This window comes from Acinetobacter sp. YH12095 (genome assembly GCF_013419245.1).
GTDB lineage: Bacteria > Pseudomonadota > Gammaproteobacteria > Pseudomonadales > Moraxellaceae > Acinetobacter > Acinetobacter towneri.
In genome coordinates this window covers 1-57,671 of record NZ_VPAL01000010.1, presented here as the reverse complement: position 1 = coordinate 57,671, position 57,671 = coordinate 1, and the positions used below count along the sequence as shown (strand labels likewise).

The 57,671-nt window shown below is 39.2% G+C and carries 37 protein-coding genes and 14 pseudogenes (1 of these 51 running past the window's edge); 30 read left to right on the top strand and 21 right to left on the bottom strand.

Features of this window, described 5'->3' with window-relative positions; genetic code table 11:
* The 3 genes in view from FTU35_RS08505 to FTU35_RS08495 are tightly spaced (each overlapping or abutting the next) and all read right to left on the bottom strand, a layout consistent with a single transcriptional unit that may run on beyond the window.
* A protein-coding gene (locus FTU35_RS08505; RefSeq protein ID WP_154320135.1) for a tyrosine-type recombinase/integrase crosses the window boundary here: on the bottom strand, positions 1-2,926 show its 5' portion. The gene continues 263 nt to the left of window position 1, outside the view; only the first 2,926 of its 3,189 coding nucleotides appear in the window; the start codon lies at positions 2,924-2,926; the stop codon falls past the left edge of the window.
* Positions 2,910-5,180 (bottom strand): hypothetical protein, encoded by a 2,271-nt coding sequence (locus FTU35_RS08500; protein ID WP_070153152.1) that lies wholly within the window; start codon positions 5,178-5,180, stop codon positions 2,910-2,912. Before FTU35_RS08500 ends, FTU35_RS08505 begins: the two co-directional genes overlap by 17 nt.
* The gene (locus tag FTU35_RS08495) at positions 5,167-5,871 is read right to left on the bottom strand and encodes a hypothetical protein (protein ID WP_094069346.1); all 705 of its coding nucleotides are present in this window, start codon (positions 5,869-5,871) and stop codon (positions 5,167-5,169) included. Before FTU35_RS08495 ends, FTU35_RS08500 begins: the two co-directional genes overlap by 14 nt.
* Before the next feature lie 686 nt (positions 5,872-6,557).
* Here FTU35_RS08495 and FTU35_RS08490 point away from each other — a divergent pair.
* The 13 genes and pseudogenes from FTU35_RS08490 (at position 6,558) to FTU35_RS08430 (ending at position 21,675) form a co-directional block, all read left to right on the top strand.
* Positions 6,558-7,781: an efflux RND transporter periplasmic adaptor subunit gene (locus FTU35_RS08490; protein WP_004974297.1), complete on the top strand. Its 1,224-nt coding sequence runs from the start codon at positions 6,558-6,560 to the stop codon at positions 7,779-7,781.
* A 10-nt stretch (positions 7,782-7,791) separates the two neighbouring features.
* On the top strand, positions 7,792-10,875 hold the full coding sequence (locus FTU35_RS08485) for an efflux RND transporter permease subunit (protein WP_004974298.1): 3,084 nt from the start codon (positions 7,792-7,794) through the stop codon (positions 10,873-10,875).
* On the top strand, positions 10,868-11,191 hold the full coding sequence (locus FTU35_RS08480) for a DUF3240 family protein (protein WP_004974301.1): 324 nt from the start codon (positions 10,868-10,870) through the stop codon (positions 11,189-11,191). Before FTU35_RS08485 ends, FTU35_RS08480 begins: the two co-directional genes overlap by 8 nt.
* On the top strand, positions 11,191-12,498 hold the full coding sequence (locus FTU35_RS08475) for a TolC family protein (protein ID WP_004974304.1): 1,308 nt from the start codon (positions 11,191-11,193) through the stop codon (positions 12,496-12,498). Before FTU35_RS08480 ends, FTU35_RS08475 begins: the two co-directional genes overlap by 1 nt.
* An 84-nt stretch (positions 12,499-12,582) precedes the next feature.
* Entirely contained in the window at positions 12,583-13,233 is a 651-nt protein-coding gene (locus FTU35_RS08470) for a response regulator (protein WP_242770618.1), read from the top strand.
* A complete protein-coding gene (locus tag FTU35_RS08465) occupies positions 13,234-14,598 on the top strand; it encodes an ATP-binding protein (protein ID WP_004974307.1) in 1,365 nt (454 codons plus the stop codon).
* A gap of 368 nt (positions 14,599-14,966) precedes the next feature.
* Positions 14,967-16,643, top strand: a complete 1,677-nt coding sequence (locus tag FTU35_RS08460; protein ID WP_154320133.1) for a phosphoethanolamine transferase — start codon at positions 14,967-14,969, stop codon at positions 16,641-16,643.
* A 1-nt stretch (position 16,644) separates the two neighbouring features.
* Positions 16,645-17,208 (top strand): annotated as a pseudogene (locus FTU35_RS08455) (response regulator transcription factor); the annotation flags it as partial.
* A gap of 110 nt (positions 17,209-17,318) precedes the next feature.
* Positions 17,319-17,426: pseudogene (locus tag FTU35_RS08450) on the top strand (helix-turn-helix domain-containing protein); the annotation flags it as partial.
* Positions 17,427-17,893: 467 nt separating this feature from the next.
* Positions 17,894-18,184, top strand: a complete 291-nt coding sequence (locus FTU35_RS08445) for a helix-turn-helix transcriptional regulator (protein WP_070153163.1) — start codon at positions 17,894-17,896, stop codon at positions 18,182-18,184.
* A complete protein-coding gene (locus tag FTU35_RS08440) occupies positions 18,174-19,523 on the top strand; it encodes a type II toxin-antitoxin system HipA family toxin (protein WP_154320132.1) in 1,350 nt (449 codons plus the stop codon). Before FTU35_RS08445 ends, FTU35_RS08440 begins: the two co-directional genes overlap by 11 nt.
* A gap of 18 nt (positions 19,524-19,541) precedes the next feature.
* Entirely contained in the window at positions 19,542-20,546 is a 1,005-nt protein-coding gene (locus tag FTU35_RS08435; protein ID WP_070153169.1) for a YecA family protein, read from the top strand.
* A gap of 10 nt (positions 20,547-20,556) precedes the next feature.
* A complete protein-coding gene (locus tag FTU35_RS08430; protein ID WP_154320131.1) occupies positions 20,557-21,675 on the top strand; it encodes a hypothetical protein in 1,119 nt (372 codons plus the stop codon).
* A gap of 143 nt (positions 21,676-21,818) precedes the next feature.
* On the opposite strand, the gene FTU35_RS08425 is transcribed toward FTU35_RS08430, so the two are convergent.
* Complete coding sequence (locus FTU35_RS08425) at positions 21,819-23,132, bottom strand: ATP-binding protein (RefSeq protein ID WP_070153175.1); 1,314 nt, start codon at positions 23,130-23,132, stop codon at positions 21,819-21,821.
* Between the two features lie 237 nt (positions 23,133-23,369).
* On the opposite strand from FTU35_RS08425, the pseudogene FTU35_RS13545 reads away from it, so the two are divergent.
* Positions 23,370-23,675 (top strand): annotated as a pseudogene (locus FTU35_RS13545) (transcriptional regulator).
* Positions 23,672-24,587: pseudogene (locus FTU35_RS13540) on the top strand (type II toxin-antitoxin system HipA family toxin); the annotation flags it as partial. The pseudogenes FTU35_RS13545 and FTU35_RS13540, both read left to right, overlap by 4 nt.
* Before the next feature lie 44 nt (positions 24,588-24,631).
* Here FTU35_RS13540 and FTU35_RS08410 read toward each other — a convergent pair.
* The 3 genes from FTU35_RS08410 to FTU35_RS08400 are packed head-to-tail and all read right to left on the bottom strand — an operon-like array spanning position 24,632 to position 27,771.
* Positions 24,632-27,040 carry a DEAD/DEAH box helicase family protein gene (locus FTU35_RS08410; protein WP_094069352.1) on the bottom strand — a complete coding sequence of 803 codons (2,409 nt, stop codon included), beginning with the start codon at positions 27,038-27,040 and terminating at the stop codon, positions 24,632-24,634.
* A gap of 25 nt (positions 27,041-27,065) precedes the next feature.
* A complete protein-coding gene (locus FTU35_RS08405; RefSeq protein WP_000354814.1) occupies positions 27,066-27,437 on the bottom strand; it encodes a type II toxin-antitoxin system HigA family antitoxin in 372 nt (123 codons plus the stop codon).
* A gap of 31 nt (positions 27,438-27,468) precedes the next feature.
* On the bottom strand, positions 27,469-27,771 hold the full coding sequence (locus tag FTU35_RS08400; protein ID WP_154320130.1) for a type II toxin-antitoxin system HigB family toxin: 303 nt from the start codon (positions 27,769-27,771) through the stop codon (positions 27,469-27,471).
* Positions 27,772-28,161: 390 nt separating this feature from the next.
* On the opposite strand from FTU35_RS08400, the gene FTU35_RS08395 reads away from it, so the two are divergent.
* Positions 28,162-28,365 carry a hypothetical protein gene (locus tag FTU35_RS08395; protein ID WP_094069354.1) on the top strand — a complete coding sequence of 68 codons (204 nt, stop codon included), beginning with the start codon at positions 28,162-28,164 and terminating at the stop codon, positions 28,363-28,365.
* A 22-nt stretch (positions 28,366-28,387) separates the two neighbouring features.
* Here FTU35_RS08395 and FTU35_RS08390 read toward each other — a convergent pair whose 3' ends face one another.
* Positions 28,388-29,269, bottom strand: coding sequence for a hypothetical protein (locus FTU35_RS08390; RefSeq protein ID WP_180064680.1), 882 nt, complete (start codon positions 29,267-29,269; stop codon positions 28,388-28,390).
* A 67-nt stretch (positions 29,270-29,336) separates the two neighbouring features.
* A complete protein-coding gene (locus tag FTU35_RS08385) occupies positions 29,337-30,890 on the bottom strand; it encodes an esterase-like activity of phytase family protein (RefSeq protein WP_167846514.1) in 1,554 nt (517 codons plus the stop codon).
* Between the two features lie 474 nt (positions 30,891-31,364).
* Between FTU35_RS08385 and FTU35_RS08380 the strand changes: the two are divergent.
* Positions 31,365-32,192 (top strand): annotated as a pseudogene (locus tag FTU35_RS08380) (TonB-dependent receptor domain-containing protein); the annotation flags it as partial.
* Positions 32,193-32,460: 268 nt separating this feature from the next.
* On the opposite strand, the pseudogene FTU35_RS13535 reads toward FTU35_RS08380, so the two are convergent.
* Positions 32,461-32,547: pseudogene (locus FTU35_RS13535) on the bottom strand (HNH endonuclease); the annotation flags it as partial.
* A 38-nt stretch (positions 32,548-32,585) separates the two neighbouring features.
* Positions 32,586-33,818: an ATP-binding protein gene (locus tag FTU35_RS08375; protein WP_094069408.1), complete on the bottom strand. Its 1,233-nt coding sequence runs from the start codon at positions 33,816-33,818 to the stop codon at positions 32,586-32,588.
* 335 nt (positions 33,819-34,153) lie between these two features.
* On the opposite strand from FTU35_RS08375, the pseudogene FTU35_RS08370 reads away from it, so the two are divergent.
* Positions 34,154-34,456 (top strand): annotated as a pseudogene (locus FTU35_RS08370) (transposase); the annotation flags it as partial.
* Here the strand turns inward: FTU35_RS08370 and FTU35_RS08365 are convergent.
* Complete coding sequence (locus tag FTU35_RS08365) at positions 34,441-34,779, bottom strand: transposase (protein ID WP_154320127.1); 339 nt, start codon at positions 34,777-34,779, stop codon at positions 34,441-34,443. The pseudogene FTU35_RS08370 and the gene FTU35_RS08365 overlap by 16 nt on opposite strands.
* A gap of 305 nt (positions 34,780-35,084) precedes the next feature.
* Between FTU35_RS08365 and FTU35_RS08360 the strand changes: the two are divergent.
* From FTU35_RS08360 to FTU35_RS08335, 5 genes and pseudogenes are all read left to right on the top strand, one after another.
* Positions 35,085-36,842: pseudogene (locus FTU35_RS08360) on the top strand (ShlB/FhaC/HecB family hemolysin secretion/activation protein).
* Positions 36,843-36,928: 86 nt separating this feature from the next.
* Positions 36,929-43,972 carry a hemagglutinin repeat-containing protein gene (locus FTU35_RS08350; protein WP_179990510.1) on the top strand — a complete coding sequence of 2,348 codons (7,044 nt, stop codon included), beginning with the start codon at positions 36,929-36,931 and terminating at the stop codon, positions 43,970-43,972.
* A gap of 18 nt (positions 43,973-43,990) precedes the next feature.
* The gene (locus FTU35_RS08345) at positions 43,991-44,611 is read left to right on the top strand and encodes a hypothetical protein (protein WP_154320123.1); all 621 of its coding nucleotides are present in this window, start codon (positions 43,991-43,993) and stop codon (positions 44,609-44,611) included.
* A 154-nt stretch (positions 44,612-44,765) separates the two neighbouring features.
* On the top strand, positions 44,766-46,220 hold the full coding sequence (locus FTU35_RS08340; RefSeq protein ID WP_257224104.1) for a hypothetical protein: 1,455 nt from the start codon (positions 44,766-44,768) through the stop codon (positions 46,218-46,220).
* Positions 46,210-46,728, top strand: a complete 519-nt coding sequence (locus FTU35_RS08335; protein ID WP_154320120.1) for a hypothetical protein — start codon at positions 46,210-46,212, stop codon at positions 46,726-46,728. Before FTU35_RS08340 ends, FTU35_RS08335 begins: the two co-directional genes overlap by 11 nt.
* Positions 46,729-46,848: 120 nt before the next feature.
* On the opposite strand, the pseudogene FTU35_RS08330 reads toward FTU35_RS08335, so the two are convergent.
* Together FTU35_RS08330 and FTU35_RS08325 are read right to left on the bottom strand one after the other, a co-directional pair.
* A pseudogene (locus FTU35_RS08330) lies at positions 46,849-47,112 on the bottom strand (integrase core domain-containing protein); the annotation flags it as partial.
* A gap of 33 nt (positions 47,113-47,145) precedes the next feature.
* Positions 47,146-47,622: pseudogene (locus FTU35_RS08325) on the bottom strand (transposase); the annotation flags it as partial.
* Positions 47,623-48,112: 490 nt separating this feature from the next.
* Between FTU35_RS08325 and FTU35_RS13530 the strand changes: the two are divergent.
* A pseudogene (locus tag FTU35_RS13530) lies at positions 48,113-48,214 on the top strand (recombinase); the annotation flags it as partial.
* Positions 48,215-48,399: 185 nt separating this feature from the next.
* On the top strand, positions 48,400-49,599 hold the full coding sequence (locus FTU35_RS08320; protein ID WP_005245164.1) for an integrase arm-type DNA-binding domain-containing protein: 1,200 nt from the start codon (positions 48,400-48,402) through the stop codon (positions 49,597-49,599).
* Between the two features lie 41 nt (positions 49,600-49,640).
* Here FTU35_RS08320 and FTU35_RS08315 read toward each other — a convergent pair whose 3' ends face one another.
* Positions 49,641-50,054, bottom strand: coding sequence for a Cd(II)/Pb(II)-responsive transcriptional regulator (locus FTU35_RS08315; RefSeq protein ID WP_005245163.1), 414 nt, complete (start codon positions 50,052-50,054; stop codon positions 49,641-49,643).
* Between the two features lie 79 nt (positions 50,055-50,133).
* Here FTU35_RS08315 and FTU35_RS08310 point away from each other — a divergent pair, with 79 nt between their 5' ends.
* Positions 50,134-50,865, top strand: coding sequence for a transglutaminase family protein (locus FTU35_RS08310; RefSeq protein WP_005245162.1), 732 nt, complete (start codon positions 50,134-50,136; stop codon positions 50,863-50,865).
* A complete protein-coding gene (locus FTU35_RS08305) occupies positions 50,852-51,739 on the top strand; it encodes a cation diffusion facilitator family transporter (protein ID WP_127800877.1) in 888 nt (295 codons plus the stop codon). The genes FTU35_RS08310 and FTU35_RS08305 overlap by 14 nt, the downstream gene beginning before the upstream one ends.
* Before the next feature lie 84 nt (positions 51,740-51,823).
* Here the strand turns inward: FTU35_RS08305 and FTU35_RS08300 are convergent.
* Positions 51,824-52,048: pseudogene (locus FTU35_RS08300) on the bottom strand (efflux RND transporter permease subunit); the annotation flags it as partial.
* Here FTU35_RS08300 and FTU35_RS08295 point away from each other — a divergent pair.
* Positions 52,048-52,191: pseudogene (locus FTU35_RS08295) on the top strand (antitoxin HicB); the annotation flags it as partial. The pseudogenes FTU35_RS08300 and FTU35_RS08295 sit on opposite strands and share 1 nt — an antisense overlap.
* 252 nt (positions 52,192-52,443) lie before the next feature.
* On the opposite strand, the gene FTU35_RS08290 reads toward FTU35_RS08295, so the two are convergent.
* Positions 52,444-52,695, bottom strand: coding sequence for a hypothetical protein (locus tag FTU35_RS08290; protein WP_004658363.1), 252 nt, complete (start codon positions 52,693-52,695; stop codon positions 52,444-52,446).
* Between the two features lie 194 nt (positions 52,696-52,889).
* Here FTU35_RS08290 and FTU35_RS08285 point away from each other — a divergent pair, with 194 nt between their 5' ends.
* Positions 52,890-53,111: a helix-turn-helix transcriptional regulator gene (locus FTU35_RS08285; protein WP_004658364.1), complete on the top strand. Its 222-nt coding sequence runs from the start codon at positions 52,890-52,892 to the stop codon at positions 53,109-53,111.
* 172 nt (positions 53,112-53,283) lie between these two features.
* Here the strand turns inward: FTU35_RS08285 and FTU35_RS08280 are convergent.
* Positions 53,284-54,428 (bottom strand): IS3-like element ISAba14 family transposase gene (locus tag FTU35_RS08280; protein WP_099046175.1). Its coding sequence is split into 2 segments (ribosomal slippage): positions 53,284-54,164 and positions 54,164-54,428, totalling 1,146 coding nucleotides; the frame shifts between segments, so codons are not numbered across the junction.
* 277 nt (positions 54,429-54,705) lie between these two features.
* On the opposite strand from FTU35_RS08280, the gene FTU35_RS08275 reads away from it, so the two are divergent.
* Positions 54,706-55,494, top strand: a complete 789-nt coding sequence (locus FTU35_RS08275; RefSeq protein WP_038350081.1) for an aminoglycoside adenylyltransferase domain-containing protein — start codon at positions 54,706-54,708, stop codon at positions 55,492-55,494.
* 126 nt (positions 55,495-55,620) lie between these two features.
* On the opposite strand, the gene FTU35_RS08270 is transcribed toward FTU35_RS08275, so the two are convergent.
* From FTU35_RS08270 to FTU35_RS08260, 3 genes and pseudogenes are all read right to left on the bottom strand, one after another.
* Entirely contained in the window at positions 55,621-56,079 is a 459-nt protein-coding gene (locus tag FTU35_RS08270; protein WP_180064678.1) for a DUF523 domain-containing protein, read from the bottom strand.
* Between the two features lie 234 nt (positions 56,080-56,313).
* A protein-coding gene (locus FTU35_RS08265) for an IS3 family transposase (RefSeq protein WP_119285041.1) occupies positions 56,314-57,479 on the bottom strand; the annotation gives its coding sequence in 2 pieces (ribosomal slippage) (positions 56,314-57,221 and positions 57,221-57,479; 1,167 coding nt in all).
* Between the two features lie 65 nt (positions 57,480-57,544).
* Positions 57,545-57,671 (bottom strand): annotated as a pseudogene (locus tag FTU35_RS08260) (sulfonamide-resistant dihydropteroate synthase Sul2); the annotation flags it as partial.

The window sequence follows — 57,671 nt, the reverse complement described above, 5'->3', positions numbered from 1 at the left end:
CATAGTAGAATTTTTCCAGATTCTGAATATTTTTCCGCGTTGAATGTAAACCTGTATGTGAAGCAGTTACGTGATTAATAAAGAATTCTAAGACATACCTAATATTTTCAGGTGACTTTTGATAGCAGGCTTGTAGATAGTTAAAAAAATGTGTGACCAATAAAAGGTCCTCATTAGTATCAATCATTGACGGTTTGATGTATTGCAGTTCGGTTATATGAAAAAGTCTTGGATTGTTTTTTCTAGATTTAAGTTGTTTGAGTTGGATTGCATTGTCATACCAATACTTGATGAGCTCATGAGATAGGCAAAGTTCTTGTGCTACGCGCTCCGTATCATATTTGTATAACTCTAATAAGCAGAGTGCCTTATAAAATAGATCAAGATCGATTTTAGATTCTGGAGTCGCGACAAAATAGTCAAAAATACAATGTTCTTGCGTTTGATTTACCTCTAATTCTGCATGTAGTGTGTGAGCATTGCTCGCTATCCATTTTTCTTGATTGTTTAGAAGGAGTTTACAGAGCGTTGTAGCATGCATTTCAAAATTGAATTCAGACTGATCATTGAGCGATTTTAGAAAATGTAACTCTTGTGTTGAATTGCTTATCCCCAGCATTTTCTTAACCAAACCATTGCTTAGTAATGGGCGATATTTGGAAAATTGATAACCTGCAATAAAGTAAGCTACATGAATATAACTTTTAAAGGTCTCGATGGGTTCGAGATGCCCCAAAAGATGTGCGATGATAATCCAATGATTTTGATCAATTGAATTACGTAATAACTCAGCCCTGAGCTGATTATATTCAACTTCCGTATAGTCTGTGAGGCTATCAGACAAAAAATGATAATCACATTTAAAAATTAATGCTAAATGATTTGCTGCAGAATGTCTAAATGAATGAAATGTATAGTGATGTTGCTTGAATAACTGATCCATAAAATTTTTAAAGGGTGCAGTCAGCATGTGCTGGCTGAGTTTCTTATTCTCATTGAACTGACTGAATAAATAATCATTCGGTTTTTTTGTTAACCGCTGTTTGACAACATATTGATGAAATTGTTGATACTCAGATGCTTTGAGTAAGCAATACACGGGCACGCTACGTTGCGCGCTGTCAGTCTTTAATCTGTGTTCATTGCCTATTTTTTCTGACCCATATGGCTTGACCAATAATGATATTCTGTTTAATCCTTCAGTATCTTTGATACGTAAACCAATCATTTCATTAATTCGCATCCCAGTTCTGTAAGCAAGCGTATAAATAAGACTAAGATTTTCATAGTCATGTTGAGAGATGATATTTTGTAGATGTGCTTGTTGAAGTTTTTTGATTAACAGTTGAAATGTGACTGGGCTGATAATACGTGTGCGTGGTCTGGTTTGTTGATCCAGCGTCTCTAAAGTGAATGCTGGGGCATCGAATAGTTGTTCTTGAAATTGATGAAAACGTTTGAGTGTTTTTACAATTTGAGCAGCCGATTTTTTAACAGTATCTTCGAGCAGACTTTCAGCAATACAGTTATTTTGATAAATCTGTGCATATATTTTTTGCAGGCGTGTTTCTTCATCGTCCTCAGAAAATTGATATTGTAAAGAATAGATTAGCCAAGGCTCACCAATTCGAGTGTAGTATGTGTAAATTGAGCTTTTGGCTAACTGGCTATTGTTGGAAATGATTTTAGCAAAAATTGTAGCGCAAAAATCAAATCTCTGAGCTAGCAGATCTATATCTTCTTGAGGTGGTTTAAAGAGACTAATTAACCACAGGGTGATTCGTTTACTGTATTCATTAAAGAGTTTTGCATTCTCCATACAATAATCGATCATGAGTTGATAGATTGGGGCATCTGTTTGGCGAAGACGAATAATTTTTAATAAGTCTTTATGAATTTTTAGTACATCTTTTAGTGCATCTTGCTCATGATGCAAATAAACAGTTTGTGGAGGTAAATTCTTAGACTGATGAATGACTTCAGTAGTGAGCTCATGCTTATATTTAAATTTTGGTTGCACAAAACGCTCAAACTCTTGTTCGGGTAAACCACAACTGAGTAAATTCCCGATGAGGCATTCAGAGAGCGCCGGATCTATATCTACGTTGGGAAGCTGTAACCAGTTGTAGCGAGCATGCTGAAGTAAATGCGATAAGCTATTTTTTTTAAACTTTTTCTTTATTTTTCGAAAGATATACTCAAGATAGCCCTCTACGGGAAGATGAACATGTCGAATATCTCTCAGATTAAAATGTATTAGCCACAGACGTGTGACGGGGTCTGGAATAAAATTTCTAGATTTTCGAACAGTATATTCATCAATAAAAATATCGCCATAATGATTAGAATGGGATTCTAAAAAAAGAATATTAAGGTCTTTATAATGGCGTACTTTTACTGGATTTCTGAGGTGTTCAAGCAAGGCATTAAGTTCAGCTTTTTCATTTAAGCCACCAAATAGAATGGCAGACAATATAATATTGCCCACGATTTCCTCATTTGAGAATGAGTCACAGCTTTCAGCCAATTCCCAATAATTATAAAGCTGTTGTACGAGGTCATTTATTTCATGACCATCGGCATTCCAGCTCATGGTCACGATAGGCTTATCTCTTTTAATATCTAAAACAGCATGAGGCAGCTCTAAATCCAAGCGATGCTGAGCATTTAACTCTTTGATGTAATCTTCAAAAAAATCATATGCAAACTTGATCCACTTTTTACTCGTAGAGTTTTTCTTGATGTGGCTATAAACCTCGCCGTAATCACCTAGCAAATGTGGATTCTGATCAAACTGCTGTTCTGAAAAATATTTGCGGAGTGAAGCATGAACTTCATTTTGAATTTTTTGTTCATTTAATTGTCGAGTAAGTTCTCGTTTCTTTTCGGCAAACAGTTGATCTGCTTTTTTAAGCGATGAGGACATTTAAATTCACTCCAATAATTTCAAAATATTCCTGCATTTCATTTAAATGTGTTGCGAGCGCGCGATATTGGTTCAGAGACAAACTAGAAAATGGATGTGCGGCTTCCTGTTGGAAGGCTTCATGTCCAAAAAGTGCAAGTATTAAAGGCTCGGGGATTTGTTTGTTGGTGAGAAAGGCACGTGTTGTATGGCGGTGCCAGTTGGGATGTGCTAACCCAACTTCAGGATGAAAGTCACGCACATTGGAAGGTGTAAGCGGAGTGAGTGTGCCATTTTGTAAAAGATTTAACAGAGGCTGTTCATTATTAAATATGGCATCAATTTGGGCTGAGATTTCGCGGTTAATCGCCATGTAATGTTGTTGGATATGTTCGAGGAAACGAAGATATTTCTTTAATTCACCGATGAGAAATGCACAAAGTGGAATCAAGCGTCCAAAGCCACGTCTACCACCGACCTCTTTGTCAGACAGCATAATTGTCTGTTGCTGAAAACTTATATTATTCAAAAAACCTGGAAAGTCCCGAACAGGTCGTGCAGCGGTAAACAAAAGTAGGATATGCCACATCCAAATGCTATAAGCATTAAAACTTTCTACCCAGTCGTTATCTGAAGTCGTATAAATTTTGGTGTAAAGATAGAAAAGGATGTCCTTTATGACATTTTTACTTGGTGCTTTTTGGCTACCAAAGCAGATGGACTGATCACTATAGACAATATCACCGTAGTCATTTTCAGCGAGCTGTGTACATAGTTCAGATAAAACTTTGACATAATTTTTTTGTAATTTATTTACATTGTAATGGCAGTAAGAGCTTGAAGAAGAGTGACTTGCATCTACACCAGTGATGATGTCAGCAAGTTGCCTATTGCCTGTTTTTTGCAAAATAACATGATGCAGTAATGAGCTAGTTTTTGATAAGTTCAGCTGAGGAATTTTGACTTCATCTTTTATTATTCTAATTTTTTTCTTTAGCTCATCTTCAGTGATGATTGGTTCTGCTTTGATACGATCAATAAAGTGATTTGGGATAGGGATATCTAAATGAACGGTGTTATTGATCAGTGACTCCGGATATTCAAACGTTGCATCTTCAAAAATGCTGAATTTGGTTGAGAGATAGTATTGGTCACTTTGCAATTTAATGACTTGGCGATGATTTAATCTTTTTACACGCCTTTTTTGAAAATTTAACCAGTCTTTAAAGCCAACGCCTGTGATTAAGCAAAGTAATACAACGAGCACGCTTTTATCATTATGTTTTTTATCATCATGATACAGGTATGTAATTAGGTCAGAAATAGTATAAACACTTGGGAGTAAACAACTTGCAGTGAGCAAATGATCTTGTCGTTGCATATGTTTTGGAATTAACGAAAGTGCCATACGTTGGGCATTTTTAGAATGTCTGGCAAGTGGTGTAATCTGATCTGCTTGAACAATAACAGAGGGGTCTTCTTGCTCGTCAAGGGCTTGCTCATTAGCTAAACCTCTATTACTTTTTTTAGTCTCAATGATTTCGTTAATAGTTCCATCGGTATCCCATGTACGATATTGCAGTTTACTATCTACACTTGATTTGGCAATTTTTGGACGGCTTTTTAGTACATAATTGAATGCAATACGTAATTCATCACAGAAATTTTTCTGAAAATCATTTAGTTCTTGATCTGCTTCAGGTTGAAGAGCAGACTCTACAAATTGCTCTAATGATAGAAATAAAGCAGGGAATTTAAGAGTTAAGAATGCTTGATAATCTAATGCGTGAGCATCTTTTTTTTTTGCAAAAAAAGACTTGTTTGCAACGCGGAAACGCTGAAATAAGCGCTTAATCGTATTGAGATGCTCTGTATGTTGTTTTTCAAATAAATCTGGTTTGATCTGCGGCAATGCTAATAAATATAGTGCTGCTTTAAGGACGAGCACATTCCAGGTGAGTAGTTCCGTGTGCGCATGATAAATGCTGGCAATACTGTTGATGTAATACGTGATTGGGGAATCACCAATTTTAGATTTTCTAGACGCTTGGAGAGTAGCGGGAATGCGAGGTGGTGAACTTGTAGAAATATCAGATTCAATCTCACTGAGAACAAGCCCCTTAAGATAATCTGAGCAGTCATGGTAAACCAATAGATCTGCGATAAAGTTAATATGTGCATGAAGACACAAATCCTCTGCATTAAAAAGCTTTTTTAATAAGTCTGATAATAAAATTTTGGGTTGAGGAAGGGGCTTAGTTTCACTTTCGTGCATATGAACAATTCCAAAAATCTGTTGGATTTGGTGAAAAATCATTTTGATTTAAATAATGATCGACGACTTTTGATTGCTTGCTGACTTCGTCAAGTAGATGCTGGCGACGTGCATGGATTTTTCTGTTTCTATTGTGGAGTTGTGTATGGCTAAAATTGAGTAACTTACCAAGCCCCTCAAGACTGAGCGTTTTATGTGCTTTGAATGAATGTAAGCGATTAAAGTCGAGTAAAACTTCAGTCGAAATATATCGGTTGATCGCTTGCTGAAGATGCTGCGGATTTAAATTGTGTATATCAAAAGTATTTGCTTGCAAAAAACTTAAGAATTCAAAGCTTGCATAGTGTTTGAGTTGTTGTTGTAAGTTGGCATCAGGTGGGAACGTATATACATGTAATTCCTGAGGTGAAGGCGGAAGCTTCATGTGATGCAGGTACAAATCAAAATTATCAGCGATCCAGAAATTGGATATTCCTGCTATAGACCAAACATTGAGTTTGTTTGATGCTAAACGAAAATGAGAAGTTAATCGTAGAGCTCGAAAGGCCATGTGATAGCAGTGATGAATGCCAGCAAAATCTGGATGAGTGTTTAATGCGAGTTTAGAAAGATCTCGCTTGAAGATAATTTTGGGGTTATCAAAATTAAATGAACATTCAGAAGTTACTTGTTTACGCGTTCCACGGCACATATTTAGATTATTAAAATATAACTATGATACATTTCTACTATTTAACTGTTTACTTTTCAAGTAATCTAACGGTATTTATTGTGTAAGTGTAGAAAAGTAGACACAATTTATAGTTTTGGTGTGCATAATTTAATTTGGTTCTATTTTTATTAGTAATATTTTTAAGCTATTACCGAGGTTGGGATTGATTGATTGTATGGCTGTGATTCCTGCTACAAAGTAGTAAAAGTTAGATCATAAAAATTTACCCCAACCTTGGCAAGGTCACCGAGATTTATTCCATTAAATGACCTTAATTATAAGTATATGATTTGATTACTGGTATATAGTTTTTGGTGGAGTAAAATTTTGATCAATTTAGATCATTTAATGTGGTTTTGGTCACTTCATTTTAGACATTTTAGTTTATAAAAGTCACCTATGTTTTGATGCTGATTTTCGTGAGAAATAATAACAATATATAGTTTAATATAATGATTATTAATAATTTATAAATCGACTACAACATGTAGTAGCGAAGATGCTCAAAATGCACTTACTACGTAACATCAGTTAAATAAAAGTCTCCCACAAACCCAATACGGTTCACTTGGGCCTATGCAGTCTGAAATAGGTTTATAAACTTAATCTGATCTTAAGAACTTAATCTTAGCTTTGTAGAGAAAATCTCTTGAAGGATGAAACGAGTGGATCAGCGAGTAGATGTACTAAATTTTAAAAAACTATTATATCTAATGAGCGTCTTGATCTTGATTAGCCTTGGGCTATGGTGGGGAAGTAAGCTGCTCTCGAATAAAAATATAGAGGCTAAAGTAGAGAGACAGGTTTCAGAGGCTGAGAGGAGTCCTGAAGTCTCAGAGCAACAAATCTTAATTTCTTCAAAACAAATTGAGCAAGTTGGGATCAAATTACACACATTAGGTGCTTCTTCTACTAACATACAAAAACAAATTATTTTACAAGGGCAAGTACAGTGGTCACCAGAAAGCAAAGTTGTACTGACTAGTCCTGTTTCAGGAATGGTGCAGCAAGTTTTGGTACAACCCTTGGCAGAAGTTACCCGGAATCATCATGTACTTGCTGTACATAGTCCAGATTTAATTCAGATTCAAAATGAAATATTGCAGCTTCGTGCTCAACAACAATTAGCCCAGCAAAATTTAACACGTGAACGTAGCTTATATGCTGAAGGCATTATTGCCGAGAAGCGTGTGCAAGAGGCACAGAATCAAGTACAGCGTCTTAATATTAACTTAGGTGCAAAACAGCGAATGCTGCAATTTATGGGAGGAGGGCAGGTAAATAGTCTAAATTCCATTGTCTATGTTAAAAGCCCAACAAGTGGTTATATAGAAAACTTACAGGTTTCTACAGGTCAGTATGTTGAGGCTGGTACAGTATTAGGTCAACTTGTAAACGCTGATTCACCGTTACAATTGTTATTACAAGCTAATTTAGCTGACAGTAAATATGTGCATATTGGGGATGTTGTTCAGGTTGAAGGTTGTGATATTACAGGGCATATACAAAATATCGCTCCAGCACTTGTAGGGAATACACAAACTCAAAATATCATCGTACAAATGGATACCAAACATAATTGTTTGCGGGTGCAACAATTTGTCAAAGTTCATGTTCAAAGTAAGCAGCCAACAGTAATTGCAGCATGGCCAGTACCAAGTACTGCCATAACCTCACAAGATGGTAAACACATTATTTTTGTTAAAAATCAGAAGGGGTTTGAAGCTGTAACGGTTGAAGTTCTATCAGCTGATCAGCAGCAAAGTTATATTACAGCTGAAAAATTAAAACCCAAAATGCAACTTGCTATCAGTGGTGTAGAGCGTCTCAAGGCGGTGTGGTCTGGCTTTGGTGCAGAGCAAGCACCTATTAGCACTACAGAACGTTGAGGTGAGACATATGTTAAAACGTCTTATCGCCTTTTCACTTAGTCAGCGCATTTTAATATTATTGCTCACATTGGCGATCAGTGTGGCAGGCTACATTGCTTTTACGAAACTACCAATTGATGCTTTTCCTGATGTGTCAAGTACGCAAGTACAAATTGTGATGAAATCGCCCGGCATGACGCCCGAAGAGGTGGAAAGCCGTATTGTTGTACCCATTGAACAAGAAATGTTGGGAATATCTCATCAGACAGTAATGCGTTCGCAATCTAAATACGCGATTGCGATTATCACATTAGACTTTGCTGAAGGCACTGACCCTTATTGGGCTAGACAACAGGTGAATGAACGTTTAAGTAATGTGATGTCTGCATTACCAAGTAGTACGTCAGGTGGAATTGCACCCATGACGACCCCATTAGGTGAATCTTTTATGTTTACCTTACATGGGCCACTCAGTGATATGGAAAAACGAACTCTACTTGATCGGGTGGTTCGTCCACAACTTCGTAAAATTGAAGGGGTCGCCGATGTTAACGCTTTGGGGGGACTTGTTCGTACATTTGAAGTGACCCCTAATTTAGAGGCCCTGGCGGCACGAGGCTTATCTTTAACACAGCTACAACAGGCAATCGAGCTAAATAATGCCAGTGATGGTGCTGGGCGGCTTAATGAAAATGGAGAGTCATTACTGATCCGAAGCGATAGCCGCGTCAGAAACCTTGAAGAGTTAGGCGATATTATTGTTTCTAGCCATCAAGGAACATTGGTGCGGGTTAAAGATGTTGCACAGGTACATACTGGAGCACTCACACGCTATGGTGCAGTGACTGAAAATGGCCAAGGTGAGGCTGTCCAAGGTATTGTATTAACTTTAAAAGGTGCGAATGCACGTCAAGTCGTTCAACATGTTCGTGAGCATTTGTCCGACATTGAAAAAACTCTGCCACAGGGTACAACGATTGAACCATTTTATGATCGTGGTGAGTTGGTAAACCGAGCCATTCATACCGTAAGTAAAACGTTATTAGAAGCTATTGTCTTAGTCTTGATTTTACTTTTATTGTTCTTAGGAAACCTAAGGTCTGCTTTAGTGGTTGCGGCAGTTTTACCATTATCTGCACTAAGTACTTTTTTGATGATGCACCATTTTGGTTTAAGTGCCAATTTAATGTCTTTAGGTGGTTTGACGATTGCGATTGGTTTATTAGTGGATGCTGCAGTTGTAGTGGTTGAAAATATTGAAATGCAACTTGCTGAAGCAAAAGAGTCACCGCAACGTTCTTTTTTACCGCCATTAAATATGATTTACCGCGCAGTGTCTGAGGTTGCAGTACCAGTCACAGCAGGCATGATCATTATTATGTTAGTGTTTATTCCATTGGTCACGCTTGAAGGATTGGAAGGGAAGCTCTTTTCACCTGTGGCTTTAACAATTGTATTTGCTTTATCAAGTTCACTAATTTTTTCTTTGACAGTGATTCCTGTACTGTGTTCATTCTTTCTAAAACCGAAAGCACATCACACACCCTTTTTAGTAGCTAAATTAGAAACTGGTTACCGAAAACTTTTGAATCTGAGTTTAGCCCATCCTAAACAGATTTATGTCTTAGCAGGTGGTACCTTACTTCTGGCTGCATTGATTTTCCCATTCATTGGAAAGTCATTTATGCCAACCATGGATGAGGGAGATACTATTTTACAGTTAGAAAAAATCCCTTCGATTAGCTTACAAAACTCAATTGCATTAGATCTGGATATTCAAAAACGTATTTTGGAACAAGTGCCTGAAGTTGAAAGAATTGTGGCACGTACAGGTTCTGATGAATTGGGATTAGACCCTATGGGGTTAAATGAAACAGATAGTTTCATTGTGCTAAAACCACAAACGCAATGGCAAGTCAAAAATAAAGAGCAAATTTTAGAAAAAATTCGTCTTGTACTTCAAGATGTTCCTGGCGTGAACTTAACATTTAGTCAACCCATAGAGATGCGCACTTCAGAAATGTTGTCTGGAGTACGAGGAGATTTGGCTGTCAAAATTTTTGGAAGTGATTTAGACCAGCTTAATGATTTATCAAAGCAAATTGCAATAGTTCTACAAGGCATTGAAGGCAATGAAGATGTCATGACACTCGAAAATTCGGGAGTACAGTATCAAGAGCTGCGAATCCATCGTGATATGGCTATACGAAATCAATTGGACAGTCAAAATGTTCAAGCCCAACTCAAGATGCTCGTGGAAGGCAAAGAAATAGGTTCCATTATTGAACAGGGGCGCCCTGTTCCATTAATGATGAAAGGGGATCCACGTTTGGGAGAGTCGAGTTTTGAATTTTCCAATATTGCCTTGCCAATTGAGAATGCAGCTGCAGTGCCATTGTTATCTTTAGCAGAAGTGGTTAAGACTGAGGGTGTCGTAAAAATTGATCGTGAAAATGCATCACGAATGTCAGTGGTACGTGCCAACGTACGTGATCGTGATTTAGTTAGTTTTGTAGATGAAGCAAAACAATTGGTTGCAGAGAAAGTCAAGTTACCAACCGGCTACTCACTCAAATGGGGGGGGCAATTTGAAAACCAACAACGTGCGGCTGCTCGCTTAATGCTTGTTGTACCTGCTGCATTAACAATGATCTTCTTTTTACTATTTACGACTTTGGGTTCGGTGCGTCAAGCCGTATTGGTTTTCGTCAATATTCCCTTTGCGTTAGTCGGTGGAGTATTTGCATTAGCATTAACAGGTGAGTATTTATCTGTTCCTGCATCAGTTGGTTTTATTGCCTTGATGGGGATTGCTGTACTGAATGGTTTAGTGATGATTAGTTATTTTAATCAACTGATTTCTCGTGGTGTTGCAATTGAGGAAGTTGTTCGTGAAGGTGCTATGCGCCGTTTACGTCCAGTCATGATGACCGCGAGTATTGCAGCTTTAGGTTTGATCCCATTGTTATTTACTACTGGCCCTGGTGCCGAGATTCAACGTCCATTGGCGATAGTTGTGATTGGAGGGCTTATTTCTTGTACTTTGCTGACTCTGATTTTACTTCCTAACTTGTTTAAAAAATTTGGTTTAGCGCGAGATCATCATGTCTGAAATATGCCAACTCTCTATTAACGTGTCCTCTGATATTGCTGAAGAACTTATGGAGCATTTGTGGTTAATTCCTGAGTTGATTTCAGGGTGTACTTGTGTCAACGCACAAGGGTTTGGTAATCGCCAACATTATCGTAATGTTCAGGAAAAAATTCGCGGAGCAACTGAACGGAATCTTATATTGCTGATTGTACAACACGAATCTGTATCATTGGTTTTGGCGCATATTCAGCAAAAATTTAAATCAAGTGATTGTTTTTATTGGGTCATACCTACATTAATTTCTGGTTATATGAGCCAAGGAGCACTTGACTAATGACATTAAATATCAAATTTAAATCAACACTTCTAGGCCAAATTTGGTATCTGTTTGGGTTGGGCTATTGTTTTACAGTGGCTTCGACAGCAATTGCAAAACCTCAACTTGAAGCTGCTTTGCCACCACTTGAAGCAGTACAACAGAGTCTAGTAGAACATCCGAATGTGCGTGCTGCAATATCAGAGCAAGATTATGCAGACTTTGCCCGACAAGGATTAAAAGTAGGGCAAAATCCGTGGACTGTTACAGCCGGTATGCAAGTACGTAAGACGGATACACAACTAGAGCGAAAACAAGCCAATAGTTATGAACCTAGTTTGGGGATAGAAAAACAAATACGTTTGCCTAATAAATACCGGCTAGATCAAGATCTAGCACAACGTATTTCAAGTATTGCAGAACTGAAGTATGAGAATGCTCAACATCAAGCATCTAAAATGTTGTTAAATAGTTGGTTTGCTTATATGCGAAGCACATTGCATTTGAAGCGACTGCAAGAACAGCTGGATCAAATTCAGCAATTTATCCAAGTGACTGAACAACGTATTCGAGCAGGAGATGCACCACGACTTGAGCTAATGCTCTTGAAGAATGAGTACCAACAACTTGAGGAACAATATATGCAAGCTAAAGCTGCATATATTCAAGCTCAGCAATTGTTGGCCCGCGATTATAGAGGAAAGATCCCTGAACAGTGGAGCAGCGATGTTATACAGCCTAGCCCTATACAGTATAGTCAAGCAGAGTGGGTACAGAAAATTTTGTCAGTTAATCATGAGTTAGCACTCGTAAGGATGCAAGCTACACAGCAATACGCAGTATTAAAAAGAGAGCAGCTTAATAGACTGCCAGATCCTACGATTGGTTTTGGTTACAGTAGGGAGCAATCGGGAGAGGAGAATTTATTAGGGGTTAGTGTTTCAATTCCTTTGACTGCGCGACAAGTCGGTATTGCTTCAGGAATGGCAGCGGCAGAAGCAAAAAAAGCGGATTTGGAGGTATTGCGTGTAGAAAAACGTCTGCGTCAAGAAATACAGGGGTGGGTGATTCAAATGGAGTCAGCGACTGTACGGAATACGAAGGCGCAAGAAAACTTACAACTGTTGCAACAACAACATCACTTGATGCAAAAAGCGTATAAATTAGGTGAGTTGAATCTCAATGAGCTTTTGTTGCATTCGCAGCAATTGATTGAAGCACGTAGCCGAGTCGATCAAGCTAAAGTAGATTATGCAGAAAGTATGAGTTCCTTATTACTTGATTCTCATCAATTGTGGCCTTTACATGAGATGGATAGAATTTAACAGTAATATTTACGAGCATAGTAGGGATTATAAATTTGCGCTGTAGTTTGGTAAGCAAGAGAAAAAGGTGTTATGAGAGTTCTATTGGTAGAAGATGATAGCTTGTTGGCAAAAGCAACTGCACGTGGTCTAGATCAAATGGGCTTTGTAGTTGACATTGCGAGCACAGCAGAGCAAGCGTACCATTTTTTAGTGAGTTATCATTATCACTTTATTCTACTAGACTTAGGTTTGCCTGATCGAAATGGGATTGAAATTTTAAAATCACTACGTCGCAAAAAGAATCAAGTTGGAATTATTATTCTGACTGCTCAAGATCAAGTTGATGATCGTATTACAGGTCTAGAGGCAGGAGCTGATGATTTTGTTGTTAAACCTTATGATTTACATGAGGTCGTAGCAAGGATTCATGCTGTATTACGCCGAATTTCAGGAGAGGTAGGGGACCTAATTCAGGTTGGAAATATTAGTATTAACAAAGCGAGTAAACAAGTACTGTTAAATCAAGTCGAAATTGAGTTGACACATAAAGAGTTTCATTTATTGGAGTTATTTACTCTCAATCGTGGTCGTGTAATTTCGCGTGAAAATATAGAAAATTCATTTTATGCTTATGACGTTGATGTGAGTAGTAATGTTGTACAAGTCCATATTCATAACTTGCGTCGGAAATTAGGTAAAAATATTATCCGTACAGTACAAGGTTTTGGATATATCATGGATGAACAGCATTAAATGGCTGATCCAATTCGCAGCTATTCATTAACCCAGCGCTTATCTATAATTTTACTGGCAATTACCACTAGCGTTTGGTTGGGTAGTTTAGGAAGTATTTATTGGGGAATGCAAAACACTGCCAATAATATTTTTGATAAGTCATTAGCAGAAACTGCTCATGCTTTATTGTCTACGACTCTAAGTACCCTAGATGGAAAAGTACCGCAGCATACAGTGATTGAAAAAGCTAAGGGTGAGCATTATGACCAAATTGTATTTCAAATTTGGCATCGTGATGGACAATTAATTTATCGTTCTATTGGTGTGGAAACACAGCCATTTGTTCAGCAAGATAATTTTGGTTGGATTAAACTGAATAATAATACTTATCGTAGTTATTCTGTTTGGGATAGTACGCATACAATACAGGTACAAATTGCGCAGGTTTGGACAATTCGAAAAGATATTCAGCAAGATATGTTGCTGTTTTTGATTTTGGTTTCAATCATATTTTTGCCATTATTATTATGGTTGATTATTTGCACGATCCGTCGTCATTTATTGGCTGTATATAGCATTAGTCAAAACTTAGAAAAACAATCCATTGAACATTTAAATCCAATTAAGCCAGTTGTACCGAAAGAAATAGAACCTTTAGTGAGCTCTTTAAATACCTTACTTAGTGAGATTGCTGAAAGTATGCAACGTGAAAAACGTTTTACCTCAAATGCCGCTCATGAACTCCGTACACCATTAGCTGCTATACGCTTACATGCCCAAGTACTTCAAAATGCACGTTCCAATGAGGAGTCTAAGGAAGCTGCACAGGACATTATTACAGGAGTAGACAAAGCATCAAGAATGATTACTCAGTTGCTTACATTAGCGAGGCTTGAACCGAATGCCACACAAAACAAAAGCAATATTGATTTGGTAGATATTGTTAAAGGTACAGTTGAAATGATGGGTATTCAGTTCAGAAAAGCAGGTGTAGACTTACAATTGCATCTCACCTCAGTGTGCGTTTGGGGGCAGTCAGATCAGTTGGAAATTATGTTGAGAAATATACTCGAAAATGCCATTCTTTATCGTAGTTCAATACATAAACCTATTATTAAAGTCAGTTGTGGAAGTATTGGAAATGGTAGTTTTATACAGGTTGAAGATAACGGCATAGGTCTAGATGAAGCACAAATCCCATTTATATTTCAGCGTTTTTATAGAATAAATCAAGCCAGTTCTGTAGTAGGAAGTGGTCTGGGATTATCTATTGTGAAGCAGATTATTGACTCTCATTTAGGCAAGATTACTTTACAACGTGCAAATGCAGTTGGAGGATTGATTGTCAGAATTGAATTTTTCAAAAAATTGAATATTTATTAAAACGATAGTCAAAAAAATAGATTTTATCATATTGATTTATAAATTTAATTTAAATGCTGGCGTATATCGTTGTCCACTCATAATGTTCTCTCCTATGCAAAAAGAATAGACGAAATTTGTCTAGGAGAATGGTGGCAGTCCAGGGCCTGGTTCAAGCATGACTTGAGTAATACTCGGGCTGTGCTCATGATTTGCTTGAGCATTACTTGCGGATTTTCCCCAACGTGCTTGGGCTGCATTTTTGGTTTTATCAGATTTGATTTGAAATCAAAATATGTATAAGTTTTTGTAGCTCTCAGATTATTTTAAGTCATTTTTAAGATTCAAATTTTAGGCTAAAGCATATTAAAGTCTTTGAACTAAAAAAAATGCTTAAGCTGCCTTCTTTTCCCGGTCTACGCCAGATCAAACCCCTCAGCCTTGCACGCTTCAACCTGTTACTCGCCATTTGGCTGGGACTGGTCTTAAACTTTGCTTTCTATCAGAAAATCCATCAACTGACGCCTTATACCAACCTCAAGGCAGACGCATTATTGGCGGCTACAGTCTTGGTAGTTATCGGCTTGTACAATCTGGTCTTGCAGTGGCTGAACTGGAAATGGAATGCCAAGATACTGGCCAGTGTGCTGATCATTCTGGGCGGTTTTAGTGCTTATTTTGTCAATAGTCTGGGGGTTGTTATTACGCCGGACCAGATCCAGAATATGCTGCAGACCGATGCCCGGGAAGTCCGTGATCTCTGGTCAATACGGCTGGTGATCTGGACGCTGGTCTTTGTGATTTTTCCTTTGTGTATCGTCTGGATGCTGAACATTCAGCCTGCATCTTTCGGGCGTCAATTGTTGCATAAAAGCCTGAGCAGTCTGTTTTCGGCCGTATTGATTCTAGGACTGTTATTCTGTTTTTATGTCGATTATGCAGCCATCTTCCGCGAGCACCGCGATCTGAAGGGCATGATTTCCCCGCAAAATAGTATTGCATCCACCGTATCCTACTATAAAAAGAAAGCACCTAAAGCCAATTTGCCTTTGATTCCTTATGGTGAAGATGCCCATCTGCTGCAGCAGGCTCAAATACAGAAACAACCCAAATTGATGGTGCTGGTGGTTGGGGAGACTGCACGTGCCGAGAGTTTTGCTTTAAATGGTTATGCACGCAATACCAATCCTGAACTGAGCAAGTTACCGATAATTAATTTCAATCAAGTCAGTTCTTGCGGAACTGCCACAGCTGTTTCAGTACCGTGTATGTTTTCAGGGATGACACGTCAAAACTATAATGAACAGTTGGCTAGCCACCGAGAAGGTTTGCTGGATATTGCTCAGCGGGCCGGTTATCAGGTGACCTGGATTGATAATAATTCGGGCTGTAAAGGTGCCTGTGACCGCGTACAAAAATACCAGATTCCAGCCCAACTGAAACAGAGATGGTGTGATGCTGGTGGTGAATGTTTTGATGAAATCCTGGTGGATAGCCTGAAAGATTATCTGGCGCATCTGGATAAAAACAACTCGAAACCGCAGTTAATTGTACTGCATCAGATGGGCAGTCATGGCCCCGCATATTTCAAGCGCTCCAAAGCACCATATCAGCCATTTCAACCGACCTGTAATACCAATGCCATTCAGGGCTGCAGTACAGAAGAATTAAAGAATAGCTATGATAATTCGATTGTATATACAGACCATGTTCTTGCCGAGATCATTGAAACTTTAAAGCAACAGACTCAATATCAAACCGGTTTCTGGTATCTGTCTGATCATGGAGAATCTACCGGAGAGCACGGTTTATACCTGCATGGTGCTCCTTATAGCATGGCGCCCACGCAGCAAACCCATATCCCAATGCTGATGTGGTTTTCTGATACCTGGCAACAGTATAATGCCCTGCAGCTAAACTGTTTAAAAACACAGACCGGACAGGCACGCAGTCACGATCATCTTTTCCCCAGCTTATTAAGTATGCTGGATATAAAAACGCAAGTGATTGAAGCTAAAAATGATATGCTTGCACAATGCTCATCATCATTAAAAAACAGAGCTTGAAATGCATAAAATACTGATTATTGAAGATGACTTTATGATTGCCGAGTCGACTGAAACATTGCTTAAACTGCATCAGTTTGAGGTGTACTGGGTCAATAATGGGATTGAGGGTTTAAAACAATTACAGCAGCAGGTCTACGATATTGTGCTGCTCGATTTAGGTTTGCCAATGATGGATGGCATGTTGGTGCTAAAAAATATCCGGCAGAAGTTTCCGAATTTACCGGTATTGATTATCTCTGCCCGGGATCAATTACAAAACCGGGTAGATGGGCTGAATCAGGGAGCTGATGACTACTTGATTAAACCCTATGAGTTTGACGAACTGCTGGCCCGTATTCATGCCTTAATCCGACGTGCCGGCTTAAAAAATACTGTGACAGATATGAATAAGAAATTATCACACAGTGGGCTGGAACTGGACCTGGAACAGCACATCGTATGCTTTAATGGTGAACCGATCGAGTTGTCTAATCGGGAATGGTCTATTCTCACTGCACTCCTCATGCATCCTAGCAAAATTTTTTCTAAAAACGATTTAGAAGACAAACTTTATGATTTCGATAAGTTGACAAAAATAACTAATCATGCGAAAAAGTTTTTTTAGTTAACAGATGTTCACACATGCCTCGAATTGTTTCTGTACCACTTAGTTTAGAACAGCGAGAATGACTCATTTTTCTGGCCAAGCATGCAAAACATTGGCGTGAAAGACAACGTGCCCAAACTATTCTCTGGCTTTCTGAAGGTAAAAGTGTTGCGGAAGTTGCCACTCTACAAGAAACCCCAACCTTGGCAATAGTCACCAACATAATTTACATTAAATTGTATAAATTGCTGTGTATATAAGTACAATAACATCAATAACTTACGTTTTAAAATATTTTTATTGGAATTAATGTTTATTAAGATCGTTTAATTTTGGTCACATAAGTTTTTAAAAATTTACCAAATAATCACCAACATAATTTTGTGATGATTAATTAGGTAAACCGAATGGTAAAAAATCAGGTTGATGGAGTTATATATGGCTGAACCGTACCGGGTTTGTCGGAGACTTTTTTATTTAAGTTAGGCCACCTGACCTAACGGGTTAATCTTATGCTGCTGTTAGGGTCTAAAAATAGCAGTTTTGAAGGGCTTTATCGAGTGATTTTTTCAACACTCTACGCAATTATGGATATCATAGTATCCACTTTATGTTTTATTTCGCTATAATGGATATAACTGTATCCATTTGGTCTTTACGGATGAATTTTACCTTACTTGATGATACCGATGTAAGCCAAGCTTATGCGGCTTATTTACGTGAGTTACGCAAGCAGGCAAAGCTGTCGCGCGCTGCATTGGCTGAGCGAAGCTGCGTACCTGCGGCCACCATTAAGAAATTTGAGCTGACCGGGCAAATTTCATTTCGTCAATTGCTGTTGCTATGGCAGACACTTGATTCGCTAGATAGGCTTTATCAGCTCACGCAACTTAGCAAAGAACGCGCTGCTATACCCATGAGTATTGATGAGGTGCTAAAAGATGAGTTTTAAACCGATTCAGAAGCTTAATGTTACTCGTACGCTAAGCTCAGGTGAGCAGATATCTGTTGGAGTCTTGGCGCAGAATCGGCAAGGCGTTTTTTTTCAGTATACTGACGACTATTTGCAGCAGTTTGGCAATTTATCACCGTTTACCTTGCAAGCGAATACGCTAGTTCAAGCCGCACCTAAAGCGCCGCACCAAGGTGTACATGGCGTATTTGGGGATTGTTTGCCCGATGGCTGGGGCATGTTGTTACAAGATCGTATTTTCCGGCAAAAGGGCATCCTACCTAATCAATTAACGGCGATGGATAGACTGGCCTTTGTCGGTGATAAAGGCATGGGAGCGCTGTCTTTTGCTCCGGTGTCTGAGTTTTCAGCCACGACATACGCGGACATTGATTTAGCAACCTTGGGCTTAGAAGCACAAACGCTGTTCGATGCTTCAATGTCAGATTATATGGATGATAATCACGATGAGTTAGATGGGCATACGCAACAGGTGTTGGCCGCATTAGTCGCCGGTGGTAGTTCGGGTGGAGCAAGGCCTAAGGCGCAGATTTATATGCCTGCAGGGGAAACTCAGCATTGTCGAACCTTTGCTCAGCCTGGAGATGAGGCTTGGCTGATTAAGTTTACCTCGAAAAATCTCGCGCTCGGGCATGAAGAAGGGTTGTGTGAAGCGGTTTATTTGCAAATGGCCGAGCTTGCCAAGTGCCAACCACCAGTCTGGCAACTCATTGAAGCACCAACTACAAGCGGTGCGTCTGCCTGGTTGGCGCTTAAGCGTTTTGATTATGTCACGGAGCAGGCCCGTTTAAGCGGTAATCGCAGTTCAGGTCGCTTGCATATGCACAGCGCTTGCGGGCTGCTGGATGCAGACTTTCGAACGCCAAGTTTAGATTATATTGACTTGATCAAAGCCAGCCGTCAGTTGTGTAAATCTCCTGCTGCTGGGCAGCTGCAATTTCGCCGTGCCGTTTTTAACCTGCTGTCGTCTAACCAAGACGACCACAGTAAAAACTGGGCGTTTTTGCAAGCGGATGACGGTCAATGGAACCCTGCACCTTTTTACGATGTTACCTACAGCCCACATCCATTCAACGAACACGCCACTGCTTTCGGCGGTTATGGCAAAGCGCCATCGCTTAAGGTGATGCAAAAACTTGCTACTAGTGCTGGCTTTGCGAATTGGAATGATGCAAAGCAAGTTATTGAAGAAGTCGCAGAAGCCATCAGCCAATTTACGTATCTTGCCAAGCAACAAGGGATCAGTAAAACAACAATGTCCGTGATTGCTAAGACATTGGAGCAGCGTAAACAAGAAAATGCAGCGCTTTTTCTATAACAATAAGAAGGGACAGTAATGAAGCTCGGCCGAAACGATCCTTGCCATTGTGGCAGTGGTAAAAAATTTAAACGTTGTTGTATGAGCAGCGTTTCCAAGCAACATGCCCAAGTCTTCGATGATGTTGAAACCATGCTGGCAATGAACCCAAATTTGAGTCTTGATGAACTCAATGCCGCTTTGCAGCACAAAGTGCAAGAACGCAATCATCAACCTCATCCCGATTTTTGTGGCGTAACGCCAACGCAAATGGCCAATTGGCTTTATGCGCCTTTTGATGAATTAAAGTGGGTGACAATTTGCACTCCCGACTCTCTTTCTGCCAGCCCAATAATGCGTTATCTAGCCCTCATTCTTGATGAGGCCATGGCGCAAGAAGGCTCCTTCAAAGCCACGAGTAAAGGCAACTTACCGGCTAAGTTGGTTAAACAGGCCAGTGAGTTATTGCCTGAGTTTGCCGTTGCTCAATTAGAACGTAGTATAAGCATCAGCGAGTTTTCGGGCAGCAATGAAGACAAATTTAATGCCTTGCACTACACCCGAGTGCTTGCCGAAATTAGCGGTATTATTTATCGGCGCAGTGGCCGCTACCATGTAAAAAAATCAGCGCAAAAGCAGTATCAAGCGCTAGGCATACAGGCCTTTTTCAAACCTATGTTAGAGGCCGCTATCAGCAAATATAACTGGGGTTATTTGGACAGTTTCGAATACGATGTCGACTTGCGCACTTTTTGGTTGTTTATGCTGTGGCGTATTCAAAGCCACAACAGTGTGGAGCAGCTTGTGAAAGAGGTGATGACAGCTTTCCCTAATCTATTGCTGGTATTCCCTACGGATGATTACTTCTCGCCAGAAAGAAACTTAAGTATGCTCATCGAATCACGATTTATTGAGCGATTTTTGCAGTTTTGGGGATTTGTAACGATTGACCCAAGACGTTATATAAACGCTGAACAAGTCGCCAGAGTGATTCAGGTACAGCCTTTGTTAAAACAAACTTTTCAATTCACAATAAATAAATAGCAAGGTCACCGTGAGCGAATTTCAATACTATAAATTTGAGCGTCTGGATGGGTATTTAGATGCTAAAGCACGTCAAGCACTCAGAGCCATTTCAAGCCGTGCCGAGATCAGCGCTACGGCCTTTCAGGTGTATTACACCTACAGTGATCTAAAGGCCGAGCCTTTTGAGCTGATGTTAAAATACTTTGATATCGGTTTTTACTATGCCGATTGGGGCTCAATCGATGTATACATCAAGCTACCAGCAGGAACGCTTCCAGATGCGTTACTTGGCTTTTCAAGTGATGGACTTCATGTTCACGAAAACGATGAGTGGCAGTTGCTGATTTTTTCCCTTGAGGAGTGTGATGAGTATTTTGACGATGAGCATGCTGACGACTTTTTCCAGCATTTAGCCGCTTTACGCGGCGGGTTAATGCAAGGGGATTGGCGCCTTGTGTACTTAATGTGGCTCAAAGCGTTTGATTTTAATGATGGCGTTGAGCGAGTGCCGTTAATTCAATTCGATTTTGAGCACCTCAGGGAAGAGGAGCAGGCGTTTGCTGCGCTGTATGATATTCCCTTAGCATTGGTTAAGGCGCTCGCCATGGTGCTGAGCGAACAACCCAGTCACCAAGCCAAACAAACTCAGCTTACGCTTGATGCGTGGATCCATAATCTCTCGCAAGCAGAGAAAGACACGCTATTACGCACGTTGTTTGAGCAAGGCCAGCTAACCCGTCACCAAGCCTTAGCGCTGACGCGAAAAGAACCTGTCAACACAGACGAGATCTATCAATACTGGTTAACTTCCGCCGTCATTTCTCCTTTCATTGAGCAAGCGCAAAGTCAATTACAGCAAGAGCAAGCCGCAGCACTCGCAAAAAAATTAGCTATCGAAAAAGCGGAAAAAGAAAAAGCGTTGACGTATATCTACAATCAACGTGAGCACTACTGGCAGCAATCACAAGAGCAAGCGGATCGAACTTGCGCCAGTGGTTACGATGCGGCATCACGCTATCTGCATCAGCTGTTTGAGGCCTATCAGTTCAAAGCTGATGAAGCGGCGTTTGAACAACGTTTTAAGCGCTTTGTTGTGGCGAATAATAGCCGTAAAGCACTGTTAAATCGCTTGAGTGATTTGCTTTAAACGATGAGGCGATAGGCTGGCCAAATGACGTTAGCAAAAAACCGATTGAGGGTTGGTTGAAAGGTTGTAAGCCCACCAAAGGTCTACAAATTGTTACCTATGAAGTCACTTTGTGTAGACCTCGGGGTCTAAGTAACGCGCTTTTACCATCTCTGTGGTAAATACTGCGTGAAATACAAAGGCATCACGATATTGGTTTGCTCTAATGCGGATGAGCCTTGTGTACCCGTTAACTTAAAGGTTTTACTTGGAGTACATTTTTCAACGTAGGATGCCAACGATTTTGCTCTTGTACGTTTACCACTTTTGACCTCCACAGGGACGATATCGCCTTCATCGGTCGCCAAAATAAATTCGATTTCGGCACGGGCGTCATTCCATGAATAGCTTGGGTCAACGCCAATGGCAGTGAGCTCTTGTTGCACAAAGTTTTCAGCCACATAACCTTTGTATTCATAGTTTTGTTGCTTAATTTCTTTATAACTGCTGCCGAGCATATGATTAAGCAGACCCACATCAAACAAAAACAGTTTCACCATATTTTCTTTTTTATAGGCCGCTAACGGAGATTTCGGCAATCCTTCAATAGGGTAGTTTGGCAAAGCTAGGCGGCAGCAGTTAAGCCAATGGATCGCGGTTTCAAAATCGCTATAACGAGATTTACGCTCATGCACATGCTTAAATTTAAAGCGTTTAACCGACTCATCGCTGACAAGTGATAGCTGGGCTGGAATGCTATTAAATACCGATTCAATCAGTGTGGTGTCGACCTTGCCCGCGTACTTACCAAAATCGCGGCGATAACCTTCCACTAAATCGGCATGAATTTTTGTGACTTTTTCAACACGCTCTAGAATGCTTGAATCCTTATACTGATACCAAGCAGAAACGGCTTCCGGCATACCACCAGTAAAAAAGTAGTCAGTGAGTTTGTCCATCAATTTGGTGTGTACTGCCGGTGTGCTTGCTTGACTATCAAACGCTTTGATCAGCGCTTGCTCGTTGGATGCGTAAATAAATTCTTGGAAGGTCAGTGGTCGTAAATTGTATTGTTCTACCTTGCCCACAGGGAAGGTGTTGAGCAAACCAATATTCGAGCCGCTGGCAGCGACAAAATAGGACGGTGCTTTTTCAGCAAAGTACTTTAGTGAGGTAACGGCACGTTCACATTCGCCAATTTCATCTAATATCAGCAGATCGGTTTCTGGGTTGAACGCTTGGTTGGTTAACAACTCAATATTCATTACTAGCTCGTCAGGTGACAGAGAGCCATCGAACGCTTCTTTGTAGGCAGGGTTTTCAAGGAAGTCGATACGAAGGATGTTGGCAAAGGTATTCCCAAATAACTCTTGTAGCAGATAGGTTTTACCTGTTTGTCTTGCACCATCGATCAATAATGGCTTGCGCACCGGTTGATTTTTCCATGTTATTAGGGCGTTTAGTAAGTTGCGCTGCATTGTCATTTCCCGCCAATTAAGACTGTTAACTGCCTGTAGTATAACTCAGCCTACACTTTTACGCGCAGAAAAGTGCGGAATTTTACATTTTTATGCGCATAAAAGTGTAATTTGATGACCTTTGGCATTCAGGGATTCACATCATCGCCTTGGCCAACGCGCAAGCTAAACCTAAAAGTAGGATATAAATCCAATTATATTGAGTAAAGTGGGAATATAGTCCCTTTGGTTGGTGATATGGCTAAGCGTGACTTACACAATATATTGTTTCCAAAGCAGCGTAAAATCCTGACGCAGTTTGGTGAAGACTTGCTGTTGGCGATGAAAAGACGTGGTTTTACCAAAAAGCTACTGTGTGAACGTACTGGTTTTGATCATAAAACCGTGAATTAAGTCTTAGCCGGTGATCCGGGCGTTGCCATAGGCACTTACTTAAAGGTGATGGCCGTTCTTGGCATGGAAAGCAACTTTGCAGAAATGGCCGCCCATGATGAAGTGGGTATCAAGCTGCAAAACATAAAATTGCTGGAAGGTTCAAGATGAGCCGTGAAATCGTTGAAGTCTATGCCGACTGGCAGCCAATTGAAGCACCTTTGCTAATAGGGCTGCTTTCTTACAGCGATTCAAGCCGAGGTGGCGTGTTTAGTTTTGCCTACGATAAAGCATTTTTAACCTCAGCCTATCGCTTGCAAATTGATCCCATCCTGACCCTCCACTCCGGTGTACTCTAAAACGATGAAGTCGATAAAAGCTTCCGCGCATTTCTTGATTCATCGCCTGATAGATGGGGGCGTATTTTAATGCAGCGGCGTGCGGCGATTGAGGCGCGCAAAGGCATTCGAGCAACAAGTCGATTAAACGAATTGGATTACCTGCTGGGCGTAAATGACTCTTACCGGATGGGTGGTATTCGATTTAAGCGAACAGGCTCGAATGCTTTTTTGGACGACAATTCTGAATTTGCTGCGCCGCCAATGGCTTCTTTGCGAGAGCTAGAGCATGCAGCAATGCAGATTGAAAAAGACGATAACATCGACAGTGACGAGTATTACCGCTGGTTGAAAATGCTGATTTCTCCAGGCTCATCATTAGGTGGTGCAAGGCCCAAAGCTTGTGTCACAGATGAACAAGACCACTTGTGGATTGCTAAGTTTCCCAATTTAAACGATACCACATGATGTGGGCGCGTGGGAGATGGTCTGTTATGAATTGGCGTTAGCGGCAGGTGTTGACATGTTTCCAAGTGAGATGAGGCAATTTTCGTCACAGCACCATACCTTCTTAACAAAACGGTTTGACCGCGACGGTGACAAGCGGCTGCATTTTTCGTCGGCCATGACACAGCTTCAATACTATGATGGTGAACAATCTCAAGGTGCCAGCTACTTAGAGATTGCTGAATTTATTTCCAATTGTGGAGCACAAACCACAGCTGATTTAGCTCAGTTTTGGCGTATGGGGGTAAAGGCATGGGGAAGTGTTTAATGAAGTGCTGCTGTTTATTTTGGCTTGGTATTTGGTGAAGGGATGTTTTCTAATTTCAATGAAGGTTGCTTGTTACTGTTGTCATCAATGTACTCAAGGGCGTACCTCATAGCCTTGTAGCTTTTCTCGCGTTTTTTAAACATGCGTTGCAGCATAGGGAGAGTGCAGTCCACATAGTCGTGAATAGTGACTTGTGTTTTGCCTTCCGATTCACGATGAATACGACCGGCATATTGAGCCAATGTTCCTTTCCATGAGATGGGCATGGCCAAAAACAACGTATCCAGTCTTGGTAGGTCAAACCCTTCGCCTACATATTTTCCTGTTGCGACGACGACTTGAGCCGATTGCAGATGATTGTCAGCGTTCTTGCGTTCCGCAGCTTTCATGGCGCCTTTAAGTACGACAGTGCTTATACCCATTTCGGTAAGTCGTGAGTGTATGGATTCTGCGTGCTCTCTACGCTCTGTAAGGACTAACGGGTGTCCGCCATTTTGAACACACTCGTAGGCGTCTGAGACGATTTTTGAAGTGCGCTGCTCATTATTGACGAGCCAGCGGTAGGCATCGCTTATTTTGGGGCGCTCATCTGTTTTTATAAGCTCTGCTGCTGGTACATCGTAGAGCTGATGAATCATCACGGTTTGAGTAAATTGCTCATCAGGGCTTTGTTTCACTTTGTAGCGAATAGGCCCTGCCGCCATAAAAATGATCTTTTGATGACCATCTTGTCGCTCTGGTGTTGCTGTAAGGCCCAATACATATTTTGCTCTTACCTCGTTGAGTACCATTTCAAACCTTGGTGCAGATAGGTGGTGGCATTCGTCAACAATAATATGGCCGTAGTCTTGAATGAGAGGAGTGATGGAATTGTCTTTTTTATTAACCAAACTTTGGTAGGTGGCTATGTCGATAATGCCACTCGGCTTTCTTTTACCTCCGCCTATACTGCCAATGGTTACTTCGGGTAGGAACGTGCGTAAGCGCTCTTGCCATTGTTCGAGCAGTTGTCGGCTATGAACCAGTATGAGGGTATTTACTTTGCGTTTTACGATCATAGCAATGGCAGTAACCGTTTTTCCAAATGCAGTTGGCGCATGCAAAATACCGAAGTCATGTTTAGATATTGCGGCCACTGCGTCACGCTGGTTCTTTCGCAAAGTGAACTCAGGGGTAAGCTTTAATAATGGTTTACCAATTTCACGCTTATCGTCAAATAGTGGCGAAATGTTTTGCTCTTGTAGCAAAGCAATCGCATCATCGAGGCAGCCTCGCGGTAGTGCTAGATAACCGTTTTCAATACGAGCACAGGAAATAAACCTCGGAATGCCATGGGTTGAAAAGCGCAACGCTTGTGTTTTAAAAAACACAGGATTAGAAAAACTAGCTAATCGCTTTAGTCCGGCCAGTAATGGCCCAGGTAACTCGCTCATCAAAAAGTAGATATGGTTGGCCAAGGTAATGGTCACGTTTTTCGGCAAAGACTCTAATTTTATTGGTGCGGCTTTGGCTGTGATTTCCCAAGGAGGGCGGTTGTCTGTTAGCCCTTGCTCGGACAGTAATAGGGTGTTGGGTGAAATAGTTGTTATGAGTTGGTCAATACTCGACTGAGTGAGCGTTTTAAGCTCAGCAAGGTACCGCCATTGATCATCGATGGCATTCAGGTCACTGTCAACAAAGCAACTACGACCTGAAAGGCGAGCCTCCTTTTGAAGTGGTAACGCAATGAGATTGCCAAACCCGCCTTCAGGAAGTACATCTTGGTTAGGAAAGAGCCTGTCATAGGAGTCAAACGATAGATTTGGAAATATTTCCATGGCTTTATCAAGCAAAGCGAAACCCAGTGCCCGAGCATGGTTCGCTGGGATATTGGTTTCAAAAAATATCCATAAGTGAGCCCCGTTGCCAGAACGCGAGATTTCTATCGCGTGCGGAATATCAAACGCTTGGCACACTTTAGACATTGCTTTGACTTCTTCTTGCCAACAGCCTTTGTCAAAATCGGCTGCCAACAAATAGCACGAATTATCTTTAAGTAGTGGATACAGACCAACCACTTGATGACCGGCAAGGTGCCTGTAAATAATGTGCTCGTTTAATTCGCTAAACTTTCGGTGTGAACAGTCTTGGCATTTAATGCGGGGTTTGTTGCATAGCCCGCTTACCCACTCATTATCACAGGCTACGGAATAGCCACTGCGCCCCTGTTGATTTTGCCAACGATTGGCAAAGATATCCTCTCTTCCACGAAATCGTTGTCTGAATAAGGCGACCTTTTGTTCTGGCGTGAATGTCTGTACTGAACGCTCGATTTGAGCGCTACGCAAAGCCTCTCTTAATGCGAGAAGCTGCTGCTTTTCATTTTCAAGCTCAGCTAGCCTGTTATCAATAGCAGAAATGTTTGGGTAGCGAGCGTCATTCATAACAAACTAATTTTGATTCGCAGCACTATAAAGCGCGAACTTGCGGTGGCTTGATCAGCGACTCTGCTGGAATACCTAACCCTTCATGAAGTTTCCAAATCATTTTTAGCGTGAGTGATCGCTTATGGTTTAGGATTTCATAAACACGATTGCTTTTACCTATCATGGGTTCAAGATCTTTAACGGTTAAGCCTTTGCGCTCCATCTCAAACTTTATTGCCTCAACAGGGTCTGGCAAATCCATTGGAAAATGCTTTGCTTCGTAGGCCTCGACTAACGTAACCAAAATGTCCAGCTTTTCGCCTTCGACGGTATCAGGCTCCGCCATCATTAGGTTTTCGATGTCGTTTAATGCCGCGCGGTAGTCGGCATCTGTTTTAATAGGTCTGATGTCCATTATATTTACCTCTTGTTACTACCTTTTGGCTTCAAATCGTTTGTACATCAATTTTATCGTATTGCGCATGGCTGCCGATAAACCGTATGTAAACCACTTTGTACGCATAATTGATCCAAGCAACTAACCGGTATTTATTACCGGCAATGTTAAACACGACACGCCCATCTTTGAGGATGCTGGCATTTCTAAAGTCCTGTTTCACATCCGCCGGTGCTCCCCAATCAGCGTTTAATGCATGCCTATACCAAGCTAACGTTGGCTCTTTAGCGTCAATGTATTCTGAGCTGTCTTCCCAAAATGTTTTTAAGGTTGATAGTGCGATAATTCTCATAAATAGATATTAGTCCCAATTTGGGACTTTTGCAAGTTTGGTATTCTTGATGCGGTTAGGAGTTGTTACCGCATCCCCAATTGCCCCATTCCTTGGGGCGGTTCACATCCCTCTTATTCACCCTCTTAAGCTCGGCATATCAAGTGTTGCCCCATTGTCCCAACTGCCACGGTAAGTGATCAAATGGGGGGCTTGCTATTTTCGCCTGATGGGCCTTTTCGACATGCGGCTGCGTTTGCCATCGAAGAAGGCCAATACTCTGAACCAATAGAGTGATTCTTCATACCCCAAGCTGTGCGTTGGACGTGCAGGCGGGATGAGCCCCAGTTTGCGTCCTAAACTGACAATCACGTAGAAGCGAACGGAAAATACCTATACGAGCCTGAAACTGTGGCTGAAGTTGAGCATATTCTAGGTGCTGTTGTTGTTCTATTAAGACAGCCGATTTATTCACTCGGTTTAGGCTGTGTGATTAATGTGTTTAGAACAGCCCAAGCTTTAAATATTGGGCTTGAAATTGGGGCAGAGAAGGATAACTTGTATCTCAAACCTGATCTGACAGTTACCCATTTTTTATTGTTTCTATCAGGTTAAATTTTCTAGATGTGTATGAAGGCTAATTGCAGAAATTTGATTGATATTGGTACACAAACTGAGTCTTTGTTGCTGTCGAAGTTGGTGCATTATATTGGGTTAAACCTTTTAAAGCACTGAAGCTTAAAGCAGCACGATCAACTACTTTTCTTGTGAAATTCGCATTGGGATCTGAATATTTAAACGAAATTTCTGCTAAAACAGGTTTTAGACTACCGTAAGGCAATAGGGTATACCATAAACTTAACTCTAAATCTGCATCGAATTCACCTAAATCAATCGTTGCACCACTATATTTTCGTTCATAGATAGTTAGACCACCAACTTGATTCAGGGCTAGACTATTATTAAAATTATAGTCATTTTTGAAGCCAGTAAATAGAATATTGATATCCTCAAAATCGTTAATGGTTCGCGAGGTTGGTACGGTTGTTGACTTGCTTGCAACTACAAGGAAACTCAAGTTATCTTTACGAGTAATGTCATCTTCTAGCTTAGTTTTTGCGCCTGATACATTGCTAGTCAAATCTTTGAAGTCAGCAATATAATGGTCATATCCACGATACATTAAAGTTACTTCTTTTGTACCATTTTCATTACGCTCTCTGAAGCTGTATCCCATATTTTTTAAAGTACAGCTTCCTTGAGTATCGTAAAAGCGGATTTCTCTTTGTGTATCAAAGATCATAGCACCAGTTACGTCACGACTGATTTTATTTTCAATCGCATTTTTCACCGCTGAAAAATAGCTATTTATGCTGCTTGCTTCATTTCCATAATTAAAATTTATGGGATCTAATAGTACTTTGTATTCGCGAGATGTGACTTTGGGAGATGCATAGCTCAGCGATGGTAGCACTGTAATTGCCAAGAAAGTTATCAAAGCCGATTGAGTTATTCTCATTTTTCTCTCTAGACAAAAGTTGAATTTAAAAAGCCCAAAAGTTTTAGCTTTTGGGCTTCATTCATTGTTATGGGTTGAAAAGATTTAACTTATCGGCAATATATAAGGTAGGTGTATCGACACGCATGCCCACATTATCCAAATACTTTTGCTCTAAACCATTGGTTGTCCAAAGACCCATGTCATCATCATTCACAATGCCAAGAGTTTGTCGGTTAATCAACCATAGACCTTCCATTTTGTCATGCGCATAACTTACACGTTTACCCATATCCAATACCAATGTTTTACTTACTGGCTGAATATTTAGTGCTTGTAATGCTTCCCATTTTTTATCGTTATTGATGAAATATTGCTCGAGGGTTTTACCTGCAATCGTTAAACCAAGTTTAGGATCTTGCACTAGATCGCCCTGAGTTGCGATATCCTCCAAATTGGTAGCATCCTTCAGATCAATACGATAAACATGTTTCATGATATTCGGATCGTCTTTAAGGAATTTGCCATCACGTTCCAGTACTAAAAACTCATGATCATTAATCGCAATAATAGCTGAGTTTGAGTTAGCATCAATTTCTTGACGATAGAGATACTGAGCAACTTTTCCTGTTTCAAGATTGATCGTCACAATACGTGTTAAGGTTGATTTATTAACAGCTTTAGTCGGTAAGTCCATTGTCGATTGCATAATCCCAACCAATGTTTTTTGGTCAGGTGTAATAGTTAAACCTTCCATACCACGGTTGGCACGACGATAACTAAATTCTTGCGGTAAAGTGAAGGTATTGCGCACATCATTTACAAAAGGATTAATACGACCAATTTCTTTTCCATTGGCATCATAGTGCACAATGTGAGGACCATATTCATCACTCACCCAGAATGTACCATCATTCAATGCTGCCAAACCTTCAGAATCGAGACCGTAATCATCAAGTTTGATAGGGTTCGTTATTGGGTCATAAGGCTTTGATGGATCTTTAGCGATGACCTTGCCATGAATATCGTAAGGTGTTTCGCCTGTACCACCTAGTGCAGCAGTATTCGGTAATCCACTAATATTATTTCCATCACGATCTTTTAATAAAATCGTTTTGATGAGTTTGATTGAGCCATCATCTTGTACCTCAAACAACCCAATTTTAGGTATATAGTCTGGCATTGGAAAAATCTTACCAGCACCATTCACGCCATCATTATAGTCAGCATTTGGGCCACGATCTGTGATTGCGTAAAATTGTTTATTGTTCGTAGGATGGGCAGCAACATCAGAGCCAAAGCCACCCTGTCGAAGTGTAAATGCACTCGCAATAGTTGTTCCATTCGCCTTAAAGCTTGTTAAGTTTTGGTAAGGCAATGCAACCCCTTGGGCAAATAAGTTTGGACCACACTGGATGGAGCTTTGCTGGATTTCATTCGCATCCAACTCACCATTTTGATTTTTATCCAAACCACTTTCAATACGTGTTCCAGCACTCCAGCAATCATCATTTCCAAGTACTAAAGGCGTCTGTTGAATCAAACTATTCAATCCATTTTGACCATTGTCCCCATCATCAGTACATGCGGTTAATAAAATTGTCGAAGCTAATAAAGCTAAGGTTAGTGGTTTTTTTTTCATTTTTTTGAAGCATCATGTTTAAAAAGCTTCATCATAAGAAGCAAAAATGACAATTACATGAATGAAATATGATCAATGTAAAATTTTAGCAAATTAAAAATATCAGTAGTTTGTGGGGGTTATATCTAGGTTTTCTTCATTATTTATCAAATGTGGTTTGAGGTAAAATTAAAATAAAACTTTAAACTGCCACAGTATTCTAGATATAAGCAGCCTTATTATGAAGCTGTCTCATAGGGCAGGGTTATACCAATGCTAAGTTTGAAGTGATTGAATCATCCTACTTACTAACGACACAATGTGACGTGTCGAAATTTATGTTTATTGAAAATTCCCCCAAATAATTTAAATTACTGTAATATTTTCCAATAGTTAAAACATTGCTAGTAGCATCATCAACTTAAATGTACTGTGTTGCAGGTAATAGAATTAAGACATCAGAAATAGCTTCAGCACCATGACTAAACCACAGGCAATGGTGATGACAGTGGTTCAACAGATTATCAAAAGTTACTTCCAACTGTCGCTTTAGGCTGGGATATATTACCTGAGCTTTATACTTATGCTAGCTATGGCAAAGGCTTCGAAACACCAACCTTTACCGAGATGGCCTATCTTACAGTAGGGACTTCAGGCATTAACTTTAATTTAAAACCTGCGACCAGTGATACCGTAGAACTTGGCTTAAAATCGCAGAATACCTTAGGGTTATTTACTTTTGCTGTATTTCATACTGAAACTAAAAATGACATTGTGCCTGACGATGCCAATGGCGGGCGAAGCACATTTCGTAATGCAGAAAAAACCTTACGTGAAGGCTTAGAGTTATCGTGGCAAAAACAGCTCTGGCAAGCACTCAATATTCGAACCAGTTATAGTTATTTAGATGCGACTTTTGATGCTGATATTCCAGCGACCACAACCAAACCGCTGATACAAAAAGGAACATATATTCCAGGTATTGCCAAGAATCAAGCTTTTGTAGGCTTGGCATGGCAACCTGAGCAGGGATTTCAGGCAGGCTTAGAAGCACGTTATATGGACAAGATTTATGTCGATGATATCAACTCTGATACTGCACCAAGTTATACGGTCGTTGCGGCAAATGTTGGCTATTTGTGGGTCAATAAAGACTGGAAAGTAAATACTTATGCACGACTAGATAATTTATTAGATCGAAACTATGTGGGTTCCGTGATTGTCAATGATAGTAATAATCGTTTCTTTGAGCCCGCAGATAGACGAAATTTTAATGTTGGACTATCGATAAAAAAATATTCTAACATAGGCTTTGTTGCATAAATACATAACCAACTGATTTTGTTCATTAATTTTTAGGTTGAAATTCATACAAACCTATTTAAATCAGAAGCTTACAAAATCTTTATGCAACAAAGCCGTGGAACAGCCACAAATAAACTCAGTAATAAATTTTTAAACATATTAATCCCCCGTTAAGTAACGGATTATAACAGCCGTAACTATCTAATCACATGCAAAAAGTAGCCGTTTCGCCTTTTCCTGTCCTCACATGATGCAAGCGGACCATACATCTTAATCAGATAGAAATCGAGTCGAGGTAAATCAATCCATCACAAATGGAGCAGAAATTATGCTTGATCACACTCTTGGTTAATGCTGAAAAGTCTTTGAGTTTTAATTAATAAATAAGTGTATCCATGTCTACCCTCAACTTTACTTATTTTCAGATAGCAACCAATCGAGAGCACTCATTTTTACAATACCATTATAATTCGCTTCAGTCCCTATCGTGTCTAAGGTAAGCAAATACTTGGGATACGAATCAGAAATTTTCTGTAATGGACGTAACTCTCGGCTGAGTGTCTCCTCATTGAGCGTTTCTAATGCCACCTGATAATAAGTTAAATTCTGTAAAGTATCGACAGCAACAAAATCAATTTCATATTCATCAACCCGCCCTACATAGACCGTATAACCTCGTCTGACAAGCTCAAGATAAATCACATTTTCTAAGATATGACCTTGATCAGCATTAGCATCAGGCAACATAATCCGGCGCAATCCGACATCAACTAAATAGTATTTTTCAGAGGATTGTAATAACTCACGCCCGCGTACTTTAAATTGTGCGGCACTATAAAATAACAAACTGTCCTGTAAGCCCTGAATATAGCGTTTTACTGTTTCAAATGAAATTTTAACCCCACTTGAAACAAAGGTATTTTTAATTTTATTGATGGAAATAGGTGAGCCTGTCACGCTTGCCAAATATCTTGCGACACGCTCGAGAGAGTTAATATCGGCAGTATTCAAACGGGGAATAACATCTTTAAACATTACACTGGCATAGACTGCTTGCAAGTAATCATAAGTTTCCTGCTGGCTAGTCATGGCAAGCGTATAAGGGAAACTACTGCGCGTATACATGGCATACAAATCACGATTTGATAATTGTTGGATGATCGGATTATTTTCAATATGCCACTGTTTAAATTCTTGGAATGACAGAGGTAGAACATGTTGCTCGATATAGCGTCCTGTAAGTAAAGTCGCAAGTTCTCCACTTAGAAAGAATGCATTTGAGCCTGTAATATATAAATCGATATAATCCCGAACATATAAAGAGTCGACTACTTTCTCAAAATTTGTAACATGTTGTATTTCATCTAAGAAAACATAGTTTTTTTTACTTTTATCAACTTTGGACAATACATAATCATGTAGTTTACGGTAATCGGTGAGTTCTTCAAATTCCATAAATTCGAAGTTGATGGCAATGATGTTTTCGGCTTGTACACCCTGTGCTTTTAGGATTTGTTGAAACATTGCCAATAAGGTGGATTTTCCAGAGCGACGCACACCTGAAAGTACTTTAATGACATCACGGTCTTGCCATGTATTCAGAAATTTTAAGTAGCCATCACGTCGAATATTAGCGCTTCTCATTATTTACACTTGGAATCTAAAGTTTTAATAAATTATATCAAATTTTAGAACGTATATGTAAATATATTTAATTTTAAAAAAAGTTTAAGGTTAAGTGAAACATTCAAAGCTGCTGTTGAAGTATACGGATAGTAAATGTAATAAAAATCCAGATTCTATCTTTTTTGACTCTGTACACGACAAAAAACCTAAATATGCCTAATATCGTATCTGGGTCTACTCCTTAGATGAGCAATGGTGATGCCTTGTTTTCGGATTTGTTGAGACTGTAAATAAAACTATGTAAACGCTTAAACTCCCCCAACGTTGTTGGGGTCAAACAAAAGGTGTTTACCATGAAAGATGAAGCAATGTTGGCACTCGCTAAAGAGTTAGCCAAGAACCTAAAAACCGAACTCGATCTCAATAATTTTAGTCGGGCTTTAAAGAAATTGACTGTTGAAACTGCCCTTAATGCGGAACTCACCGACCATTTAGGTTACGAAAAGAATAGTCCACGAACAGGTAAAAATGCTCGCAATGGTTACACAACGAAGCGTCTACTGACTGATGATGGTGAGTTTGAACTAGATACCCCTAGAGATCGTGAGGGTAAATTTGAGCCACAGCTTATCAAGAAAAATCAGACCCGTATCACAAAGCCAATTTCTGCTTTTGAGTGAGGTAAAGCAATTTGAACCGTTAACATATTAGTAGAAATAGGATCTAATGGTGCAGAGCAGGATAAGGCAATAAATGCAGGTTTATTCGGTGGTGGTGAGCGATCATTCTTTGGTTTACCATCAAATAAGCGAATCCATTTGGATACAAGATTTGCATTCAATCCATGTTGCAAAGCGACCGAAGCAATTGAAACGTCAGGTGCTTTACAAGCCTGAACGATCTGCTGTTTAAATTCAGCACTGTATGTTCTTCGTTTTTTCGCTAGAGATGCGATGGATGTCTGATTATTTGTCGTCATAAATTTAAGTCCCCACTTGTTTTTAAGTGGGGACTAAATTAAGGCTTATAGGATGAATTCATAAGGTGTGTTCAGCGGACGCTTACGAAAAAACAGCCAAGTGCTCATATGGTACAGTTATATCAAGAACAATGGTCAGATTGGCTATCAACGACACATGTGGCAAGTGAAGGTGTCCTGCAGAATGAAAGTTAAGTGTCTATTGAGGGGTACAATCTAATGGGAGAAATTGAAAAATAAAATACCATTGAATATTTGGTCATTATTTGTTAATTTCTGCGCAAAATTTAACATGCAATAAATTTATGTTCAAAAAAAATATAGTATTAAAAAGTATTTTGCTTACTTTGGGTGGTTTTGTTGTTACTCCTTTTGCATTTGCAGAAACATTTGATCCAGCGATAGATGGTTTGATTCGAAACCAGCAGCGCCAAGCAGAACTAGAAAAAATTATACAACCAGAACGTGATGTTAATTTAGATGTCATCCAAAAAAAAGAAGCTGTACAACTTACCGACCTTGAAGATCAGAATTGTTTTGAAATCAAGACAGTTGAACTTGATGGCGAAATGAGTAAGCATTTTGATCAATATGTGCAACAAGCGTTAAAAGATTTAAGTTTTACTCCAGGTTTATGCATGGGTGAGCAGCGAATTAATCTGTTGATGACGCAAACGCAGAACATCATCATTGGCCGAGGCTTTACTACGACACGAATATTGGCTGCACCTCAAAACTTAAGTACAGGCGTATTAAAACTCACCGTCATTCCGGGATTAGTTCGAGAAATCAAACTCGATTTAAGTGATGAGGAAAATACCCGAGCAGGCCGAATTCAATATGCCAAAAATATCTTTCCAATGAAGAGTGGCGATATTCTCAATTTACGTGACTTAGAGCAAGGCTTAGAAAACTTAAAAAGACTGCCTACAGCGGAAGCTGATATTCAAATTATTCCTGCAGATGCGCCCAATCAAAGTGATGTTATCGTCAAATGGAAACAGCGAAAAATTCCAATTCGCGTGACCTTAAGTGCTGATGATGCCGGTAGTCGTCAAACCGGTAAATACCAAGGTAACATCACCGTTTCAGTCGATAACCCTTTATTTAGAAGTGACTTATTTTACGTCACCATGGGCCGTAACTTAGCAGATCAGCAAGAGATTACGGATCAAAATGGAACCACTGTGAAGAGCGGAACCCATAACTATGCCCTTCATTATTCAGTCCCTTATAAAAACTGGCTGATCAGCGCCAATGCGAGTCGATACAATTATGACCAAGCTGTTGCAGGCACCAATAATGTCTATAACTATAATGGAGAAAGTCAGACTCAAGACTTAGGCTTGACCCGATTGCTTTATCGGGATGCCAAGCGTAAAACCTCAGCGACCTTGAAAGGCTGGCATCGAGAATCTAAAAGCTATATTGATGATGCCGAACTGACCATACAGCGCAGAGATGTTGCGGGTTGGCAGTTAAACCTTGATCATCGTGAATATATTCAATTTGCAGTGCTGGATTTGAGTCTAGGGTATAAGTGAGGCACAGGTGCATTCGATTCATTACCAGCAGTTGAGGAAGCGCTGAACGAAGGTACATCACGGATGAAGATCTGGACGCTAGATGCCAATCTGAATGTTCCGTTCCAATTTGAGAACCAGCAATATAGCTACTCAAGTGCCTTTAGAGCGCAATACAATGACACCCCGCTGACCATCCAAGACCGGCTTTCCATTGGTGGAAGGTATACAGTACGCGGTTTTGATGGTGACCTAACCCTAGCAGCAGACCGTGGCTTCTACTGGCGCAATGATTTAGCCATGTCTATTTTTCCCGCACATCAATTCTATATGGCCTTGGATGCTGGGCATGTTGATGGTCAATCTGCCCAATGGCTTTTAGGTAAAACCCTTGTGGGTGGTGCGATGGGGCTACGTGGTCAATTTAAGGTGGGTGGCACTTTTTACTACGATATATTTATCGGTAAACCAATCAAGAAGCCTGAATATTTCCAAAATTATGATTTGAATTATGGTTTTAGTGCCAGTTATTCATTCTGATCTAAAGAAAAGTACAAACTAAAAAATGAGCTCGTAGTATTAAAGCGAAAAAATCTCCCAAATAAAGACACATTGGTAATTGAAAAATGAATAAGAACTGCTATAAAACGATTTTTAGTCAAACCCGTGGTGAAATGATTGCTGTTGCAGAAAATGTCGCAGCTGCAGGACAAGCCTCAACACAGAATAATAAAGCGGTTGATCTTGAAACACCAGTCGTTGCTTCTGAAAAAAGTTTAGCTTTAAAAGTTCTTTCATTTTCATTGATGCTGATTACAGGCACTGCCCTGATCAATGCATCTATTGGTGTATCGCACAGCAATGTTGTTGCAGACTCGAATGCGGCAGGCAATCAGCGTCCAACGATATTGAACAGTGCCAATGGCACAACGCAGGTGAATATTCAAACCCCAAGCAAAGCTGGGGTATCGGTGAATCACTACCAGCAATTTGATGTGAATCAGAACGGTGTCATTTTAAATAACAGCCGCCAAAATACTCAAACGCAGCTTGGGGGTTATATCCAAGCCAATCCGTGGCTTGCAGGCGGTGAAGCCAAAGTCATTGTTAATCAGGTGAACGGCAGCAATCCAAGTCACTTAAATGGCTATGTAGAGGTCGGTGGACGTAAAGCAGATGTGATCATTGCCAACCAAGCTGGGATTAATGTCGATGGTGGCGGTTTTATCAATGCAGGTGGGGTGACTTTAAGTACCGCCAATCCGAATATTCAAAATGGACAAGTGACAGGTTATCAAGTCCGTGACGGGGTGATTAACATCACAGGTCAGGGCTTGGATGCCAGTAAAGCCGACTATACCCAGTTACTCAGCCGTGCTGCACAGATCAATGCGGGGATTTGGGCTAAAGAATTGACGGTGGTTGCTGGACAAAATGATATTGAAGTTAATCCGCAGGCTGGTGCGATACAGGCGGCTTCGGGGTTGGCAGGCACTGTGCCACAGTTTGCCATTGATACCAGTCACTTAGGCGGAATGTATGCGGGCAAAATCAGTTTAATCAGTACCGAACAAGGGGTTGGGATTAACAATGCAGGGCAAGTGTTTGCTTCAGCCGGGCATATTAAAATCAGTGCCAATGGCGAGCTGCAAAATAGCGGTGCAGTAGTTGCAGAAAATAAAGTCGATAGCACCCCAGCGAGTTTAAATCTTCAAGCAAAAGATTTAAACAATAATGGCAAGATATTAAGTCTAGGCGATCAACGCATTCAGGCTGAAAACGTCAACAATACCGGCCTCATTAATAGCCAAGGTTTAACTCGTATTGATGCCAGTCAAGGCATCCAAAACGTGGGTACAGGTCAAATCTATGGTGACCATATTGCCCTGCAAGCCGCGCATCTTCTCAATGCAGAACAGCAAACCAATGGCGATGTCAAAGCAGGCACGATTGCGGCACGTCAACGCTTAGATATTGCAGGCGGAAAAATTGAAAACCGAGAACAAGCCTTAATTGCCAGCGAAGGTGCGCTGACTGTTGGTGGACAACTCAATGCAAACCATATGGCAGAAGGCTCTGCCGCATTATTAGACAATGCCAGTGCACGTATTCAATCCGTGGGTGATATGTACTTAGGCGTGGATATTTTGACCAACCGAAATTTGCATTTCAGTTCAAGTGTCAAAGAAATACCAGAAACCCGCAAAGATGTGACCGCTTATCAAGGTGCTGGAAGCGCTGAAATTCTTGATTCATCGCATATTACAGGTCGTGGCAGTTATGACAGCATTTATCTGGATGGTCAAAAATATGAAGACTATACCCGATATATCTACAACCAGTACGAAACCCAACACTATGTGGATTCCAGTGCACCAGCGGAGATTATTTCAGGTGGCACACTGACGCTAAAAGGCCAAAGCCTGACCAATGACAAGAGCCAAATTCTAGCGACGAAAGGCATTAATATTGAACAAAATGAAGTGAATAATATTGATGCTGAGGGTGAGCATCGTGTGATTAAAACGGGGACATCACAGTATCACTATGTAGGTTGGAATACATTAGGTACAAGTAAACGAAGTAAGTGGAACAGTGTTAAACCCTATAATCCAGCTGATATCGTAACGCCAATAAAACTTGATGTGGTGAAATATGATGGTGCTCACCAAGGCACATTAAATGGTGATACCTCAGAACTCAGCTTACCGCTGCAATCCTTATACAGCGTTAATAAAGAAAATAATAACCGCCCTTTGATTGAAAGCAGCGATGCCTTTACCAATTATAAAAATTGGTTAGGCAGTGATTACATGCTGCAAATGTTCACGACCAACCCACAAAATATGCAAAAACGTTTAGGGGATGGTTATTACGAGCAAAAACTGGTCAATGACCAAATTGCACAACTGACGGGTCAAGTTTATTTAGATGGTTATACGAACTTCGAGGATCAATTCAAAGCCTTGATGGATTCTGGGGTAAGTGCTGCCAAAGATCTTAATTTAAGTGTTGGAGTGAAGCTCTCAGAAGCACAGATTGCTCGATTGACCAGTGATATGGTGTGGCTGGTGACAGAAACCATTACCGTTGATGGCGAAAAAATCCAAGTCTTGGTACCGAAAGTGTATGTTGCGGTACAGTCGGGGGACTTAAACAACAAAGGTGCCTTGATTGCAGGCGAGACGGTCAATTTAAAACTGAGTGGGGATTTAAACAACCAAGGCAGTATTGCTGGACGCCAATTGGTGAGTCTTGAAGCCAATAACATTAATAACGTGGGTGGCTTAATACAAGGTCGAGATGTCTTTGCGACAGCACACACCGATATCAATAATATTGGTGGGACAATGACCGCCAATCAAATCCTTGCCCTTGATGCGGGCCGAGACATTAACAACATCACCACGACGATTAAAACTGAAAATAAGCACGGTTTAAGTGAATTTAGCGCTGAAAACATTGGCCGTGTTGCTGGGCTGTATGTACAAGATGCGGATGGTCAGCTGGTTGCCAATGCCAAGAATAATATCAATCTGACTGCATCAGATCTACAAAGCCAAGGTAGCATTGCGATCCAAGCGGGACAAGACCTGAATCTTTCTACGGTGAATGTCAGTCGCAGTGATTTAAGCTCAGCAGGTGACAAGGATCAGATTCTGAATGCTTCGAGTCGAGATGTAGGGACGCAGATTCAGGCGAAAGGAAATATTTCCCTGCAAAGTGGTGCCAATACTCAGATTAAAGCCAGCACCTTGAACAGTACGTCGGGCAATGTAGTGATTGATGCTGGACAAAATGTCTTGATCGAAAATGGACGAGATGAACGCAGTTCTCAGCTTGCAGCCCAAGAAAAAGGTGGCTTCTCTACAACAGATAAAAAAATCCAATCTTCGACCAGTCAATCGATTGCAACCGACATCCAATCGGGTGGCAATATCCTGATCAATAGCCAAACAGGAGATATTCAAGCCACGCACCTGCAAGCTGGTGCGAAAGACAGCATTCAAATTACGGCAAACCAAGGCAATGTAAAACTTTTGTCAGATATTGATACTGATATAAAGAGCACGGAAACAGCCAAGAAAAATACAATTCAATTTAAAAACCGTCAATCAGGATATATCGACGAAGATGTTGCACAAACACAGCTCAAAGCTGGCAAAAATGTTGATATCAATGCCGGTAAAAATATCGAGCTGCAAGCCAATGATATACAAGCTCAAGACAATATTTATATTGGCAATAAACAATTCGAACGCCAAGCGGATGGCAGTTTAAAATCCAAAGATGGTAATGCCCTGCCCGAAAATGTCAGTCTGACGACATTAGAAACCAATGATCAGCAATGGGATGAAACCCAAAAAGGTTATCGTGGCATTGCCAAAGACTTAATGAAAGTGACTGCTGTTGGCTTAGCGGGTATTGAGGCTTTAGCTCCGGGATTAAAAGCACCGAAGATCACGATCGGAGAATCATCGAGCACACGGACTGAGCAAAGAACACAAACAGGGACCGATCTTGGTGCCAATAATGTCTATGTGGGTTCAGCAGGTCAAACGACACTGACCAGTAGCAACATTGATGCACAGAACACGGTCTTAGCGGGCAAAAAAGTCACGCTCGATGCAGCAGAAGAACAACACAAAACTGTTACGTCAAACAGCAAAGAAACGGTACAAGGTCTTGGGGTTAAGCTGAATAAAGACAGCATTCGAGTGGGCGGCTTTGTACTTGAAGACGCAGAGAATACCGTTAAAACTACAGCCACAACGCATAAGTCAGGCAATATCAATACTGAAAATTTAACAATTCAAGGTGCAGAAGGTGTAGATATCCTCGGCCAAAATATCACAGCGACAGGTGATACGATCATTGATCATGGTCGAGGAAATCTTAACATAGGCGGTTATGAAAATAAAACCACCACAGAAGAAAAGACTCATACTGAAACCATCAGTACAGAAGTCGGCATTCGCAATGCCTATTTAGATGCAATCTTAGCGGTAGAAGCTGTTGCAGATGCAACTAAAGCCTTATCTAAAGCTAAAGATGATTATAGCCAAGCACAACGTGACTATGCAGCGGGTCGAATTACCAAAGGAGCCTTAGATGACAGCAAAGCCAATGTCGCAATGGCAACGGCCAATGTGGCAAGTGCACAGATTGCTGTAGGGGCAGCAGCCGCATCTGCGGCTGCAAGCAGTGCAACCTATGGCTTTACTATTGGTGCCAATGGTGAAAGGATTGAAACTACGACGACCACGAATACAGAACAAAGCCAATGGCAAGGTAGCAACTTAGATTTAAATAACCTTCAGCTTAAATCAGAAGGCCAAGACATCAATATCCAAGGCAGCCGAGTGAATGCAACAGGCACCACGACCTTTGATGGCAGCAAAGACCTCAATGTGACTGCAGGCGTCGAGCATAGTAAACAGGACAGCAATAGTAAAACCAATAGCCAAAGTGTGAGCTATACCTATGGCGGTGGCGGCAGTGCTTCAATAGGCAAGCAAACCAGCCAATCACAAAACGAAAGCCTCACCCACGTAAATAGTGAAGTTGTGCTGAATCGTACTGAAGGTGCAATAGACAAACTGAATATTCAGGGCGGTGAGGTTTCTATCGCTGACCGAGGTAATCTACAAGTAAATCAGATCCATGTAGAAAGCTTGCAGGATACAGAGACTAGCAGTAATAGCAGCAAAGGCGGAAATATTGGCTTAGGTTTTGGTTCTAACGGTAAAGCCAGCAATATCAGCGCTGGCTATAACCAAAGTAAGGGCAGCATTGACAGTGCATGGGTAAATGACACTAGTAAGCTGCTGATTGGCAATGCGCAGAACGATGCTGATCTAGATGCGATGGGTGTTAAAAATATTACCAGTATTGGTGGTGTGATTGCCAATGCGACGAAGAATGAAGACGGCACATTAACGGATCACGGTAAGCTGAACTATTCAGGCGAACTTGCGCTGAAAGACATAGAAGATCATAACTACAACAGTAGCAGTGGTTTTAATGTATCAACGACGATAGGCAAAACCACGAACAACAAAGATGGAGAAAAATCCAAATATCCAAACGGTTCAACCACCATTGGCCTTAACAGCAGTGGACAAGAAACAGAACAATTGACTAAGGCAACGATGGGTCAAGGGACTGTTGCAAATGCCCCAGACAGCACCAATCGGGACATTAATAATACGCAAGAAATTACTCGTGACCAAGTGACGGGCATGCTGGATGGTTCTGTGACGGTTGATCAGCGTTTACTGAGTAAGAGTGGACGGGCGGAGATTATTCAAGAGCAGAAGGAATTACCTGAAAATTTCCGTCAAAGTGCTGAAAATATTGTGAAGCAAATGCCTGAGGGAGAATATAAAGAGAAGGCTTTACAAAGTTTAAATAATATACAAGCAAAACTTTATAGTTTACCAGCAGATTTTGAGGGTTTAGAGGAATATGGGCAGCAAGTTGCAGGGGAGCTATTGAAAAATGGTCTTGAAATTAAAGAGGTCGAAAAGATTATAGATACAGATAATTATTGGTATGCAATTCAAAAATTATCTGCTGTCCAAGAACAATTAGATATTTTGAGTCAGAATGGTAGTGGCATTGAACAGATTCTTAATTCTGAGCTCTCTAAAGAGCAACCAATAGTCAACTCAAACTCCTTAATTAGTATATTAGCTGAAAATACAGATAGTTCTCTTGCTGTAAAAGAAACGGATTTACTAGGTTTTAAATTTTTACATGCGGCAGCAGAAATTAGTAAAAATATAGAAAAAATTTCTGTAGATAGTGGTGTTGACATTGAAAAAATACAACTTGCTGCTAGCGTGTTGTTAGGAGGGCCTGTAAAAGCAACAGCAGGATATATAGTTAATCAATTTAGTGGAGAATATATTGATTATGCTACAAATGCGGTATCAGATCATTTAGTAAAATCACTCTACGGACTTTCAGATGGTCTATATGATGATTGGAGTCGGTCTGAAAAAATTAGTGAGTTGAAACAGCTTGGACTAAGCGATGATGATTTTCAACGAAGTCTTAATTATGCGGAATCACTGCAAAATGCAAAGCTAGGTGCTACTTTTATTGTTGGTATAGCTGCTGAGACACTAATTTCAGGGAAAGGAAAAGCTAAAAATAGTGATGAAATATCAGTAAAACCTACTGTTCCTGATTATGTTACTCGTAATGATCATGATTTTTCTGCTACAGAAAATTATAAAGGTAAACCAAAAGCTTACATAAATGACAAAGGTGATTTGGTTGCTGCAAACCCTGAAGGAACAGGATCTGTTCAATCTCATATTAGAGGTGGTAATTCTGAGAATACACCATACATTTCAACAAGTGATCCAGCAATAGCTATTGATTCTAAAAATTATGGTGGTGAGCAAATTAAGATTGATACGAAGCGATTGCAGGAAGATATTGATGCAGGTAAGATTTCTGGTAGTCAGATTGTGACACATACCGAAGTTAGAAAGGAATTACAATCTAAAGTCGATGCAGCTCAGGCGAAATATGATCGTAATCCTAGTAAAAAAAATCGAGATAAATTAAGAGATGCAAATAAAGATTTGAATCATGCTATTAGAGATGGGGAATGCTTAATCAAAGGTTGTGTTCCATCAGAATACATAAAGAAATAGTTTGTAAGGAGTATAGAGTTGGAACAGAAGATTATAGACTTATTAAATGAGATTCCTGATAGTGTCAATTATACAGATATAGCAGAGGACTTAGATGCTGAAGATATTTCAGTTAGCCGTATAGAACAGTTAAGAGAATTATTAACAAATTCGGATGACTATATTGTATTCCAAGCTGCTAAATTGTTGACATTTTGGGGAGATGATTATGGTTTTAATGCTTTAACTGCATTATTTGAAAACAATAAATTAAATGGTTTTATTGATCATAGGCTAAATGGTTATGATGATACATTGCAACATGTTCTTAGAGCATTTATTCGTTATTGGGCTGATAAATCTGACCATGGTCTAGGTACCTTAACAAGAAAAAAATTGTTTCCATATATTGTCAAAATAATAGAGCTTGCTAATACTCAACCTTTTGGAATAGATTCTTTATTTGGTTTAATAATCGATGAGGACTTCAAAGAATATATTCCATTTTTAAAAGAACATTTAATTTCAATCATTGATCATCCAGAAATACATGGTTGGAAAATTCATGATGTTATTGAGTTATTTTTAAAAATTGAACCTGATTTTGTATATAAATTATTGGATGAAAAAGGAAAGACGTTAAAGGATTTTAATTTTTGAAATTAATGTATCGACCAGTATTGGTATTCCACAAAAGGGAACTAAAGAAGCTTCTACAGCTCCAAAAGGTTCAACGACCATTGGTATCAATAGCAGCGGGCAAGAAACAGAACAACTGACCAAGGCAACCTTAGGTCAAGGTACTGTGACGAATGTGAAAGATACCACCAACCGTGATATCAACAATACCCAAGAAATTACTCGTGATCAGACCACAGGTATGCTGGATGGTTCAGTAACGATTGATCATCGATTACTGACAGAAGCTGGACGACAGGAGATTATTCAAGAACAGAAGGATTTGCCAGAGAATTTCCGTCAAAGTGCAGAAAATTTAGCACAAGCCTTACCAGCGGGTGAGTATAAAGATAAGGCTTTACAAACACTAAATAATATTCAGGCAAGGCTTTACAATTTACCAAGTGAATATAAAGAAACGGGTGTAGTTGGTGACAAAGTTGCAAGTGAATTGCTCAAACGAGGGATAGAGCCAAAAGAAGTTGAAGCTTTATTTTCTAAATTAGATTTTTTCTATGCAGCAAAAGAGTTTAGTGAAATTCAGAGTCAACTAGATACATTAGCTCAATCTGGTGTTGGTTTAGAAACGATTTTTAAACAACCTAAAATAGGCGTAAATGAACAAGAAGTAATTTATGCGAAAGGAACTGACATTGAGACAAAAGTTACGACCCAAACCACAGTTGGTATGACGATATTAAGCAATATTGCTGATTTAGGAAATAATATAAAGCAGATTAGTGAAGATACTGGAGTTGATTTAGGTACTGTTCAACTTGCGGTAGGACTAATGATTTCAGGCCCAGTCCGTTTAGCAATTGAGACAGGAAAATCTTTAGCTTTAGATAGTGCGGTAGGAGCTGAAATAGCTCAAGGATTTGATGCGCTGGCGACATCATTAACTGCCGCCGCTCATGTTACCAATTCAAATACGATTAATAATTGGACTAATTCAGAGAAAGTTAAAGAAATTGAAGCCTCAACATCTGAAAATAAATTAGATGAATTGAAATTTGCAAATGAAATTGAAAAAAATAAACAAGGTGCAGAATATTTAATTAATGCTGTGGCTGGAGTTGTAGGTGCTGGAGTAGGTAAAGGTGTCACTAAGGGGAAAGATGCTGATATTGAAATAAATCAAAAGCAATCTCTTGATGTGGGATGGGTTGATAATTATGGAAATCAAAAGAAAGTCACTGGAGATGGAACCGTGGCTAGAGATCATCAGCCGTCTAAAGCTGCATTATTAAAGAGAGCTGAAGACTTAAAGGAAGCGCCCTTAACTCAAGCAGAGAAAAATCGTATTATTAATGAAGGAATGAGTGTAACTGTACCAAATGAGGTGCATGCCGCAGGTCCAACCTATGCAGGAAAAAATAATAAAGGACTCATTGAAAATGATGCAAATGATTTACAAGCAGCACAAATTAGGGATTCTGAGGCAATGATAGATAATGCAAAAAAATTAACGCCTGAGTACGTTACAAAGTTGCAAGAAGCATGTACTACATTGAGCTGTAAAAATAATGCTGATTATGATAAATTTTTGAAAAATATTATGGATGAGGAGGCGAGAAAGAATGACAAATAAGTTTATTGATCATTTAATATCACTGTTGGGTAAGTCAAATATTGATGAAAAATTAGTTGATTTTTTTGTTAAAAATCAATTTGTGAAAAGTCAAGAGGAAATTAAATTACCAATTTATGATGAAGATGGTGATTTATTGGATGAGTATAATTTTTATATTAGTAAATATGATGAGGGATTGGGTTTTATATTTACTGATGAGTCTTTTTATTTAAATCAGGAGGACAAACCCATAACTGGTGAAAAAATATACTTAACGACTATATTTTTTTATAATGATGGTGTGGAAGGCTTTTCTCAATATAAACAAGAACTGCCATTTAATTTAAAATTTTCAATGAATAAAGCTGAAATTGAAAATATATTAGGAGTGCCATTATTTATTAAGAATGATGATGGCGTGGTTAGAAGCCAAAAATGGAAAATTGAAGATATTCCATTTACAATATATATTTCATATAACAATATAGGTGAGATTAGATATATTTCATTAAGTATTCCTTACTGATTTAGTTAAAGTCGTTCCTACCCTATTTTGAATAAAAAAGCGGTTCTTTATTTAAAATGGAGCTACATTAATAGTTTTTAAGGTAATCCTTCAATAAATAACCGAAGTTAAAAGTAGAGGTTAAGCAGCCATTAGAGGTGGCTTTCCTTTGTTAGCTTGATGTGGTCTTTCATGGTTGTAATGCCACAACCAGTTTGTTGCATAATCTTGTACTTCATCCAAAGTATCAAATAAATGCTTGCTCAGCCAACTATAACGTATGGTCCGATTATAGTGTTCAATATACGCATTCTGCTGTGGCTTACCCGGTTGAATATATTCAATACGAATACCGTGCTCAGTAGCCCAGCGCACAAATTCGTGACTGATAAATTCGGGACCTGAGATACCGTCTTGGTAGTCAATCAGGTTTTGAGATTATTCGACCACTAAATAATCTCTTCGATAGGCAGTCTGATGTTTTAAAACGCCATAACACAGATGTATAAGCTTGCGCATTGCAGCACCTAAAGCACACATTTTATTTTTACCCTGGCTTAATAATCGTTGATATAAAGCTTCAATGTGTGGATTATATTTAATCGCTGTTAATGCCGACATATACAATACTGAGCGTATTTTACTGTCACCTGCTTTTGATAAGTGACTTTGCTTGTTGACTGAACTGCCAGACAACTGATGTACTGGAACCAAACCTACATATGCAGCAGCTTGACTTGCTTTTTCAAACTTGTGCGAATGAAATAACCCCAACAGTAATAAGCCTGATCGTTCACCGATTGAAGGAATAGTTTGCAGTAATTTCAAATCCTGTTTCAATGTTGGATCTTGATCTATGTGATTATTTATTAACTTATCAATATGTTCAAGTTGCCGATTTAAATAGGCTTTGTTGCATAAACATTTTGCAAGGCACTGATTTTTAAAGGTTTGTGAAAATTTCAACCTAAGAATAAATTTAATAAAATCATATTCTTAGGTATTTGTGCAACAAAGCCGATCCGAATCGGAAGCCAAAAAGCTTTTGGGGCAGATTATTAGGACGGAAGTGAATTCATAGTAACTGTCCAAATGAAAGAAGAATCAGTGTCCTTTACGATAAGAATATGCAATTTATCTAAGAATTATATTGCTGAATAAGCTTTTAAGAATATAGGTTTGGGCAATAAAGCCTTTAAATTCTATTACTGAATAAACCCTAAGTGGCCGATTTGGAATAGGAATGAGTGGTAGGGTGCGAATAGGAATAGGTGGTAGGTTTATGCTGGAATATGCATTGAGTCCAATCCTTGATCGTGGAGACTATTGTATTAGAAACAATAGCAGACCTAAAAGGCTTTACTGGTATCCATTGATTATTCAATAACATTAAATAGAGCCGTGAGACGTTGAAAGGCTCACAGAGTGGGAGGTAAAGTATATCCTCATCTCTCGTAAAACAGCTGACGAAGTCCGAGATAGAATCATTGCGTCAAAAAAAACGTGATATTTGAGAACTAAAAAAGAAGTGGTACTCCTACTGGTTACTAAAATTAAAGTATATTGAATAATAAATTTATAAAACAATACTTTACAAATCTATATGATGCGTAGTGTACGCATCATACATAAAGCGTTCTATTTTGATATAATTGATCCAATCAACCCATTGTTAGGTTTCATTTAAATTCCATGAGTCTTACTGAAATTAAAGTTCGCCAAGCTCATTGTAAGGAAAAAACCAGTTTTTTATCCGATGAAGATGGGCTTAGCCTGAAGATTGAGCCGAGTGGAAGAAAATCTTGGTGCTATCGCTATACAGATCCACAAACTAAAAAACGTCGACGCATTCAGTTAGGTCGTTATCCTGATTTATCGCTGAAAAAGGCACGACAAGTCAGAGATGACTTTAAAGACAATGATTTCTGTTTTGAACAAGATACTGCCTCTAATGTCATCACCTTTGGTAAGGTCGGGGAGGAGTGGTTACAGTTCAAACTGAAAAATGCCTTCAACGATCTACCCCGCTGTGGTGTACTACAGTTAGCAGAAAGATGCTTACAGCAAGATATTTATCCAGACCTTCAGGATCTACCTTTTCAAAACATCAAGCGTTATGACCTGGTTTCAGTAATCAAAAAAATAGAGGGACGCCAAGTAAAAGAACCTGTCAAGAAAGCTTGTAGTTATTTGAACCAAATTTATGACTACGCTGTAGCGATGGGTTATTGTGAATTCAACATCGCGCATGGTTTAAATAAAATCGCCATTAACAGTAAAATCAAGAAAAATTATCCGTATTTGAAAGCGGAGGATATATCTGATTTTAAGTATAAATTACAAAAATTGGATGCCCATCCGATTATTAAAAAAGCACTGCTGTTCAAATTACATACTGGCGTGCGAGGGGCTGAATTGTTATTGGCTGAGCCTCATCATTTTGATTTAAATGAAAAAGTCTGGAAAATACCTGCCTTGCATATTAAACAGTTTCGACGAAAAGTCATATTAGGCCATGAGATTCCCGACTTCTTAGTTCCACTTTCAGATCAGGCTTTAGATATTTTAAAAGACGTCATGCAATGGTCATACGGTGAAAAGTACATTTTTGCTAGCCCACGGAAACATAATCAACCGATTCATTTTAATACATTAAATATGGCTATACGTAAGATGGGCTATGGAAAACATCAATTATCCTCTCATGGACTACGTTCCACTTTTAGTACCATTTTGAATGACTCAGGTTTGTTCCAGGATAACTGGATTGAGGCACAACTTTCACATATTGATAAGAACCGTACCCGTGCCAGCTATAATCACGCTGACTATTTAGCCCAGCGGACTGAAATGATGCAGTGGTGGGGTGATTATTTAAGTACTGCTAAGTGAAAATCGTACTTTTATACATAGACTTAAAACATTATGGGGTTTCAAATGGATAGTAAACAATATACTTGCCGTGTTACATGGTCAGCAGAATATAATGAGTATGTTGGGTTGTTCGAACCACAAGCACTAGCCATTTGTTGTAATTCAGCTTTAAGCGCCCTTAATTCTTTCATGCGTTTATTCACTAGTGCAAGTTGCTGATCAATTAATGCATTAACGCTAGAGCAGCTTTCTTCTGGCTTATTTTTTAATTCGATAAGACGTTTAATATCATTGAGTGATATATCTAGGCTGCGACAATGCTTTACGAATTCCAATTGTTTAAGTGCTTTGCTATCATACAGCCTGAAATTACCTTCTGAACGATTTGGATTTAACAGTAATCCTTCTCTTTCATAATATCTAATCGTTTGTATTGAACAGCCCGATTTTTTTGACAATTCGCCTATTTTCATCAATTTCCCCCAGACATTTGACTCTATAGTTACTATAGAGTCTATAGTATAAGTATGCAACGAAAAGGATATATAAAAAATGACTGAGAAATATTTAAACAATACGAATATCGTTAATTTTGAACACAAAGATATCCAATCCTTGATCGATCAACGTAGGTGGAAAAACTTGGATAACTTCAACAAAATTGGTGCCGCTTATCAGTTTGTAAAAGATGAGATTTTCTTTGGTTATAATGAAAGCGATGATATTGCAGCAAGCGATGTGCTAGCAGATGGTTATGGACAATGTAATACTAAGGGTAATCTGTTAATGGCACTATTGCGTGGACTAGGCATTCAATGCCGATTTCATGGGTTTACCATAGACCAGCAACTACAAAAAGGTGCTATCCCAAGCTATGTATTTTGGTTAGCACCTAAATACATCATTCATAGTTGGGTAGAAGTTTACTTTGAAGGGCGTTGGATAAACTTAGAGGGCTTTATATTGGATGAGCAATACTTAAGCTCTCTACAGGAGAAATTTGACCAAGTAAAAGATGATTTTTGTGGTTATGGTGTTGCAACAAAGTGCTTTTCATCACCAGATACAGATTGGCGTGGAGAAAATACCTATATTCAAAAAGAAGGTATTCATGATGACTTTGGGCTTTATGATTCCCCTGATGAGTTCTATCTCGAAAAAGGGACTAACTTGTCGGGGTTCAAACGCTGGATATATCAACGCTTGATACGTCACTTGATTAATATGAATGTATCAAAACTAAGAAATAGAAAAGTACTAGAGGTACAAAATGCACAACCATAATCATAGTCATCAACATGGTAAAGATGACCGTATTGGTTGGGCATTTTTCCTTAATGTGACATTCACTATTATCGAATTTATAGGTGGTTGGCTCACTAACAGTACGGCGATAATGGCAGATGCAGTTCACGATCTTGGTGATAGTCTTTCAATAGGTTTTGCGTGGATTTTAAGTCGTTTTTCAGATAAAGAAGCATCAGATAAGTTTAGTTATGGTTATCGTAGACTTACTCTCTTTGGCGCATTGATAAACAGTATTGTTTTAATCATTGGCTCAATTTGGATTTTATTTGAAGCAATTCCAAAGCTGTCCAATCCTGAAATGCCTGTAGTCGAGGGGATGTTAGGGCTAGCGATACTCGGCGTTGCCGTTAACGGATATGCTGTATTAAAATTAAAAGCGGGTGAAACATTAAATGAGAAAGTGCTGACATGGCACCTTCTTGAAGATGTACTTGGATGGGTTGCCGTTCTTATAGTCTCTATCGTACTGTTGTTCGCTGAACTGCCGATATTAGATCCCCTTTTATCAATAGGGTTCACGCTGTTCATCTTGTTTAATGTTTTCAAAAACCTGAAATCAACACTCGTTTTATTTCTTCAAGCTGCACCCGATAAAGAGACTCAAAAGCGTATTAAACTATCACTAATGGAATTTCCTGAAGTTAATGGTATCCACCACATGCACTTTTGGTCACTAGATGGTGAAAGTCACGTTTTAACAGCGCACCTTGAGCTGAGTGACAACTTTGACGTTAAAGAATTAATTAGGCTTAAACAAGAAGTTGCAGCTAAATTATCTTCCTATCATTTATCGCATACAACGATAGAGTTTGAGTTTTTAAATGAAAATTGTCGGGATGAAGCGCAGTAAGCTTTATCAATAAAATGTTGGGCATACAATATTAAAAGCAGCTTAATTAGGCATAACCTAGTAATTAAGCTGCTTTTTTTGATTTTAAATTTCGTCGGATTGCTGTTTGCTACTCTCAGAGCCATGCGCCCATTGATATAAAATAGGCAATACAAACAAAGTTAAAATTGTAGAAGATACAATACCGCCGATAACAACTGTTGCTAGTGGTCGTTGTACTTCTGCACCAATTCCAGTGTTTAACGCCATTGGAATAAAACCTAAACTTGCGACCAGTGCCGTCATTAAAATAGGTCTTAAACGAATGATGTGCTGAGTTTCCATCATTGTCTTGGCTTGATGCGGATCAGTCTAAAGCATTCTCAGGAATAGAGGAGCTCGTTGCTGATGTTGTCGCTGATATGATTAGCAATAATGAAAAAGTTCCTACACCACTCTCCGGGAAAATATAGTAGGCAGTTTGTTGTCCTTGTTCTCAGTGGTTCAACAAAAACTAGCCCTCGAAGCCGCAGAACGTGGCGTGGACATAAATTGTTTAGTATCAGTAAAAAGAGCGATGTAATTTTAGTACGAGTGAGTGATAGAGCAGGAACCTATGCTTCATATATTCAGTAAATGGTATGTTTTTGAATTAATAGGTATTTTTAAATAAAGCTTTCTTTGATTTAGTGCTTTTTATTTAATAAATTAATTTTAAAAACAACTTAGGCTAATTGATAAACACTATCTGGAAAGATTAAAAGAAAATATTTTTTAATTTCTGCTAATTCATTTAAGGCAGGTTCCCTTTCAAGCAGTTGAAATGTCCAAATAAGTACAGCCTGATGATTATCATAGCAAGTATTTACTCCAAGAAAATTAGCCATTCCATAACTTCTATTGATGTTCATTTCTTTAATTAATTGATTTCCTAAGTCACGAGCTTGCTGGCTGATCAATAACTCATTTGGTAACACGGCGGTCATCTCCACAAAATAATCTAATGCAGGTTCAATCCTTATATTTAAAAAGTTATAATTTAGTTGAAATGGATAAAATATACTTTCTATAAGTTGTAATAACCTGCTGTAGGTTAATTTTAGCAAAGTATTACTCAGTCAACAACTTCAAATAACCCACAGCAAGTTATTTTTTGTAAATTAATTTAAATATGATTACTTGTAAGTTATCTAGCCTCATGGGCGATAGAAAAATTTTAAAATTAAGTGAAGTGGTGCATGCAACAGGTATCAATCGCAACACGCTCACAAGTATGTATTATGACCGTGCTGTACGTATTGAATTACCAGTCGCCGATAAGTTGTGTAAGTACTTTAACTGTACGATGAATGATTTGTTTGAGTTTAAGGAAGAAGTTGAAGAAAAAGATTAACTTAATACTTCGTTTGATAAGTTTTTCGAAGAAAAAGACTAGCCAATACTTAGTTTGATAAGTTTTTCTCTGCAGATCTAATATTGAATTTTATAAAATATCATTACAAACAGAGGTGGTTCCACTTGTTTGAACAACTAAAAGCGTATTTATAAGTGATATTCCGCTCTAGTTAAGCCACCTTGTTTTGTTGGGGTAGCTGATCATAGTAAAACTCATTTGGTGTCATTTTGTCTAGACTCGAATGAGGTCGTTTCAGATTATAAAACTCAAAATATGCACTCAATTGCTTTTTCGCATCTGTGACACTGCTATAAGCTTTGAGATACACCTCTTCATATTTAACGCTCCGCCATAATCGTTCAACCATCACATTATCTACCCATCGACCTTTACCATCCATACTGATTTGAATGCCATTTGATTTCAATACATCAATAAATGCATCACTGGTGAACTGACTGCCTTGGTCTGTATTCAATATTTCAGGTGATCCATATTTTTCAATCGCTTCATTTAAAGCCGAAATACAAAAATCCACCTCCATACTAATCGATACCCTATGCGCAAGTACCTTGCGGCTATGCCAATCAATCACAGCACATAAATAAACAAAGCCTTTTGCCATAGGGATATACGTTATATCAGTAGACCACACTTGATTACTGCGCTGAATAGCCAATCCTTTGAGCAGATATGGATATTTACGGTGAGCTTGATTAGCCTGGCTTAAATTTGGTTTGCAATATAACGCCTGAATACCCATTTTCTTCATTAAAGTACGTGTATGACGTCGTCCTATATGATGCCCTTGACGATTCAACAAATCACGCATCATACGACTGCCTGCAAAAGGATATTGCATATGTAATTCATCAATACATCGCATCAGCTTCAGATCTGATGAGCTAACAGGTTTTGGGCGATAATAATAACAACCACGAGAGACTTTCAGTAACTTAGCTTGTTTAGATACTGAAATCTGAAGTGAGTGATCGATTAACTTTTGTGGTTGAAGCGGCCCAGTTTCTTCAACACACCTTCTAAAAAATCAATTTCTAATGCCTGCTCACCGATTTTTGCATGTAACTTTTTAAGATCAATGGGAGGTTCTGATGGAGCTTTTGATTGATCGAAAGCTTGTGAGGAAGCTGAGATCAATTGATTTTTCCAGTCAATAATTTGGTTTTGATGAACATCAAACTCAGAACTCAATTCAGCAAGTGTTTTTTCTGCTTTGATCGCAGCAAGTGCTACCTTAGCCTTAAAGTCGTTTGAATGATTTCTTCTTGGTCTACGTGCCATAAAATACTCCATATATTGATGTTTATAACATCATTTGAGGAGCAGAGTATCACTTATAGGAGTTGTTCAAATTTCCGGATCCATCTCTAAGTGAGGAGGAAATGACTCTTACTATTCAGATGTTGTTTCAAGCTTTTTTTGATTGATAGAGTTTTATGTATTAAACTCTATATTGAAAGTAAATATATTGTAAAAATAGTATGTTATTTACTAATTGATTAAATTATTTACACTTATTCTGTATAATGCTCTATGAATTCATTACTTATTTTTTTAAATTAAAAATCATATGCAAAGCTTAAATGATGAAGAGTGTCGCCAAGTTGAAAGTGTAAAACAGCTTTTACAAAAAAATTTTAAAGATAAGCTTTATGCTATTTATTTATATGGTTCGTATGTTGATGGTGGTTTAAAACATAAAAGTGATCTTGATATTTTAGTTATTATTGAACGTGAAATTACCGATCAGGAAAGAAAACAATTAGCGCAGAATTTTCTAAATATATCTGTTCCGATTGGTCATGCTACAGCGCGTGCCTTAGAAATTACGATATTAGAAAAAGGGAGTATTACCAATAAAAATCATCCATATACATATCAGCTACAATATGGCGAGTGGTTGAGAGAAGAATTACTCAAAGGTGAATTACTTTATAGTCAATCTGATCCAGATATTAGTATTTTACTTAAAACTGCCCAATTACATAACATTACTATCTTTGGACCTGATATTTGCGATTGGTTAAATCCAATTAGCTATGAACAATTAATATTTGCCATGCAAAAAACTTATCCACAAATTATTGCTCATTGGAAAGACGATCAGGATGAATGTAATCAAATTTTAGCGCTATGCCGTATAGCTTATACATTAGATCATAAAACAATAGTTGCCAAGGATGTTGCTGCGACATGGTTTTTAGAATTCTTAAGTCAGATAGATCAAGACATTTTGCAACTCATAATAGATGAATATATTGGGCAAGGTCATGAGCAATGTTGGTTAGTTTTACATGATCAGCTTGCTAAAATTGTTAAAGAATTACAGCATAAAATTGAACCACTACTTTTTAACTGATGTGGAAGTAATGGATATGCTTCTTAGATTATTACCTCACTATATCTCTAAATACCGAAGAGACTTGATATTGCAAAGGGGGGCGTGGTTGGAGTTGCATGAAGATTTTAAATAAAAGCGGAGGAACTAGGGTAAAAGTTGCCAAAAAGTTTCTTCTGAAATGACTTTTATATTATGACGTTTAAGCAAAGCGGAGATAACTCCATTGCCATAGATCTTATTCCCATTAAATTGACCATCGTAAATCATTGAACTACCACATGAAGGGCTATTTTCTTTAAGCACTACCAGAGTAGCTTTTAATAATTGAACTTTTTTTAAAGTTCTATATGCCCCTTCAATATAGATTGAAGTCACATCCTTTCCTGATTTTTCAATTACACAGGCTTTTCCATCTAAGACATCATCGCCATTACCTCCCGAAATCTCGGCAGGTTCGCGTGGTGTTGATAAACCGCCAAGAATCTCTGGACATACCATAGTAGCTTTTCCATCTTTGACTAATTTTTCGATTTTTTCGTTTAAGCTATGCGTCCCGTTATAACGTACCTTTAAGCCAGCCAGACAAGAACTTACTAAAATCATATTTCCTCTATGAAAAAGATATGTATCGATTTGCTATTTAGCCAGTACCTATTATTTTTTAAAATTAATAGGTTAGTGCTATGGATAAAACAAGAATTTAAATATGATCAATGCAAAGTGAGTTATTTTTTTTCTAACCCACAAAGCTTATAGATTAGTTTGATCCTTTTTGTTTAGAAAATTTATCAACAGTGATGTGTGCTGAATTAGCAGGAGACTTTCACTTGGGAGATTCTAGGCAGCTAACCGATAAAAGTCTTCTGCCATTTGATTTGGTGTCTTAAAATCCAAGCCTTTTTGAATTCTTCGCTGATTATAAAATAACTCTATATATTTTGTAATATCCGCTTTGGCTTCTTCCCTTGTTTTGTAGTTGCGATGATGGACTAGTTCATTTTTGAGTATGCCCCAGAAACTCTCTATCGGTGCATTATCAAAGCAGTCGCCTTTTTTGCTCATTGAACCCTGAAAATCAAATTTCTCAAGTAAGTTTCGATATTCATTACTGCAATATTGGCTGCCTCTATCTGAATGTACAATGAGATCTTTAGCAGGTTTCTGATTGCGAATAGCCATATTCAATGCATCACAAACAAGCTTGGCTGTCATGCGCTCATTTAAGCTATAGCCAACAACCTGTTTCGTGTAAAGATCTTTGACAGCTGCCAAGTACAACCAGCCCTCAGCCGTCCAAATGTAGGTAATGTCACTCGACCACGCAAGATTAGGCTTCGTCATTGAAAACTGTTGCTTGAGTAAATTGTCATAAATAGAACGGTTGTGATCACTGTTCGTGGTTCTTTTGAAACGCTTATGGCGCTTACAATACAACTGATTTGATTTTTTTATTTGGCGCACAGCATACGTACTTATTTTGATACCTTGCGCTTGTAAATGCTTGGTTAATCGAACATAGCCATAGCTTTGTTTGGTTTCTTCATGGGCTATTTTGACCAAAATTGTCTGCTGATTTCGCTGAATTGATCTTTTACTCATGCCTCGCTTTAGCCAATCATAAAAGCGAGAAACGGATACACGAAGTAATCGAGCCATTAAAATAATCGGAAATAAGTGGCTTTGCGATTTCATATAGGCGTACCTCACTGACTTTCTTTGGCAAAGTACGCTGCTGCCTTTTTTAAAAATTCACGTTCCATTTCAGCTGTTTTGAGCTGTTGTTTAAGCTTCTTATTTTCTTCGAGTAAGGCGTTTAGATCGGGCGAATACTGTTTTGTGCCTGCTAAAGTTCCAGCCTTTGCTTTGTTATTCCAGTTCGAAAGGGTTTGCATTGAAATGCCAAGTTGTCTAGCGGATTCCGATACATTACCTTGGTTCTCTTCAATGGCTTTTATGGCTTCAGCTTTAAATTCTGCGGTGTAAGTCTTCTGTTTCTTGCTCATGGTAAACTCCTAATGAGTATGTATAGTTTACCAAGTTAAACCCTCCTGTTTTTTAAGCACACATCATCGAAGCGCAGCCGCAATTCATCGAACCGCGCCAGCACCGAGAGCGAGGTTTCGGGAGCAGCCCCCAGAAAAAACCCCATGCCGGGATCAAGGACAAGGCGGTTGCGTTTGATACCGGCACCCGTC

What these genes read in the sequence shown, in the direction of transcription:
- FTU35_RS08500 (WP_070153152.1), bottom strand. Translation starts at nt 5,180, where the DNA reads ATGCACGAAAGTGAAACTAAGCCCCTTCCTCAACCCAAAATTTTATTA.
- FTU35_RS08495 (WP_094069346.1), bottom strand. Translation starts at nt 5,871, where the DNA reads ATGTGCCGTGGAACGCGTAAACAAGTAACTTCTGAATGTTCATTTAAT.
- FTU35_RS08485 (WP_004974298.1), top strand. Translation starts at nt 7,792, where the DNA reads ATGTTAAAACGTCTTATCGCCTTTTCACTTAGTCAGCGCATTTTAATA.
- FTU35_RS08480 (WP_004974301.1), top strand. Translation starts at nt 10,868, where the DNA reads ATGTCTGAAATATGCCAACTCTCTATTAACGTGTCCTCTGATATTGCT.
- FTU35_RS08475 (WP_004974304.1), top strand. Translation starts at nt 11,191, where the DNA reads ATGACATTAAATATCAAATTTAAATCAACACTTCTAGGCCAAATTTGG.
- FTU35_RS08465 (WP_004974307.1), top strand. Translation starts at nt 13,234, where the DNA reads ATGGCTGATCCAATTCGCAGCTATTCATTAACCCAGCGCTTATCTATA.
- FTU35_RS08460 (WP_154320133.1), top strand. Translation starts at nt 14,967, where the DNA reads ATGCTTAAGCTGCCTTCTTTTCCCGGTCTACGCCAGATCAAACCCCTC.
- FTU35_RS08445 (WP_070153163.1), top strand. Translation starts at nt 17,894, where the DNA reads ATGAATTTTACCTTACTTGATGATACCGATGTAAGCCAAGCTTATGCG.
- FTU35_RS08440 (WP_154320132.1), top strand. Translation starts at nt 18,174, where the DNA reads ATGAGTTTTAAACCGATTCAGAAGCTTAATGTTACTCGTACGCTAAGC.
- FTU35_RS08435 (WP_070153169.1), top strand. Translation starts at nt 19,542, where the DNA reads ATGAAGCTCGGCCGAAACGATCCTTGCCATTGTGGCAGTGGTAAAAAA.
- FTU35_RS08425 (WP_070153175.1), bottom strand. Translation starts at nt 23,132, where the DNA reads ATGCAGCGCAACTTACTAAACGCCCTAATAACATGGAAAAATCAACCG.
- FTU35_RS08410 (WP_094069352.1), bottom strand. Translation starts at nt 27,040, where the DNA reads ATGAATGACGCTCGCTACCCAAACATTTCTGCTATTGATAACAGGCTA.
- FTU35_RS08405 (WP_000354814.1), bottom strand. Translation starts at nt 27,437, where the DNA reads ATGGACATCAGACCTATTAAAACAGATGCCGACTACCGCGCGGCATTA.
- FTU35_RS08400 (WP_154320130.1), bottom strand. Translation starts at nt 27,771, where the DNA reads ATGAGAATTATCGCACTATCAACCTTAAAAACATTTTGGGAAGACAGC.
- FTU35_RS08390 (WP_180064680.1), bottom strand. Translation starts at nt 29,269, where the DNA reads ATGAGAATAACTCAATCGGCTTTGATAACTTTCTTGGCAATTACAGTG.
- FTU35_RS08385 (WP_167846514.1), bottom strand. Translation starts at nt 30,890, where the DNA reads ATGAAAAAAAAACCACTAACCTTAGCTTTATTAGCTTCGACAATTTTA.
- FTU35_RS08375 (WP_094069408.1), bottom strand. Translation starts at nt 33,818, where the DNA reads ATGAGAAGCGCTAATATTCGACGTGATGGCTACTTAAAATTTCTGAAT.
- FTU35_RS08365 (WP_154320127.1), bottom strand. Translation starts at nt 34,779, where the DNA reads ATGACGACAAATAATCAGACATCCATCGCATCTCTAGCGAAAAAACGA.
- FTU35_RS08350 (WP_179990510.1), top strand. Translation starts at nt 36,929, where the DNA reads ATGAATAAGAACTGCTATAAAACGATTTTTAGTCAAACCCGTGGTGAA.
- FTU35_RS08335 (WP_154320120.1), top strand. Translation starts at nt 46,210, where the DNA reads ATGACAAATAAGTTTATTGATCATTTAATATCACTGTTGGGTAAGTCA.
- FTU35_RS08320 (WP_005245164.1), top strand. Translation starts at nt 48,400, where the DNA reads ATGAGTCTTACTGAAATTAAAGTTCGCCAAGCTCATTGTAAGGAAAAA.
- FTU35_RS08315 (WP_005245163.1), bottom strand. Translation starts at nt 50,054, where the DNA reads ATGAAAATAGGCGAATTGTCAAAAAAATCGGGCTGTTCAATACAAACG.
- FTU35_RS08310 (WP_005245162.1), top strand. Translation starts at nt 50,134, where the DNA reads ATGACTGAGAAATATTTAAACAATACGAATATCGTTAATTTTGAACAC.
- FTU35_RS08305 (WP_127800877.1), top strand. Translation starts at nt 50,852, where the DNA reads ATGCACAACCATAATCATAGTCATCAACATGGTAAAGATGACCGTATT.
- FTU35_RS08285 (WP_004658364.1), top strand. Translation starts at nt 52,890, where the DNA reads ATGATTACTTGTAAGTTATCTAGCCTCATGGGCGATAGAAAAATTTTA.
- FTU35_RS08275 (WP_038350081.1), top strand. Translation starts at nt 54,706, where the DNA reads ATGCAAAGCTTAAATGATGAAGAGTGTCGCCAAGTTGAAAGTGTAAAA.
- FTU35_RS08270 (WP_180064678.1), bottom strand. Translation starts at nt 56,079, where the DNA reads ATGATTTTAGTAAGTTCTTGTCTGGCTGGCTTAAAGGTACGTTATAAC.